Origin of the sequence: Kitasatospora sp. NPDC052868, assembly GCF_044547105.1 — a bacterium.
Taxonomy (GTDB): Bacteria; Actinomycetota; Actinomycetes; order Streptomycetales; family Streptomycetaceae; genus Kitasatospora.
Window position 1 is genome coordinate 449,821 of sequence record NZ_JBITZW010000002.1, and the last position, 56,383, is coordinate 506,203.

The 56,383-nt window shown below is 74.8% G+C and carries 45 protein-coding genes (1 of these 45 cut by a window edge); 20 read left to right on the forward strand and 25 right to left on the reverse strand.

From position 1 onward, the window contains the following. Positions 1-937: the 5' portion of an ABC transporter substrate-binding protein gene (locus ACIGZJ_RS05650; protein WP_396456079.1), read on the reverse strand. The gene continues 149 nt to the left of window position 1, outside the view; the window shows 937 of its 1,086 coding nt (coding positions 1-937); the start codon lies at positions 935-937; its stop codon lies beyond the left edge, outside the window. A gap of 164 nt (positions 938-1,101) precedes the next feature. Between ACIGZJ_RS05650 and ACIGZJ_RS05655 the strand changes: the two genes are divergently transcribed. Together ACIGZJ_RS05655 and ACIGZJ_RS05660 are read left to right on the forward strand one after the other, a co-directional pair. Continuing rightward, positions 1,102-1,941, forward strand: a complete 840-nt coding sequence (locus ACIGZJ_RS05655) for a helical backbone metal receptor (RefSeq protein WP_396456080.1) — start codon at positions 1,102-1,104, stop codon at positions 1,939-1,941. A gap of 100 nt (positions 1,942-2,041) precedes the next feature. After that, on the forward strand, positions 2,042-3,058 hold the full coding sequence (locus ACIGZJ_RS05660; protein WP_396456081.1) for a transglycosylase SLT domain-containing protein: 1,017 nt from the start codon (positions 2,042-2,044) through the stop codon (positions 3,056-3,058). A gap of 112 nt (positions 3,059-3,170) precedes the next feature. Here the strand turns inward: ACIGZJ_RS05660 and ACIGZJ_RS05665 are convergent, their stop codons facing one another. The 3 genes from ACIGZJ_RS05665 to ACIGZJ_RS05675 all read right to left on the reverse strand — a co-directional run bounded on the left by ACIGZJ_RS05665 (position 3,171) and on the right by ACIGZJ_RS05675 (position 8,462). Next, entirely contained in the window at positions 3,171-5,414 is a 2,244-nt protein-coding gene (locus ACIGZJ_RS05665; RefSeq protein ID WP_396456082.1) for a hypothetical protein, read from the reverse strand. Positions 5,415-5,618: 204 nt separating this feature from the next. Next, positions 5,619-7,136, reverse strand: a complete 1,518-nt coding sequence (locus tag ACIGZJ_RS05670) for a lipase maturation factor family protein (RefSeq protein WP_396456239.1) — start codon at positions 7,134-7,136, stop codon at positions 5,619-5,621. Positions 7,137-7,400: 264 nt separating this feature from the next. Continuing rightward, positions 7,401-8,462, reverse strand: coding sequence for a GAF domain-containing protein (locus ACIGZJ_RS05675; protein ID WP_396456083.1), 1,062 nt, complete (start codon positions 8,460-8,462; stop codon positions 7,401-7,403). Positions 8,463-8,872: 410 nt separating this feature from the next. Here ACIGZJ_RS05675 and ACIGZJ_RS05680 point away from each other — a divergent pair, with 410 nt between their 5' ends. The 5 genes from ACIGZJ_RS05680 to ACIGZJ_RS05700 all read left to right on the forward strand — a co-directional run bounded on the left by ACIGZJ_RS05680 (position 8,873) and on the right by ACIGZJ_RS05700 (position 13,991). Further along, the gene (locus ACIGZJ_RS05680) at positions 8,873-10,153 is read left to right on the forward strand and encodes an acyl-CoA dehydrogenase family protein (RefSeq protein WP_396456084.1); all 1,281 of its coding nucleotides are present in this window, start codon (positions 8,873-8,875) and stop codon (positions 10,151-10,153) included. A 394-nt stretch (positions 10,154-10,547) separates the two neighbouring features. Beyond that, complete coding sequence (locus ACIGZJ_RS05685; RefSeq protein WP_396456085.1) at positions 10,548-12,521, forward strand: sensor histidine kinase; 1,974 nt, start codon at positions 10,548-10,550, stop codon at positions 12,519-12,521. Further along, positions 12,521-12,952, forward strand: a complete 432-nt coding sequence (locus ACIGZJ_RS05690; RefSeq protein ID WP_396456086.1) for a roadblock/LC7 domain-containing protein — start codon at positions 12,521-12,523, stop codon at positions 12,950-12,952. The genes ACIGZJ_RS05685 and ACIGZJ_RS05690 overlap by 1 nt, the downstream gene beginning before the upstream one ends. Next, entirely contained in the window at positions 12,949-13,329 is a 381-nt protein-coding gene (locus ACIGZJ_RS05695; RefSeq protein WP_396456087.1) for a DUF742 domain-containing protein, read from the forward strand. The genes ACIGZJ_RS05690 and ACIGZJ_RS05695 overlap by 4 nt, the downstream gene beginning before the upstream one ends. Positions 13,330-13,424: 95 nt before the next feature. Next, a complete protein-coding gene (locus ACIGZJ_RS05700) occupies positions 13,425-13,991 on the forward strand; it encodes a GTP-binding protein (RefSeq protein ID WP_396456240.1) in 567 nt (188 codons plus the stop codon). A 176-nt stretch (positions 13,992-14,167) separates the two neighbouring features. Here the strand turns inward: ACIGZJ_RS05700 and ACIGZJ_RS05705 are convergent, their stop codons facing one another. The 13 genes from ACIGZJ_RS05705 to dhbC form a co-directional block, all read right to left on the reverse strand. Further along, complete coding sequence (locus tag ACIGZJ_RS05705) at positions 14,168-14,827, reverse strand: DUF1062 domain-containing protein (RefSeq protein WP_396456088.1); 660 nt, start codon at positions 14,825-14,827, stop codon at positions 14,168-14,170. 513 nt (positions 14,828-15,340) lie between these two features. Continuing rightward, complete coding sequence (locus ACIGZJ_RS05710) at positions 15,341-15,838, reverse strand: MarR family winged helix-turn-helix transcriptional regulator (protein ID WP_396456089.1); 498 nt, start codon at positions 15,836-15,838, stop codon at positions 15,341-15,343. A 120-nt stretch (positions 15,839-15,958) separates the two neighbouring features. Beyond that, positions 15,959-17,992, reverse strand: a complete 2,034-nt coding sequence (locus tag ACIGZJ_RS05715) for a hypothetical protein (protein WP_396456090.1) — start codon at positions 17,990-17,992, stop codon at positions 15,959-15,961. After that, entirely contained in the window at positions 17,989-21,717 is a 3,729-nt protein-coding gene (locus ACIGZJ_RS05720) for a DUF5682 family protein (RefSeq protein ID WP_396456091.1), read from the reverse strand. Before ACIGZJ_RS05720 ends, ACIGZJ_RS05715 begins: the two co-directional genes overlap by 4 nt. A gap of 4 nt (positions 21,718-21,721) precedes the next feature. Next, the gene (locus ACIGZJ_RS05725; RefSeq protein WP_396456092.1) at positions 21,722-22,903 is read right to left on the reverse strand and encodes an AAA family ATPase; all 1,182 of its coding nucleotides are present in this window, start codon (positions 22,901-22,903) and stop codon (positions 21,722-21,724) included. Continuing rightward, positions 22,900-27,963, reverse strand: a complete 5,064-nt coding sequence (locus ACIGZJ_RS05730) for a hypothetical protein (protein WP_396456093.1) — start codon at positions 27,961-27,963, stop codon at positions 22,900-22,902. The genes ACIGZJ_RS05725 and ACIGZJ_RS05730 overlap by 4 nt, the downstream gene beginning before the upstream one ends. Continuing rightward, the gene (locus ACIGZJ_RS05735; protein ID WP_396456094.1) at positions 27,960-28,820 is read right to left on the reverse strand and encodes a DUF4132 domain-containing protein; all 861 of its coding nucleotides are present in this window, start codon (positions 28,818-28,820) and stop codon (positions 27,960-27,962) included. The genes ACIGZJ_RS05730 and ACIGZJ_RS05735 overlap by 4 nt, the downstream gene beginning before the upstream one ends. A 197-nt stretch (positions 28,821-29,017) precedes the next feature. Continuing rightward, the gene (locus tag ACIGZJ_RS05740) at positions 29,018-29,587 is read right to left on the reverse strand and encodes a TetR/AcrR family transcriptional regulator (RefSeq protein ID WP_396456095.1); all 570 of its coding nucleotides are present in this window, start codon (positions 29,585-29,587) and stop codon (positions 29,018-29,020) included. Beyond that, complete coding sequence (locus ACIGZJ_RS05745) at positions 29,584-29,946, reverse strand: DUF1304 domain-containing protein (RefSeq protein ID WP_396456096.1); 363 nt, start codon at positions 29,944-29,946, stop codon at positions 29,584-29,586. Before ACIGZJ_RS05745 ends, ACIGZJ_RS05740 begins: the two co-directional genes overlap by 4 nt. A 184-nt stretch (positions 29,947-30,130) precedes the next feature. Further along, positions 30,131-31,261: a PQQ-dependent sugar dehydrogenase gene (locus ACIGZJ_RS05750; protein ID WP_396456097.1), complete on the reverse strand. Its 1,131-nt coding sequence runs from the start codon at positions 31,259-31,261 to the stop codon at positions 30,131-30,133. A gap of 140 nt (positions 31,262-31,401) precedes the next feature. Continuing rightward, positions 31,402-32,166 (reverse strand): alpha/beta fold hydrolase, encoded by a 765-nt coding sequence (locus ACIGZJ_RS05755; protein WP_396456098.1) that lies wholly within the window; start codon positions 32,164-32,166, stop codon positions 31,402-31,404. Between the two features lie 189 nt (positions 32,167-32,355). After that, entirely contained in the window at positions 32,356-32,715 is a 360-nt protein-coding gene (locus tag ACIGZJ_RS05760; RefSeq protein WP_396456099.1) for a chaplin family protein, read from the reverse strand. Positions 32,716-32,907: 192 nt separating this feature from the next. Then, a complete protein-coding gene (dhbC, locus tag ACIGZJ_RS05765) occupies positions 32,908-34,125 on the reverse strand; it encodes an isochorismate synthase DhbC (protein WP_396456100.1) in 1,218 nt (405 codons plus the stop codon). Positions 34,126-34,457: 332 nt separating this feature from the next. Between dhbC and ACIGZJ_RS05770 the strand changes: the two genes are divergently transcribed. The 4 genes from ACIGZJ_RS05770 to ACIGZJ_RS05785 all read left to right on the forward strand — a co-directional run bounded on the left by ACIGZJ_RS05770 (position 34,458) and on the right by ACIGZJ_RS05785 (position 38,614). Further along, entirely contained in the window at positions 34,458-35,711 is a 1,254-nt protein-coding gene (locus ACIGZJ_RS05770) for an MFS transporter (RefSeq protein WP_396456101.1), read from the forward strand. A gap of 4 nt (positions 35,712-35,715) precedes the next feature. After that, positions 35,716-36,360: a TetR/AcrR family transcriptional regulator gene (locus tag ACIGZJ_RS05775; RefSeq protein WP_396456102.1), complete on the forward strand. Its 645-nt coding sequence runs from the start codon at positions 35,716-35,718 to the stop codon at positions 36,358-36,360. A gap of 71 nt (positions 36,361-36,431) precedes the next feature. Continuing rightward, positions 36,432-37,130, forward strand: coding sequence for a siderophore-interacting protein (locus ACIGZJ_RS05780; protein WP_396456103.1), 699 nt, complete (start codon positions 36,432-36,434; stop codon positions 37,128-37,130). Positions 37,131-37,300: 170 nt separating this feature from the next. After that, complete coding sequence (locus ACIGZJ_RS05785; protein ID WP_396456104.1) at positions 37,301-38,614, forward strand: MFS transporter; 1,314 nt, start codon at positions 37,301-37,303, stop codon at positions 38,612-38,614. A gap of 19 nt (positions 38,615-38,633) precedes the next feature. Here the strand turns inward: ACIGZJ_RS05785 and ACIGZJ_RS05790 are convergent, their stop codons facing one another. Continuing rightward, positions 38,634-39,602: a helix-turn-helix transcriptional regulator gene (locus ACIGZJ_RS05790; RefSeq protein ID WP_396456105.1), complete on the reverse strand. Its 969-nt coding sequence runs from the start codon at positions 39,600-39,602 to the stop codon at positions 38,634-38,636. A 137-nt stretch (positions 39,603-39,739) separates the two neighbouring features. Then, complete coding sequence (locus ACIGZJ_RS05795; protein ID WP_396456106.1) at positions 39,740-40,876, reverse strand: CapA family protein; 1,137 nt, start codon at positions 40,874-40,876, stop codon at positions 39,740-39,742. 263 nt (positions 40,877-41,139) lie between these two features. On the opposite strand from ACIGZJ_RS05795, the gene ACIGZJ_RS05800 reads away from it, so the two are divergent. The 4 genes from ACIGZJ_RS05800 to ACIGZJ_RS05815 all read left to right on the forward strand — a co-directional run bounded on the left by ACIGZJ_RS05800 (position 41,140) and on the right by ACIGZJ_RS05815 (position 44,581). After that, positions 41,140-41,454: a dsRBD fold-containing protein gene (locus ACIGZJ_RS05800; RefSeq protein WP_396456241.1), complete on the forward strand. Its 315-nt coding sequence runs from the start codon at positions 41,140-41,142 to the stop codon at positions 41,452-41,454. A 167-nt stretch (positions 41,455-41,621) separates the two neighbouring features. Then, the gene (locus tag ACIGZJ_RS05805; protein ID WP_396456107.1) at positions 41,622-42,791 is read left to right on the forward strand and encodes a M48 family metalloprotease; all 1,170 of its coding nucleotides are present in this window, start codon (positions 41,622-41,624) and stop codon (positions 42,789-42,791) included. Between the two features lie 74 nt (positions 42,792-42,865). Beyond that, positions 42,866-43,288: a MarR family winged helix-turn-helix transcriptional regulator gene (locus tag ACIGZJ_RS05810; RefSeq protein ID WP_392931996.1), complete on the forward strand. Its 423-nt coding sequence runs from the start codon at positions 42,866-42,868 to the stop codon at positions 43,286-43,288. A gap of 129 nt (positions 43,289-43,417) precedes the next feature. Continuing rightward, the gene (locus ACIGZJ_RS05815) at positions 43,418-44,581 is read left to right on the forward strand and encodes a PP2C family protein-serine/threonine phosphatase (RefSeq protein WP_396456108.1); all 1,164 of its coding nucleotides are present in this window, start codon (positions 43,418-43,420) and stop codon (positions 44,579-44,581) included. A gap of 68 nt (positions 44,582-44,649) precedes the next feature. On the opposite strand, the gene ACIGZJ_RS05820 is transcribed toward ACIGZJ_RS05815, so the two are convergent. Beyond that, complete coding sequence (locus tag ACIGZJ_RS05820; protein WP_396456109.1) at positions 44,650-46,086, reverse strand: ABC transporter substrate-binding protein; 1,437 nt, start codon at positions 46,084-46,086, stop codon at positions 44,650-44,652. After that, positions 46,077-46,697 carry a hypothetical protein gene (locus ACIGZJ_RS05825; protein ID WP_396456110.1) on the reverse strand — a complete coding sequence of 207 codons (621 nt, stop codon included), beginning with the start codon at positions 46,695-46,697 and terminating at the stop codon, positions 46,077-46,079. Before ACIGZJ_RS05825 ends, ACIGZJ_RS05820 begins: the two co-directional genes overlap by 10 nt. A 190-nt stretch (positions 46,698-46,887) precedes the next feature. Between ACIGZJ_RS05825 and ACIGZJ_RS05830 the strand changes: the two genes are divergently transcribed. The 4 genes from ACIGZJ_RS05830 (at position 46,888) to ACIGZJ_RS05845 (ending at position 51,315) form a co-directional block, all read left to right on the forward strand. Then, a complete protein-coding gene (locus tag ACIGZJ_RS05830; protein WP_396456111.1) occupies positions 46,888-47,523 on the forward strand; it encodes a hypothetical protein in 636 nt (211 codons plus the stop codon). A 141-nt stretch (positions 47,524-47,664) separates the two neighbouring features. Continuing rightward, the gene (locus ACIGZJ_RS05835; RefSeq protein WP_396456112.1) at positions 47,665-49,680 is read left to right on the forward strand and encodes an ABC transporter permease; all 2,016 of its coding nucleotides are present in this window, start codon (positions 47,665-47,667) and stop codon (positions 49,678-49,680) included. Beyond that, a complete protein-coding gene (locus tag ACIGZJ_RS05840; RefSeq protein ID WP_396456113.1) occupies positions 49,677-50,477 on the forward strand; it encodes an ABC transporter ATP-binding protein in 801 nt (266 codons plus the stop codon). Before ACIGZJ_RS05835 ends, ACIGZJ_RS05840 begins: the two co-directional genes overlap by 4 nt. 130 nt (positions 50,478-50,607) lie before the next feature. Continuing rightward, on the forward strand, positions 50,608-51,315 hold the full coding sequence (locus ACIGZJ_RS05845) for an ABC transporter ATP-binding protein (protein ID WP_396456114.1): 708 nt from the start codon (positions 50,608-50,610) through the stop codon (positions 51,313-51,315). 42 nt (positions 51,316-51,357) lie between these two features. On the opposite strand, the gene ACIGZJ_RS05850 is transcribed toward ACIGZJ_RS05845, so the two are convergent. The 3 genes from ACIGZJ_RS05850 to ACIGZJ_RS05860 all read right to left on the reverse strand — a co-directional run bounded on the left by ACIGZJ_RS05850 (position 51,358) and on the right by ACIGZJ_RS05860 (position 54,112). Then, positions 51,358-52,155 (reverse strand): SDR family NAD(P)-dependent oxidoreductase, encoded by a 798-nt coding sequence (locus tag ACIGZJ_RS05850; protein ID WP_396456115.1) that lies wholly within the window; start codon positions 52,153-52,155, stop codon positions 51,358-51,360. A gap of 96 nt (positions 52,156-52,251) precedes the next feature. Then, a complete protein-coding gene (locus ACIGZJ_RS05855; protein WP_396456116.1) occupies positions 52,252-52,989 on the reverse strand; it encodes an MIP family channel protein in 738 nt (245 codons plus the stop codon). 193 nt (positions 52,990-53,182) lie between these two features. Then, complete coding sequence (locus ACIGZJ_RS05860) at positions 53,183-54,112, reverse strand: NADP-dependent oxidoreductase (RefSeq protein ID WP_396456117.1); 930 nt, start codon at positions 54,110-54,112, stop codon at positions 53,183-53,185. A 152-nt stretch (positions 54,113-54,264) separates the two neighbouring features. Between ACIGZJ_RS05860 and ACIGZJ_RS05865 the strand changes: the two genes are divergently transcribed. Further along, the gene (locus ACIGZJ_RS05865; protein WP_396456118.1) at positions 54,265-55,722 is read left to right on the forward strand and encodes a LuxR C-terminal-related transcriptional regulator; all 1,458 of its coding nucleotides are present in this window, start codon (positions 54,265-54,267) and stop codon (positions 55,720-55,722) included. A gap of 82 nt (positions 55,723-55,804) precedes the next feature. Here ACIGZJ_RS05865 and ACIGZJ_RS05870 read toward each other — a convergent pair whose 3' ends face one another. Then, complete coding sequence (locus tag ACIGZJ_RS05870; RefSeq protein WP_396456119.1) at positions 55,805-56,296, reverse strand: MarR family winged helix-turn-helix transcriptional regulator; 492 nt, start codon at positions 56,294-56,296, stop codon at positions 55,805-55,807. Positions 56,297-56,383: the final 87 nt, after the last annotated feature.

Genomic DNA, 56,383 nt, shown 5'->3' on the forward strand with positions numbered 1-56,383 from the left:
GGAAGCCCTTCAGGAAGTTCTCGGCCTCCTCGAAGGCCTTGCGGTTCTCCTCCTCGCTGCCCCGGTTGCGCACCCCGAGCTGGATCCAGTCCGGGTTCCTGGCGACCACGTCCTCCCAGGAGACCGGCTTGAAGTCGGCGTCGCAGTCGGCGAACACGTTGCGCGCACCGGCCAGGGTGATCACCGCGTTGGCGACCTGTCGGCCGCAGACGGCGATCGGCTGCTTGGTGCCGGCGTCGTAGTCGAAGAACAGGTAGCCGGGCCGCTGGTCGGCGGGGACGGCGGCGGTCGCGGAGCGCACCTCGCCGATCTGCTTCTCCATCCCGGCGACCAGCTCGTCGGCCTTCGCGGCCGTACCGGTCACCGCGCCGAGCCGGCGGATGTCGTTCTCCACCTCGGCGAGGTCGGTGCGCGGCCCCTTGACGGCCTTCGGCGTGCCGGCGCAGGCGGTGGAGAGCAGGAACACGTGCTTGATGCCGGCCGCCGTGAACTCCTGCTCGCTCGGTGCGTCCCCCATGCCGCCCATCGTCATCGCCCCGAAGGCGTCGACGTAGAGGTCGGCGCCGGAGCCGAGCAGCTTCTCCTTCGCGATGCCCATCTGGCCCAGGACCGGTACCTTGGCGCCCTGTTCGGCCACCGCCGCCGACAGCGAGCCCTTGCCGGGCGGGAACCCGGTACCGATCACGCGCTCCCCCGCGCCGAGTTGGAGCAGCATCTCCAGGCCGGCCGCGTTGCTGGTGACGATCCTGCGGGGGGCCGCGGTGATACTGGTCTCCTTGCCCGCGCAGTCCGCCACCTTCACCGGGTACGCCCCGGCCGCGGCGGCCGGTCCGGCGTCGGCGCTCCCCCCGGCGCCACTCCCCCCACCGTCGCTCCCACAAGCCGTGGCGAACAGGGCGACGGCGGCCGCGATACCGTGGAACACGCGAGGGCGCATGAAAGATCTCCTGGTCAATGGTTGTGCTGGGGCCCACCACTACGGACCCGGATCAGATAGTCGGCCGTCATCACCGAAGGGTTCCCGGGAGTTTCGGCATCGGGCGCATCCGGCGACTCACGCGCCCCTCGGGGACGTTGCGGACACGCCGTAGGCTTGCGGGCATGGCCCTCCCCCCCGCGCGTGCCGTGCCTCCCCAGGACGACCTGGGGCGTTCCGTCCCGCTCGGTCCGGCCCCCGTCCGGCGGGTGGTCTCGCTGGTGCCGTCGCTGACCGAGGCGGTCGCCGCCACCGCGCCGGGCCTGCTGGTCGGTGCGACCGACTGGTGCAGCCACCCGGCCGACCTCGCCGTCACCCGCGTCGGCGGCACCAAGAACCCCGATGTCCCCCGGATCGCGGCCCTCGCCCCCGACCTGGTGATCGCCAACGCCGAGGAGAACCGCCTCCCCGACCTGGACGCGCTGCGCGCCGCCGGTCTCGCCGTCTGGGTCACCGACATCCGGACCCTCGACCAGGCGTTCCACTCCCTGCACCGCCTCCTCACCGCGGCCTGCGGCCTGCCCCGCCCGGCCTGGCTCGACGCGGCCGAGGCCGCCTGGCGCGACGCCCGCCCGCTGCCCCTGCCGCTGCGCGCCGTCGTCCCGATCTGGCGCCGCCCCTGGATGGTCCTGGGCGGCGACACCTTCGCCGGGGACCTCCTCCACCGCCTGGGGGTCCCGCTCCTGCACGCCGGCCACCCGGAACGCTACCCCGCCATCGCACTCTCCGAACTGATCGCGCAGGGACCGGAGTTGGTGGTCCTCCCGGACGAGCCGTACCGGTTCACGGCAAAGGACGGGCCGGAGGCCTTCCCCGGGATCCCGGCCGCTCTGGTCAGCGGGCGCCACCTCACCTGGTACGGCCCGTCGCTGGCCGAGGCGCCGGAGGTACTGGCGGCGCAGCTGCGCCGGGGCGCCGCGGCCCGACCGCCGGCGGGGCCTGCCACCCGCCCGCCGGTGCGGTGATCGACCCGTCGTACGATGCCCCTTTCGCCGGGCCGTCCGGCGACGAACGGGGGGTTGGACCACGATGCACGGACGTGCCTCACGACGAACACTGGTGGCGGTGACCGCGCTGGCCGTCTCGACGGCGCTGCTCACCGGGTGCGGCAGCAAGCCGGCCGACGCCACAGCGGGCGGAGGCCCGACCACACCGGCCGCCACCGGCCCGGAGGCCTCGCCGTCCGCGACGCCCTCCCCGACGCCGTCCGCCTCCCCGTCGCCGACGGCGAGCACGAGTCCGAGTGCGAGCGGATCGCCGAGTGCCACGGCCGGCAAGTCCGCAAAGCCGAGCCCCACCGCGACCCCGAGCGCTGCCAGGTCGACCAGCGCGAAGCCCGCCGAGCCGGCCCAGAAGGCGTCCTCCCCCGCGGCGGCGCCCGCCCCCGCGCCCGCGCCCGTACCCGCTGCGGCGGCGCCGCCCGCGCCGACCCAGAAGCCCGGACCGGTCGCGCCGCCGCCACCACCCGCGCCGCCGACCCCGCACGTCCCGCCGCTGCAGAGCAGCTGCAAGCCCAGCTACCCGCAGCCCAACGAGCCGAAGGAGGCCGTGGGCACCGCGCTCACGACCGCCGCCGGCCAGCCCCGCACGCTGAACCTCAGCAACGGCGGCACCGACAAGCTCCCGGCGCTGCCCGTCAGCCTGGTCAAAGCGATCGCCTGGCAGGAGAGCGGCTGGCAGTCCGGCATCCTCGCCTGCGACGGCGGCATCGGCACGATGCAGATCATGCCCGCGACGGTGAGCTGGATGAACGGCAAGTTCGCCACCACCTCCGACCCCAACACCCTGGCCGGCAACGTCCAGCTCGGCGCGCAGCTGCTCGACTGGCTGGTCGCCTACTACGGCGACTCCTCCTTCGGCGGGAAGTACGACCTCTCGCCCGACCCGGTCACCGGCAAGACGCCGCTGCTCGACCTGGTCATCGCCGCGTACAACGCGGGCGCGGGCAAGGTGCACTACAACACCGTCACGGACCCGGTCACCGGCGCCGTCAGCGGAAGCCCGGAGATCCCCAACCCGTCCTACGTGGCCAACGTCAAGTCGCTGATGTCGAGCGCCCCCTGGACCAAGGCCACCGGCTGACCGGTCGGCCGGACACGGCAGCGGGCCCGGTGGATGCGAGTGCATCCACCGGGCCCGCGGTGTTCCGTTCGGCCCTGCGGCCGGTCAGCTCGGGGCGGTCAGCTCCAGCCGGTCAGCTCCGGGCGTCGGCGACGGCCGTGCCCAGCGCCTCCTTGATGCGCGGGCCGAGGCGGGCGAAGCCCAGCTCCTTCATCGCCGCGCGCAGCAGCTCCTCCTCGCTGCGGTCGACACCGTCACCGTCCACCCAGCGGACGACGGCGAGCAGTTCCTCGGCCGAGTAGGCGGTCACCGGACGGCCGGGCGTGAAGTCCGGCTTCTCCGGGCGCCCGGCGGCAGCGGGCTCGGGCTCGGGCTCGGGCTCGGGCTCGACGGCAGCGGCCGTCTGGGGCTCCGGCTCGACCACCGGCTCGGGCGCGAGCTCGGGCTCCGGCTCGGACACCTCGGCCACCGGCGCCTCGGCCGTGGCAACGGGCTCTGCCTCGGCGACGGGCTCGACCTCGGCCACCTCGGCCGGGACCTCCTCGACGACCGGCTCGGCCTCGACAGCCTCGACCGGAGCGTCCTCGACCTCGACCTCGACGGCGGCGTCCGCGACCGTCTCCTCCGGAGCGATCGGCTCCTCGGCCACCGGAAGCTCGGCAACGGGCTCGACCTCGGCGACCTCGGCAGCCTCGGTCTCCAGCGCCTCGACCGGAGCCTCCTCGGCGACGAGCGCCTCGACCGCGGCAACGGGCTCGGCCTCGGCGACGGGCTCGGCCTCGACAACCTCAGCCGGGGCCTCCTCGGCCACAGCCTCGGCCGGATCCGCTTCGACCACGGTCGGCTCGCCCTCGACGACGATCCCGATCTCGACCTTGGCCTCGACCTCAACCTCGGTCACCTCGGCCTCAACCTCGGTCACCTCGGCCTCGACTGCCGTCGCCTCGGGCTCGGCCTCCTCGACCGGGGCATCCGCCTCAGCGGCCGGCTCGACAGCGTCCTCGGCGATCTCAGCCTCGACCTCGACCTCGACAGCAACCTCTTCCGGCACCGAGACGGCGACGACCGCAGCGGCCACCAGGTCGTCGGCGGCCGGGGACGGAGCCGGCAGCGTGACGACGATCGGCGCCTCGGCGACGGGCTCCTCGACCACCGGCTCGTCGACGACCGCATCGACCTCGACGGCAACCTCGACCGCGGCCTCTACGGCGGTGACCGCGTCGGCATCGGCGTCGGCAGCCTCAGCAACCTCGACGGCCTCGACGGCCTCGGCGACCTCCGCCTCGGTGGCCGCCTCCTCCGCGACGTCCGCACCGACGGTCTCGGTGTTCTCGACGGTCTCGGTGCTCTCGGTGCTCTCGGTGCTCTCGGTGACAGCGACGGTCTCGGCGGTAGCGGTCTCCGCCCCCGCGAGCCCGTCCCGCTGCCCGCCCGCGAGCGCCTGGCGGGCCCCGTACGCGGCCTCGGCGGCGCGGCGGTCGGCGCGGGACGCCGTCAGCTCGCCGAGCAGCTCGGTCAGGCCGGCCTCCTCCAGCGAGGTGCGCAGGGTGCGGATGGTCGGCAGGCGGTAGAGGGTGCCCTCGTCCGCGGCCAGCCGCTCCACCAGATCGATCAGCTCGCCGAACGGCAGCCCGTCCAGGTCGTGCTCGGGCAGCAGCCGGGCGAGGTCCCGCAGGCCGGTGTTGATCGCCTCGAACGCGGTCGCCGTGCGCTCCACCAGGGCGCCGTCGGCGGGCGCGACGGGCAGGGTGCCCTCGGGGGCGAGGACGGCCCAGGCGCGGCGCTCGATCTCGGCGGAGGCGAGCGCCTCGTGCAGGTCCTCGGGCCGGACCTTGCGGCCGCCGACCACCAGCGCGGCGGCCTGCTTGCGCAGGGCCCGCACCCGCAGGAACGACAGCTTGACGCCGCGCTCCCGACGCCAGCCGCGGTCCGCCGTGGCGGCGGCGAGGGCGTCGAGGTCGGCGTCGTACGCGGCGCCGATCAGCGTCGAGGAGGTCCGGTGGACCCGCTGGAGCAGCTCGACCAGCAGCGCCGCCTTGGCGACGGTGCCGGGCTCCTCAAGCTTGGCGTCCGCGGCGAGGCTGGTGACGGCCTCCCAGGTCTGCTGGAGGTCGCGGCCGCGCAGTTCGGCCAGGACGGTGGAGGCGGCGCGGGCGTCCTCCGGGGTGGCGACGGTCTCGACGGCCGCGTACCAGGCGTGGGTCTCGGCGGTGAGGGTGAAGGCGCCGAGTTCGGCGTACCGGCCGAGGTCCTCGCGGAGGTCGGGTTCGGCCGTGGCCTCCTGGCCGCGGGCCTGCTCCGGGTTCGTGGCGTCCGCGGCGTCCGTGGCAGAGGCTGCGTCGGCGGCGTCGGCGTTGCGCGAGTGAAGCACTGTCATGTGAGGTCCGGTTCTGGGCGACGGCGGCGGGGCTGGCGGCGAGGGGGACGGCGGACCGGTTGTGCGCGGACCCCGGCGGGAGGGCTGGGCGCGCGCGGTCGGCCTACCGGTTGTGGAGGCCAAGAATACGGGTGCCCGTTCGAGCCTTGCACGCACCCACCGCCTGACGGACCGGTGTGGCGTGCCATACCGCCCGCCTGGCCGCTACTCGGGAGGGCCGGGCGGGTGGCGCCGTTCACCCTTCGGACGGCTGATCGGCACCGTCCGGATCCGCCGCCCGAGTGGTGGTCGGTACCCGGATCGGGTGAGGGTGTCCAGGTTGACGGGCGCGAGGTACTCGTACAGCTCGGTCCGGTGCCACCACGCGCCGGTTTCCCGCAGTTCGCGCCAATCGGTGAACCGGTAGAGGTGGAGGGTCGCCCGGACGTGGGTCGGCGGGGAGCCGGGGAAGGGGTTGTGGCGCAGCAGTCGGAGGGTGGCGGGGTCGTTGACCAGCAGGCGGGCGACGAACGGCAGGAACCAGGGCCGGGCGTACGCGGGCGAGATGCCGGCGAACCACATCAGCCAGTCCAGCCGCAGGTGGTAGGGGGCGTACTGGCGCGGCAGACGGCGTACGTCGCCGGGTTTGCCCTTGAAGCCGTACTCCTTCCAGGCCGTGTGCGGGGTGAGGACCGCCTCCTCGGTGCCCTCGACCACGACCTCCTGGCGGATCCGGTTGACGCTGCCGAAGGCGCCGTAGGTGTTGACCAGGTGCAGGCGGTTGAAGGAGCGGTTCATGACCTGCCCGCGGGAGACCATGTTGCGCACCGGCCAGTAGCTGAGGACGGCGACGGCGGCGGTGAGGGCGATGACCAGGACCAGGTACCAGACCGGGGTGCCCGGGTAGGCGGGCGGCGCCGGGGCGCCCAGCCGCGCGGTGTCGACGGCGGACAGGGCGAGGGTGATGGTCAGCCAGTTGAGCCAGGCGAAGTTGCCGGAGGCGACCAGCCACAGCTGGGTGGCGATGACGATCCAGGCCGCGTAGCCGGCGACGGGTTGCGGAAGGAGGAGGCCGACCGGGACGACGAGCTGGGTGAAGTGGTTGGCGGCGGCCTCCACCCGGTGCAGCGGGGCGGGCAGGTGGTGGAAGAACCAGCTCAGCGGGCCGGGCATCGGCTGGGTCTCGTGATGAAAGCGCAGGCAGGTCAGGTCGCGCCAGCAGCTGTCGCCGCGCAGTTTGATCAGGCCGGCGCCGAACTCGACGCGGAAGACCAGCCAGCGCAGCAGCCACAGCACCAGGACGGGCGGGGCGGTGTCCTCGTTGCCCAGGAAGACGGCCAGGAAGCCCGCTTCGAGCAGCAGCGACTCCCAGCCGAAGGAGTACCAGGTCTGGCCGACGTTGACGATCGACAGGTAGAGCGCCCAGAGCACGGCCCAGAGCGCCATCGCCGCCCAGAGTGGGACGGCGTCCCCCGCGCCGCCCGCCAGCGCGGCCGACACCGCGGCGCCGGTCCAGCAGACGGCGGCGAAGAAGCGGTCGGAGTAGTGGAGGTGGAACAGGCCGGGCGCCTGGCGCCAGGGGACCCTGGCGGTGAAGCGGGGTACCGGCAGCATGCCCTGGGCGCCGATCAGGGCCCGGAACTGGGCGACGGCGGCGAGGAACCCGATCAGGTAGAGGGCGGCGAGCAGCCGTTGGACGAGCAGCCTGCTCAGCCAGTACTCGGGCGCCGCGAACCACTCCATGCGGCCCATGCCTACCACCGTGTGCGCCGCCCGGCGGCCGGGTCCGGCGCGCACCCGGGGCGGTTCACCCGTCCGGCACCGCTCGGGCACCGGTCTGTTGACGGTCCACTCCGGTGCCGGCCCGGTCCGCTCCCGACTCCGGCGCGGCACCCCGGCCCCTGCGGACAGCCGCGGCGCCCCGCCCCCTGTGGAAAGCACAGTGGCGGGGATCCTCTCCTCGGGGGTGAGAGGCTCCCCGCCACGGCGGAGGGTGCGGGCCGGGGCTCAACCCGGCAGGACGGGGTTGGTCTCGCCGGCGCCGAGGCGCTGGCGGCCGGGGGCGGCGCCGCTCTGCTGGAGGCGGTCGACCAGCAGAGCGGCGAGGGTGCCCAGCTCCTCCTCGGTGCGGGACTGGGCGGTGACGTCCATGCCGACGGTGACGACGCCGCTGACCTGGCCGGTGCGGGGGGCCCGCATCGGGCTGCAGGTGAAGCTGAAGACCTGCCGGCTCCGCTGGGCGTCGGGCCGCACGGACTCGATGCGCACCTCGTTGAGGACGGTGGTCCGCCCGGTGTGGAAGGCCTCGGCGACGGCCTGCTGGAGACCGGCCGCCGCGAGCTGCGGGTAGGCCTGGCCGACCGAGCCGTATGCCGCCGGGACTCCGAAGACGTCCGCGTGCTGGGCGTTGGCGTAGCGGATCTCGTGGCCGGGGCCGTCGGTGAGGATGATCGGGAAGGGCGAGCCGTCGAAGGCCGCGAACATCTCCTGCTGCTGCGCGAGCAGGTTGTCGCGCAGCCGGATCTCGGAGAGCAGGGCCTCGGCGAGGTGCTGGATGTCGCGCAGCCGCTCGCGGCCCCACTGCCGGGGTTCGCGGTCGAGGACGCAGACGGTGCCGATGACGGTGCTGGTGTCGTCGACCAGCGGGGCCCCGAGGTAGGAGCGCACGCCCAGTTCGTCGACGACCGGGTTCCCGGCGAACCGGGGGTAGGCGAGGATGTCGTCGAGGGCGAGCGGGGAGCGCTGGGCGACGACGTGCGGGCAGAAGCCGTGGCTCAACGGCATTTCCCGGGTGGGGAGATCGAAGGCGATGCCGCGGTCGGCCCAGGAGGAACTTCCGTCGGCCGCGGAATCGGACGAGGTTGGCGGAATGTAGAGCCCCCGGAACATCTGGCGCTCGTCGTTGATGAAGTTGACCATCGCGATGGGGGCGCGGGTGATGCTGGCGGCGAGGTGAGCGAAGCGGTCGAAGGCCTCGTCCGCGGTCGGTTCGTTGAGACCCAGGCTGCGCAACCTGCGGGTCCGCTCGGACTCACCGGCGGCACCCGGGAACTGGCCTTGAGTGCTCATCACATCAGTCATGGCGCACATGTAATCAGACATCCGAGGCGGTTGGCGCTTCCGACCATGCTGAGATCTCTTGCTGATGAACAGCCAAAGTCGCACGTGAACGACCACCCGAACGGCCGGTGAAGCAAGGGAAGATCGTTTCCCATCGGCCGGGGGTTTCAATCCTCCCCCGTTCCGGATCGGCCTGTTCGCGCCATTCCAAGATCCACTCTGGAGGGATACAAGCCCTCATACGACAATGAGCCCTGCCGAACCGACGGGTGGTTACCGGGGAAAACCGCCTGCCCTGCCGCGGGTGAAGCCTGCCGCCGGGCAACTGACCGCTAATCAGGCCCCACCCTCTCGGGCGGTCGGCTCGGGATCGGCTGCACGGACGGAGGCACGACCACACCCACCGAGAGGATCCAGGCATGGCGATGGACTACTTCACCGACGAGCGACACGAAAGCCTCCGCGCGGAGGTCCGTGAGTTCGCGGAGAAGGAGGTGCGTCCACACGTGGCCAGAATGGAGACCGACCGTCAGGTCGAGTTCGAACTCTCCCGGGCGATTGCCCGTCGCGGCTGGATCGGCGTCACCATTCCACGGGAGTACGGCGGGCTGGGCCTCGGCCACCTCGCGAAAACCGTCATCGTCGAGGAACTGTCCCGGGTCAGCGCCGCGATGGGCGCGGTGGCGCAGGCCTCGCAGCTCGGCGTCGCCAAGGTCCTCCACTTCGGCTCGGCCGCCCAGCGCCACAAGTGGCTCCCCCGGTTCGCCTCCGGCGAGTCGCTGCCGACCATCGCCGTCACCGAGCCCGAGTCCGGCGGCCATGTGCTCGGCATGGCCGGCACCGCGCGGCGGGAGGGCGACGAGTACGTGCTCGACGGCCGCAAGTGGTTCGTCGGCAACTCCCACATCGGCGACGTGCACGGGGTGGTGTTCCGCACCGGCCCCGGCAGCAGGGGCCTCTCGGCGTTCCTGGTGGAGAGCGACCGCCCGGGTTTCCGCACCGGCACCCTCGGCTCGCAGAGCGGTCTGCACGGATTCAGCTTCGGCGAGATCGTCTTCGAGAACTGCCGGATCCCCGCCGCCAACCGGCTGGGCCGGGAGAGCCAGGGCCTGGACGTCGCCTACTCCTCCTCCACCCTGTACGGACGGCTGAACCTGGCCGCGGTCGCCCTCGGCATCCACGTCGCGATCGTCGAGGACACCGTGCGCTTCGCCGAGTCGCGCGTGCTCTACGGGAAGCCGCTGTCCCACCTGTCCAACATCGCGCTGAAGCTCGGCGAGATGCAGTCCCGGCTGATGACCGCGAAGCTCGCCGCATACCACGCCTCGCACCTGCTGGACCACGGCAAGGCCTGCGACGCCGAGTTGATGAACGCCAAGCTCATCAACACCGAGTACACCCTGGACTCCGCCCGCAACGCGATGGAGATCCATGCCGCCCGGGGCCTGCAGGCCGAGTTCCACATCGAGCGCTACCTGCGCGACGCCACCCACCTCTACCCGCCGGCCGGCACCTCGGACGTCCAGCGGCTGCGGCTGGGCCAGGTGGCGGCGGGCACCTACGGCAAGCAGTGGTCGGTGGAGCTGTCCGGCCTGGCCGGCTGGGCCTGGTCCGAACTCGCCCAGCGCGAGGCCCAGGCGGAGGCCGACGCCGAGCGCTCGATGCGGGCGACGCTGCTGAGCATCCCCCTGGCGGGCTGAACACCCGCCGACCAACTGCTCGGCGACCGACCCCTTCAGCACATGGATCTTGACCTGTCCCTGACGGCTTTCCGGAGACCGGCCGGCGTCCCCGGAAAGCCGTCAGTGCCCCCCGGAAGGCCGCGCCGACCTGGGACGATCCCGCAAACAGGGGTGCGCCACAGGGGCGATCTCCGAGTCACCAACCGCTTACTTATCGTCAGTTGATGTTGCGATAAGGCCACCTTGGGCTGGTAGCGTGCACGCAGTCGGCGGCCGCGCTGCACCCCCGCCCGATCACTGACACAGCGTCAACTCGCCGGGTATCCACCGGCACCACCGGCCTTGGCGGCCCTGAGCCTCGGCCGGACGCGCACGGGCGACCCCGCCGTTCGGCTCTGCAACAAGGAATCAGATGCCAGGCATATCGGCCCCCCGCACGGGCCACCGCGCCGGCCGGTCCGGCTCCCTCCGCAGCTCGCTCCTCGCCCTCGCGCTGGTCCCCTGCCTGGGCCTGGCCGCCGCCTGGGGCTACGCCGCCTACCTGCTGCGCGGCTCCGGGCACCGCGACACCGTGCTGGCCGTCAGCGCCGCCGTCGCGGTGGTGCTGCTCTGGAGCCTGGCGCACGGAGTGCGGACCGCCCGGACACTGCCGGCCCGGCTGGCCGCCCTGCGCTCCGACACCCTCGCGCTCGCCCGGCACGAGATCCCCGAGGTGGTCGGCCGGCTGCGGTCCGGCGAGACCCTCGCCGCGCCGCCCGCCTGGGCTCCCGCGCGGCGGGCCGGCGACGAGCTGCAGCAGACCGCCGACGGGCTGGCCGCCGTCCGCCAGGCCGCCGTCGCCGCCATCGTGCACCAGGCGCAGGGCCGCGAGGGAACGAAGAAGGTCTTCCTCAACATCGCCCGCCGCACCCAGATCCTGATCCACCGCCAGATCAGCATGCTGGACGCCCTGGAGCGCGAACACGAGGACCCCGAGCTGCTGCGCGAGCTGTTCGCCGTCGACCACCTGGCCACCCGGATGCGGCGCAACGCCGAGAACCTGGTCATCCTCGGCGGCGCGCTGCCCGCCCGGCGCTGGCGCAACGCCGTGCCCGTGGTCAACGTGCTGCGCAGCGCCGTGTCCGAGACGGAGAACTACTCCCGGGTGGTCGTCCAGGGCGTGCCGCGCGTCTCGCTCAGCGGGCAGGCCGTCGCCGACGTGATCCACCTGGTCGCCGAGCTGATCGAGAACGGCACCACCTTCTCCCCGCCCTACACCCAGGTGCAGGTCTCCGCGCAGGAGGTCCCCAAGGGCCTGGCCGTCGAGGTGGAGGACCGCGGCCTCGGCATGACCGAGGAGGAGTACGAGCGCCTCAACGACTACCTGGCCAACCCGCCGGAGCTGGACGTCTCCGCGCTCGGCGACGACCTGCGGCTCGGCCTGTTCGTGGTGGCGCGGCTCGCCGCCCGGCACGCCATCCGGGTCTCCCTGCGGCCCTCCCCGTACGGCGGCGCCCGGGCCGTGGTGCTCGTGCCGGCCGTGCTGCTGGAGCAGGCGGAGCAGGCCTCCTCGGTGCACGGGCTGCCGTCCGGCGCCCGGGTCACCCGCACACCGGTGCCGCAGCCGGTGCCGCAGCCGGAGGCGGTCGTGGACGGCGGGGGCGGTGGGGCTGGTGGGTTCGGTGGCACCGATGGGCTCGGTGGGATTGACGGGCTCGGCGAGACCGGCAGGATCGGCGAGGAGCTGTCGGGCGCCCTGGCCGGGATGCTCGGCGGTCCGATCGACGGCGGTCCGATCGACAGCGGTCCGATCGACAGCGGTCCGGCGGGCGGCGGTCCGGCGGGCGGCGGGGCTCCCGCCCACAACGGGCTGCCCGTGGGTTCACCGATCCCCGGCATACCCGGCGCCGTGGTCGTCCCCAGGCCCGCACCACGCATGCCGTACGACACCCCGGGCGGCGGCCTGAACCCCGGTCCGGACTCCGGTCCGAACTCCGGTCTGTACGACGGCTCGGGTGGCGCCCCCGGGGTCGGTCCGGCGGAGCGCCGAACGGCCGCCCCCGGGACGCCCACGCACGAACGCGCCCAGGCGGACCAGGCGGAGCACGGCCCGGACGGTGAGCTGCGCACCCCGCGCGTCCTGCCCCGGCGGGTCCGCAACGCCAGCCTCGCCGAGCAGCTGCGCGAGGCCGCACCCGGCTCCGCGCCGCCTCCCCCGGCCGCCTACGCGCCGGCACCGGCCAGTGCCCGGCCCGCCGACGAGGACCCCTCACCCCAGCGCTCCCGCGCCACCATGGCCGCCATCCAGCACGGCACCCGTACCGCCCGCGCGGCGTACCAGGACTCGGACGCACCGGCATACCCCCCTGCACCGGCCGCACCCTCCGCAGCTAAGGAACAGCAGTGATGACGCAGCACACCGACACCCGGCGCGACCTCAACTGGCTGCTGGACCAGCTGGTGGCGCGAGTCCCGGAGACCCGCCACGCCGTCGTCCTCTCCGAGGACGGCCTGCTGGTCGGCCTCTCCCAGGGCCTGGACCGCGCCGACGCGGAACACCTCTCGGCCGTCGCCTCCGGACTGCAGAGCCTCGCCCGCGGCGCCGGCCACCGCTTCGACGGCGGCCGGGTACGGCAGACGGTGATCGAGATGGACCGGCTGTTCCTGTTCGTCACCACCGCCGGACAGGGCGCCCGGCTCGCCGTGCTGACCAGCGAGCTGGTCGACGCCGGGCTGATGGCCTACGAGATCAACATGCTGGTCAAGCAGGTCGGCCAGTACCTCACCGCGGCGCCGCGCAGCGATGCCGACCAGGCCGGCACGGGTGACGGTGCGTGACCACCGACCTCGAGGAGGCCTGGTTCTTCGACAAGGAGGCGGGCCATCTGGTCCGCCCCTACACCATCACCAACGGGCGCACCGGCCCGGTCCGTGACGGCTTCGCGCTGATCACCCTGGTGGCCACCGCCGACCCGTGTACGGACACCACCCGGCTGCCCCCCGAGCCGGCCGCGATCCTCCACCTCTGCCGCGAGCACCCGCTGGCCGTGGCCGAGATCGCGGCGATCCTCGACCTACCGGTGAGCGTGGTCAAGGTACTGCTGGACGACCTGGCGCAGGCACGGCTGATCCTCACCCGGGCGCCCGTCCAGCTCGCCGAGGCACCCGACATCTCGCTGATCCAGGCCGTGATCGAGGGCGTCCGCCGACTGTGACCGGCCCCGCGCCCGGACCTCCACCCCACCCTCGCGACACCTCTTCCAGTTCCCCTCAAGTCTTCCAGTTCCCCTCCAGGAGACCCGAATTGACGATGCAGAGCCTGGTGCCGGGCGCAGTCAAGATCCTCGTGGCCGGCGGCTTCGGCGTCGGCAAGACCACCATGGTCGGCTCGGTCAGCGAGATCGAACCGCTGCAGACCGAGGAACGGCTGACCCGCGCCGGTATCGGGGTCGACAGCCTCGACGGCGTCCAGGGGAAGGACACCACCACGGTCGCGATGGACTTCGGCCGGATCACCATCCGCGAGGACCTGGTGCTCTACCTGTTCGGCACGCCGGGCCAGTTCCGCTTCTGGTTCATGTGGGACGACCTCGCCCTCGGCGCGCTCGGCGCGATCGTGCTGGCCGACACCCGCCGGCTGGAGTCCAGCTTCGCCGCCGTGGACTTCTTCGAACAGCGCGGCATCCCGTTCGCGATCGGGGTCAACTGCTTCCACGGCCGCCGCGAGTCCACTCCCGAGGATGTCCGACGCGCCCTCGACCTGGACGCCGCAGTCCCGGTCCTGCTCTGCGACGTCCGCGAGCGCGGTTCCAGCAAGGAGCTCCTGCTCGCCCTGCTCGACCGCGTCCACTCGAACGCCCTCGCCGCACGCCGCTAGGCCCTGTCCGACCGATTCCAGGAGGTTCAGCGGCCATGGGCGGTCGGCGCGGATATGCCACCGCCGACGCGTCTGAGCCACCGGCTACCGGGTGCGTCCGGACCGTTCCGGACGCACCCGGATCCACGAGGCGCGGTCGGCTGATCGCAGCTGCGATCAACTGCGATCAGCCGTGATCAGCGCTCGGCCGCCAGCGCCAGCATGTCCTGGCGTACCTGCCGGGCGACCAGGTGCGGGGCTTCCACCAGGAGGCCGGGGCCGACCGGAGCAGCCCCGGCAACGGTGAACTCGAAGTCCTGGTGCACCTTTCCGTCCACGGGCACCGGCAGCTGCACGCGCCCGGCCTCGACCAGGCGGTGTATCCCGCGGCGGCTGAGCCCGAGGCCGAGCATCAGCAGCCGCTCCAGCCGGACCAGTGCGGGCAGTTCGAAGGCCACCCGGACCGTGAGCGGGCCCGGCCCGTCGAGCGCCGGGCCGGGCGTGTCGGTCTCCAGCGCCCAGGTACCGGCCCAGTCCAGACGGTAGCCGTTCTTCGTGGCGAGCGACGCGCTCATCGCCAACTCACGGACCATCGCCGGCGAGTTGGCCTCATACGCCTCCCGCCGGGCAGGCTTGAGCGCCGAGACGTGCACGCGCTCGTGGACCGGCGCCTTCGAGGTCCGGGCACAGCCGTCGCAGCTCAGCAGCAGCCAGACGTCGAGCAGCTTGCCGTTCGCGTTGACCCGGATCTTGCCGGAGGGGTGGTGCCGCGTGCTGGAACAGTCGGGGCAGCGGCGGACGATCGTGGGCAGGCCGGACTGGCGCACGACCCACTGGGCCTTGCGGTCGATATTCATGAGTATGGGTTGCTTTCATGGCTGAGCGGGAGCTCTCGCAGCCCAGGGCCGCGGCTCCCAGCATCTGGAAATGCACACGCGGGCGCGACCGACCGCTACGGCAGCCGGGTACTCAGGCTCCGAGGGTCGTACGCGCGACAGGTTCAGTTGTCAGTACGTGGCATCTCACAGGTCCATGCGGGCCATAGTGATCCAGCCCGCTGCCTGCGGCAACCTGTTTTCCTACCGGGCTAGATGATCCGGTGATTGTTCGGCTTGGCCTGAAACCTGACCAGGACTTCGAGCGCGACCCGGAGCCCGTCCGCAGCCGCCCTGGAATGCCTGAGTCGTCTCCAGGCCCAGGGTCGGAGAGGTTCGCGTACCCGTCACGGCACTTGGCCCCCTCGTTGTCCCCGGCTCGGCCGGGCCGACCGGCGCAGCGCGACGGTAACACCATCAGAAAGTCGCTTCACGACTCGGCGAGGCAAGTCCGGACGAACCGGGGAAGCCGTGCTCTCCGACCCCTGGGACCCGTCAGGCGGTGGTCGTTGTGGTCACCGTTGCGGGCTCGGTGGGGGCGGCGGTGGTGGTCGGCTTGAGCTCGTCGAGGGCGTGGACCAGTGGTGCCAGCTCCGGGAGCTCGGTGGCCTTCGCGAGGGTGGCCTCCAGGGTCGCGTCGTGCACCGGGCGGGCGGCCGTGAGCAGCTCGCGCCCCTGCGGGGTCAGCTCGGTGTAGATGCCGCGCCGGTCGTCCGCACACAGGTAGCGGCTGAGCAGTCCCCGGTCCTCCAGCCTGGTCACCAGGCGGGTGGTGGCACTGCTGCTCAGCGCGGCCGCGCGGGCGAGCTGCTGCATCCGCATGTGCCAGCCGTCCTGCCGGGACAGTGCGTCCAGCACGGTGTACTCGACCACCGAGAGCCGGAGCTCGGCCTGGAGCGCCTTCTCCAGCGCGGCGTCGATGAGGCCGTGCAGGGCGGCGAGCGTCCGCCAGCCGCTGGCGCGGACCTCGGCGGCCTCGTCGTGGATGCCCATGGCCGGCCCCTCCGTTCCCGTGTTCCCCGTTGTTGCCTGCTGTTCCCCGGGGCTTCGACTCCCCCGTTCACTCAAGTATGCCAGTCGGCGCGGATTAGCTGCCTGTGCAAATAGTTCTCCTTATAGTTCGGCCTCCTGCGGGTCGGGCTCGCCCCAGCCCCCCGCGCAGAGTGCCGAGGCCAGCTCCTCCCCGTAGCAGGCGGCGGCCAGCCAGGCCGCAGTGAAGGCGCCGTGGTCCTCGGCCACCACCCGGCCGAACACGTCCCGGGGCTGGTCCGCCGCGGCCGCGCGCAGACCGTCCAGCAGTGCCGCCCCCGTGGCCAGGCCCGCCGACCGCAGCTGCGCCGCATCGGCCAAGGCCGTCCCCGCCCCGAGTGCCAGGGCCCGCCGACCGCTGGTGACCGCCTGTTCCACCCGGCGGGTCAGCAGGTGCACCGGGGCGTCGGGACCGCTCCCCACGGACAGCGAGGCCGACTGCTCGCCCACGGATCCCGGGGTCAGGTCGGCGGTCTGCATGCGCTCCAGACCGAGGTTGACCCGGCCCGCCCGGTCGGCCGGCAGCGCCAGGGCCGGAGCGGTCGGCGCCGACTCGGGTATCCCCGGCACCTCGGACGGCTGGGACGGCTCGGACGGCTGGGACGGCTCGGACGGCTGGGACGGCTCGGGCGGCTGGGACGGCTCGGGCGGCTCGCCGATCGCGAGCAGCCGCAGCTCGGGGCGGGCCGCGCGCTGCAGCCGCCCGATCACCCGCAGCCGCAGGCCCGGCCCGGTCGCCAGCAGTGCCTGGTTTCCGCGGAAGGCCAGCCCGGGGTGCTCGTGCCCCGCGAGCAGGGCGACCACCCGTCCGCCGCAGGCGGCGAGCAGCCGCTGACCGCCACCGGGCCCGGACGGCGCCGCCCCGAGCAGCGTGACGTCCAGGAACAGCAGGTCGCTCCCGGCCGGGCGGCTCTCGTACGGCAGGGCCGCCGCCGCCAGGGCCCGGTCGACCTGCGCGGCCACCGGTTCGGCCCACAGTGCGGCGAGGGGCTCCGCCGTCCAGCCGGCCCCCGCCGCGCGTACCGCCCGGACCGAGGCGCCCGCGCCCAGCCGCCCGTTGACGGACCTGGTCGCCCCCTGGACGGCCAGCCCGGCGCGGCTGAACTCGCGGTGACCGAGCGAGGCGTCGCCCAGCCGGACCGCGCGGTTGCCCGCCCCGACGGCCTGCGGCGCCGCCGCTGTCGCGTCCCCGTGCGGCATGACCTCCGCGACGGTGCTCAGCCGTCCGGTGGAGTCCACCGCCCAGCTGAGCACGCCCGCGTGTGTGGCCGTCAGCACCGGCTCCGCGAACAGCCCGTACAGCCGCAGACCGCCCGCCTCCTGGTACGCCTGGCGGGCGACCCCGCGCAGTTCGGCGAGGTCGGCGTGCCCCGTCGGGGCGGTGGCCGGGGCCGGCACCGAGGTCAGGGCCGACGTGAGGTCGAGCAGCTCGCGCAGCCCGGCGGCCAGGTCGGCGAGCCGGTGGTCCGGCTCCCCGGAACGGGCCGCGCGCATTCTGGTCACCACCGCCAGGGCTGCGGCGGCCGGGCGGTGGAGCCCTGCGAGCCGGGCGCGGTGGGCGGCCCGCAGCAGCTCCGCCTGGAGAACGGCACCCGCTCCGCTGACCCCTGCGGCCAGCACGGCGGCCGCCGCCCGGTGCAGGTGGTGGGCGGACTCCCGCTCGGCGGGGGCGAGTTCGGCGCTCGGTGCCGTCGGCTCGGCGCCGGCCGATGGCACGGCTGCTGCCTCGGCTGCGCCGGAGGGTGCCCCCGCCGACGCGTCCCCCACCGCGCTCTCTTCGGCGCCCTCCCCCGGGTCGGCCAGCCGGCAGACCGTCACCGCCGCGGCCCGGTGCACACAGGCGGGCGCGAGCAGGCAGCCGCAGCGGACGTCCTCCGCCGCCGCGACCACGCCGCCCGGCGCGTGCAGGACGAGCGCCGTCTCCTCGTCCACCTCGATCCGCCACTCGTCACCGGAGCGACTCACCGGCCGGACGGCCAGCTTGGCGGCCGCGCCGTCCAGCCGCTTCTGCAGCCGGGCCGACAGCCCGGCCACCACCTCGGCGACCACCTCCGGCCGCACGGCCGGCCAGTCGCCACCGGGCCGGTCTGCCCTCTGTTCCTCCGTCGCCGCCGTCATCGGACCTTCTCCCCCACCCATCGGGCCAGTTCCAGCGGACTGAGCGCCGCCACGGGCATCCCCGCCGCGACCAGGCGGCTCGCGACCGCCGTCGAATACCGCGCCACCCCGGTGTCGTCCAGGGCGGCGCAGCCGATCAGATGGCAGCCCGAGTCGACCAGCGCCCGGGTCTGCGTGAGCAGCCCGCCGATCGGGCCGCCCTCCTCGAAGTCGCTGATCACCGCGACCAGCGTGCGGGACGGCACCGTCACCAGCTCCCGGGCGTACTTCAGCCCGGCCGCGATGTGCGTGCCGCCGCCGATCCTGACCTCCAGCAGCAGGCCGAGCGGGTCCTCCACCCGTTCGGTCAGGTCGACGATCTCGGTGGAGAAGGCGACGAAGTGGGTGCTCAGCGAGGGCACCCCGGCCAGGATCGAGGCCGTCAGCGCCGCCCAGACCGTGGACGACTCCATCGACCCTGAGACGTCGACCACCAGGATCAGCCGCCAGTCGGAGGCCTTGCGGGCCCTCGTCCGGAACACCGGCCGCTCGGGGACGATCAGCGTGCCCGCCTCCGGCTCGCCCGGCCGGGCGGGGCGGGCGGTGGCGAGGTTGGCCCGGATCGTCCGGTGCAGGTCCAGGCCGCCGCCCGGACGGCGGCTCGGCCGCGGCACGCTGATCCCGGTCAGGGCCGGGCGCAGCCTCGTCGCCAGCTCCCTGGTCAGCTCGTCCACCAGGCGGCGGACCAGCGGGCGCAGCCCGGCGATGCGGGCCTCGGGCAGTCCGCCCGCGTGCTCCAGGACGGTCCGCAGCAGGTCGACGGACGGGCGGACCGCGCTCGGGTCGATCGCGTCCAGCGCGTCCGTCCGGCCCTGGGCGACGGCGGCGGCCAGCACCTCCTCGCGGATGCCCGGCCCGAACAGCACGGCCAGCTCCTCCGCCCACTCCCGCACACCCGGGTAGGGGGCCTCGCGGCCGCCCCGGTTGCCGCCGGGGCCGCCGCGGCCGTCCAGGCCGGGGCCGGAGCCCTCGCCGCGGCCGGTGCCGTAGAGCTCGTCCAGTGCGATGGCGAGCCGGGAGGACCGGCCACCGGTGCCGGCGCCCGGTCGGCCGAGCAGCAGCCGCCACCGCTCGGCGGGAGCGAGGACGCGGTCGGACCCATCCCCGGAGTCGAGCGCCGGCCCGGGGTCGGCGGCCTGCGTCGGCCCATGGCCCTGCGCCAGGCCGGGGGTGCCGACGGGAGCGGCGGGGCCGGCCGGCGCCGGCAGCAGCCCGCGTCGGCCGAGCGCGGCACGGGCGGCGAGGTCCGCGCGGGCCCAGCCGGTCAGCAGGGCGGGGTCGACCGTGTCCGGCAGGGCGCCCAGCCGGGTGCCGAGGCGCTCCTCGACCAGGGTCAGCAGGCGCTCCCGCGCGGCCGGGCTGAGGGTGTCGAAGCCGCCGCGCAGGGCGGGCAGCCGGTCCAGGAACGCCTCGTCGGACAGCGTGGTGACCCGTTCCAGTACCGGTTCGAGCACCTCGGGCGCGGTGGCGAACAGCCCCTCCGCCGCCGTGAGCAGGCCGACCAGCGAGCGCTCGAGCGCCTGCCGCGTCTGCGGGCCGGTGGCGCCGTCGACCCAGGAGGCCGCGCGCTCCCCGAACACCGTCGGCGGCTGGTGCCCGAGCAGTACCCGCACCGCCCCCGCCGCTCCGCGGACCAGCGGGCTTCCCCCGTCGGCGAGTTCGGCCAGGGTGTGGCCGAGCCGCAGCCCTCCGGACTCGTCCGCACGCCGGGCCAGATCGACCAGCGCCCGGGCGTCCTGCGGATCGTCGGAGCCGCCCAGGCCCTCCAACTGCCGTACGGCCGCCACCGTCAGCAGCTCGCCGGCGGCCGTCAGCGCCGCGGCCCGCGGGTCAGCGCCGGCCTTGTCGGCCCCGCCGGACTCGGTACCGCCGGCCTCGCCACCGGCCGGATCCGGGGCGAGGCCCGGCACGTGGCCGGCCCTCAGCCGGTCCAACAGGGCGAGTCCGTCCAGGAGTTCGGGCAGCGTGCCGCTCTCGGGGAGGGTGGCGGCGAGCTGGTCCAGCCGGGTGTCGGCGAGGGCGGGGAGACCGCAGGCGGCGGCGTCGGCGAGCCCCTGGAGGACCTGCCGGGCCGTCGGACCGTCCGCCTGCTGCTCGCGGCGCAACTGCTCGCGCAGGGCGCCCTCGGCGGCCTGGGCCGGGGTGACACCACGGGTACCGGCCACCGTCAGCATCGCGGCGACGGCCGGGGTCCACTCCGCGCGCCAGCGGGCGCCGACCGTCTCGGTGCCGCCCGCTCCGGTACCGCTGATCGGCTCCGCGTAGGGGACGCCGCAGGCGGCGAGCCGGTGCAGGAGCAGATCGCGGCGGCGGTCGAGGCGGGAGCGCAGCGGGTCGAGGCGCAGTTCGCGTGCCGCCGGGTCGCCCGGGTCGGGCAGGCCCAGCTCGGCGAGCAGGGCCTCGGTGGCCGGGGCGAGGCCGCTGCGCGGCGCGGCCGGGGTGGGCCGGCCGGTGCGGGTGCCGACCAGGACGCGTTCCAGCGCGCGGGCCACCGCCCGGCCCCGGCCGAGTGGTTCGCCCTGGGCCAGCACGGTCTGGACCGCCTCGATCAGTTCGCCCCGGCCCGGGGCGGCGAGGCCGCGCAGTCGGGCGAGGTCTCCGGCGAGCCGGACGATCTCGCGGGCGTCGGCCGGTCCGGCGGGGTGGTCCTGGGTGCGCAGGGCCTCGCAGATCCGGACGGCGGTGAGTGCCAGCGCCTCGGCGAGCCGCTCCGGGTCGCCGACCGCGTCGAGCACGGTGTGCTGCCATTCGGGGTCGCGGATACCGGCCGGGTAGCCGGAGCGGGCGTCCAGCAGCGGGTAGGTGTAGGGGATCAGCGAGACGACGTGGCCGCCGCCGGCCGGCCGGGCTTCCGCCTGATCCGGCCGGTCCGGCTGGTCCGGCTGGTCCGACTCGGTGAGGGCGTCGAGCAGCGCCGGTGCGTGGAACGCCCCGATCACGGCGGCGACCCGGCGACCGCCCTGCGCCGCGGCCCGGATCCGGGTGCGCATCCAGGCCTCCCGCCGCAGGTCGTACGGGTCGACGCCGGCGCCCTGCGCCGCGTCGCGCCGCATCGCCCAGCCGACCAGCAGGGCGGCCCGCCGGACGGCCTCCGGCGGGGAGCCGGGGGCGGCGGTCTCGACCAACCGGTCCCACAGGTCGTCGTCGTCCGCGCGCCCGGTGAGCCGGTGGCGCAGCGCGTCGGCCACGCCCGGCTGCTCGTCCGGTGCCGGCCCGGGCCCGCCGGGCGTGCGGCGGGCCTGTGCCCGGTGGGCGAGCGGCAGGTCGCAGGCGATGGCCTCGACGCCGTTTCGGCGGGCCCAGCGCAGCGCGGCGAGCTCGGGCGAGAAGTCGGCGAACGGGTAGAAGGCGAGCCCGGCGGCGCCCTCGCCCACCGCGTCCGGCGACGGAGCGTCCTGCGACGGCCCGTCCGCACCGGGTGCGGCGGCGAGGGCGACGGGCGCCCGGGTGTCCTCGGCCGCCAGCAGTTCCAGCCAGGGCTGGAACTCGGCGGGCAGCTCGACCAGCAGGACCTCGGGCCGGGCCGCGTCGAGCAGCGCGGGCACCACGGCGCTGAGCGACGGCGCGTGGTGCCGTACCCCGATCAGGTAGGGCCCGGGACGCGCCACCCCGGTGGCGGCCAGTTCGGCCGCCTGCGCCTCGACCGCCTCCCGGGAGGAGCCGTCGGTGATCACCGCGCTGCTCATCGCCTCACGCCTCCAGAGCCGAGCGCTGGTCCCACAGGGTGCGCCAGGTGGCGGCGCCCTGCTCGGCGCGACGGCGCACCGGGCCGTCCCAGTAGCCGAGCAGGCGGGCGGCGTCGGCCGGGTCGTCCTTGCGGACGACGCCGATCAGCTGGCCGGGCAGCCGCCCGAGGAGGTCGCCGCCGTCGGACAGGTAGGCGGCGCCGACCCCGAGGGCGGTGGCCACCGAGACGGCCTCGGCGGTGCTCATCACGGTGGACGGGCGCTCGACGTCCCAGCCCTCGGTGGAGCGGCCGGTGCGCAAGTCCCGGAAGGCGGTGACCAGGGCCTCCAGTACCGCGTCGTCCACGGCGTAGGGGGCGCCGGCCCGGGCGACGGCGGCGGTGGACTGCCGGCGGACCAGCTCGACCTCGGCCGCGAGGCTGCCGATCGGCCCGACCGTCTCGAAGTTGAACCGCCGCTTGAGGGCCGCGGACATCTCGCTGACGCCCTTGTCCCGCAGGTTGGCGGTGGCGATCAGGGTGAACCCGGCCGCCGCGTGCAGCTGGGCGTCCGGGGTGCCGGCCAGCTCGGGTACCGCGATGCGGCGCTCGGAGAGCAGCGAGACGAGGGCGTCCTGCACCTCCGGCAGGCAGCGGGTCACCTCCTCGACCCGGGCGACGGCCCCGGTGGTCATCGCGGTGAGCACCGGCGAGGGCACCAGGGCGTCCCGGCTGGGGCCCTTGGCCAGCAGCAGGGCGTAGTTCCAGCCGTACTTGAGCTGGTCCTCGGTCGTCCCCGCGGTGCCCTGGACGGTGAGCGCGCTGCTGCCGCAGACGGCGGCGGCGAGCAGTTCGGAGAGCATCGACTTGGCCGTGCCGGGCTCGCCGACCAGCAGCAGACCGCGCTCCCCGGCGAGGGTGACGACGCAGCGCTCGACCAGCGCCCGCTCGCCGACGAACTTCTGCTCGATGGCCAGGCTCTTCCGTCCGGCCTTGAGCTTCTCCCCGTCGCTGCCCATCACGAAGGTGACGACGGCGCGCGGGGTGAGCCGCCAGCCGGGCGGGCGCGGGCCGGAGTCGTGGGCGGCCAGGAACTCCAGTTCGGCGGCGTACCGCTCCTCCGGCAGGACGGACTGCCGTGCGGCGGGCGCGGTCGCGGCGGTGCCGGCGGTGGCGGCCCCGGTGGTGGTGGTCTCGGCGGTGCTCATCGGCGGGCCTTCCTGCGCTTGCTGGTCTGGAGCTCTTCGTAGCCGGGGGTGTCACCCTCGCCGATCCGCTGCCAGGCCCGGGCGAACAGCTCCGGGACGGGCAGGTGCGGCAGCACGGCCTGGTGGGTCGCCAGCTGGTACAGGCCGGCCTTCCAGGTCTCGGTGGGCAGGCCGGGGGCCTTGGCCTCCTGCCAGCCGCCGGGCAGGAAGAGGCTGCGGCCGGCCCGGGCCCGCTTGGCCTCCAGGACCAGGTCGGTGGCGGCGAGTTCGGCGCGGGCCCGCTTCAGACGGGCGGGCTTCCAGCCCGTCCAGCGGGCGGTGTTGCGGTCGGTCGGGTCCGGCAGGGCGAGCAGCTGGAGGTAGAGCGCGGCGGCGTCCTCGCCGAGGCCGTACGTCTTGGCCACCTCGGCGACCAGGTCGGGCACGCTGAGCTGCGGGTTGTGCGCCCAGCCGGTCTCGGTACCGGGCTCGGGCGCGGCCACCAGCCGGGCCAGGTCGCCGCCGAGGATGGCCTCGATGCCGCGCCGCTGGCTGCCGAACCAGTAGCCGGCGGAGAGGCCTTCGAGCAGTTCGAGCAGCGGGTCGTCGGCTCCGGTGAGCCCGGCGGGCCGCAGCCAGGCCGTCTCGACGCCGTCGTGCCAGGGCACGAGGACCAGCGCCTCCCCGCAGTGGACCAGCCCCTCGGCGTCGGCGCCGCCCTCGGCGGGCAGGCCGAAGCGGGTGCGCAGCACCGGGCCGAGCGGTCGGCCCTTGACGTCGTGGTGGAGGTCGTAGTCCAGCAGCAGGCCCGGGTCGGCGAGGCGCCGGCGCAGCGAGGCGGCGGCCTGCGGCAGCAGCGGGCGCAGCGGGCTCTCGTTCGGCAGGTGGTAGGCGAGCCAGCGCAGGGCGTCGACCACGCCGCCCAGGACGCCGTTGGCGGGCACGGCGTCGGGGTCGTCGGGCAGCAGCCGTTCGATGCCGCGGTCCTCGTCGGTGCGCATCCGGTACCCGGTGGTGCGGCTGAGCCAGGCGGTGCGGCCGGGGTTGAGCACCGTCTCGATGTGGCGGATGTCTGCGCCGCTGACGGTGGCCTGATCCTCCGCGGTCAGGGTGACGAACTGTCCGAACCGCTCCGTCCAGGCCTGGACGCCGGCCGCGAGGTCGGGGCCTTCCGTCCGGATCTGCGCGGGGTCGGCGGGCACCAGGGCGGCCCAGACGGCGGCGAGGTCCGCCCGGTTGCGTTCGCGCAGCCAGTCGCGGGCGACCTTGGCCTCGGTGGACTTGAGGCCGTACTCCTTGAGCCCCTCGGCGGGCAGGACGGCTCCGTACCACTGGAACAGGGTGTTGGTGGGGCTGAGCAGCAGGGTGGCGCGGGTGCGGCCGATGCCGGTCTGCTCGCCGAAGGCGGCGGCGTGGGCGGCGTCCCAGGCGAAGCCGCCGGGCAGGCGCACGGCCTCGGCGAGCCGGGCGGCCCGTTCGGCGGTGAAGGGCTCGGCGGCGATCCGCTCCTCGGCGGTGGTGAAGTGGGCGACCGGGCCGAAGGCGCCGCTCGGGTCGTGGTCGACGGCGAGCCAGTGCACCCGGTCGTCCTGGTGGTGGCGGCAGCCGAGGATGACCACGGTGCGGTTGCCCAGCCGCAGGACCTGTCCGTCGCGCTCCTGGTGCTTGTGCTCGTGGCCGGCGGCGTTGAGCGGCTCGGTGAGGGTGAGCTCGCGGAGGGTGCCGTACGGGTCGGCGAGCGGGGCGCGGGCCAGTTCGGTGAGCAGCAGGGCGAGCGAGGCCCGCTGTTCGGGCCGGGTGAGCGGGGCGGTGGCGGCGTAGGCGAGGGTGCCGAGCCGGCCGAGCAGGTGCAGCCAGCCGTGGTGGCCGTCGTCCCCCTGGAGGTCGAGGGTGAGCGGGGTGGACCAGCCCTCGGCGCCCTCGGCGGCGGCGGGCGGGCTGGCGAGTACGGCGGTGACGGTGCGCAGGTTGTTGACCACCCGCCAGGTGTCGCCGTGCTCCCAGGAGCGGCCGAAGCCGCCGAGGTCGGGCAGCAGCACGCCGACGGCGGCGCGCAGTTCGTGGTCGCGGCCGTGCTCGGGCCGGTGGGCGGCCTTCCGGGCGGCGCCGGCCTTGGGGCGGGCCTCGGCCTCGGGCTGGGGGACGAACCGGGCCGCGTCGTCGAGCAGGTCGGCGGCGGCCCGGGCGAGCCCGGCGACGCCGGCGAGCAGCAGCGGGTGGCCGAGGCCGTCGAGGGCGGCGCCGACCGCCTGGACCTGCACCCCGTACTTGGCCTCCTTGGTCTGCGGGATCGGGCGGCGGACGCCCTGGACGGTGAGCCAGCGCTGCTCGTCCGCGGGGACCGGTTCGGTGTCCACCGGCCAGGCGGCGTCGATGAGCCGGGCGGCCTGCTCGTCGGTGACGGAGCGCAGGATCCGCGAGCCCTCCTCGTCCCGCGGGCGCAGCGCGTGCCACTGGTCCAGCGGGGGGACGAGGGCGGTGCCGGCGGCGTGTAGGCCGCCCGGGCGGCAGGAGCGGATCCGGCAGGTGCGGTCGCTGCCGCCGTCGCCCCCGGCCTCGGGCAGGACGAGGGAAAGGCCGTTGCCGCGCTCCTCGGCGACCGTCGGGTGGGCGTCGCCGGGCAGGCCGAGCCGGCCGACCGGGTAGCGCCGGGCGTGCTCGCCGGTGCCGGTCAGGGTGAGGGTGTGGCCGTCGGCGGTGCCGGTGGTGACGCGGGCTCCGTCGACGCGGACCCAGCTGCCGAGCGCGGCGCCGTCGGTGCCGAGCGGGGTGCCCTCCAGGCCGGGCTGGAGCGGCAGCAGCCGGGTGCGGTGGAGGTCGAGCCGGCCGGCGCCGGCGGTGGCGGCGATCCGGGGCGGCTCGGCCGCGCGGCCGAGGGCGCCGGTGGCGGGGTCGAGCTCGACGAGGACGCCGCCCCGGTCGTGGCGCAGCGCCCAGAAGCCGGTGCCGTCGCCGAGCACCCGGTGTTCGCCGGGCAGCCGGGTGTCACCGGCGTGCAGCGGGCGCTCTCCGGTGGTGCGGCCGCCGCCGGGCAGCGGGACGGACGGGTCGTCGGGCTCGTCGCGGCCGCCGTAGTAGTGGGCGACGGACTCGCCGCCGAGTTCGAAGGTCTCGGCGGGCCGGCTGGACCAGTAGGCGTGCTGCTTGCCGTCCTGGTACCAGACGACCAGGAGTTCACCGTCGGTGTAGCGCAGTCGGGGGCGCTGCCACTCCTCCAGCCTGGGGTGGCGCAGGGTGTGCTCCAGCAGGATCCCCTCCGGGCCCACCACCAGGACCTCGCCCTGGCGGGCCAGGATGAGGTGGGGCCAGGCGTCCTCGATCAGCAGGCCCTCGGGGAGGTTCTGGGCGGGCGGGTTGCCGGGCGTCCGGTCCGTCGTGGCGCCGAGTCGGCCGAGCGCCTCCTCCAGGGCGGGCCAGCCGAGTTCGTCGAGGATGCCGGTGCGCAGGGCGCGGGCGAGCAGGGCGGCGACGTCGAGGCCGGCGATCCGCTCGGCGGCGGCCGGGTTCTCGGCGCCGATGGCACTGCGGTGGGAGCGCAGCTCCTGCAGCAGGTCGGCGGCGCCGGACAGGCCGCGGGCGGCGAGGAGTTCGTCGGTACGCTGGTCGGCCCATTCGACGAAGAGCTCGCGCAGCACCGGGAGGGCGGGCAGGGTCTTGGCGGCGGCGGCGCTCTTCCAGGCGGGCGGCACGGCGGCGCGCAGGCTGGGCCGCAGGCGCGGGTCGGCGGCGATGGCGGCCAGTGTGGGGCTGTCGGGGCGGCCCTCCTTGACCCAGTCGGTGAGGTCGAAGGAGTGGGTGTCGGCCGGGTCGGCGACCGGGACGCCCTCGGCGAGCAGCAGGTCGAGCACCTCGAGCTGGGTCTTGCCGCGCCGACGGCCGGCGAAGAGGTCGACCGGGGCGTCGTCGGCCCGCAGCCGCTCGGTCATCCGCCCGGCGAGGGCGTAGGTGGCGGCGCAGGCGGGGCGGGAGCGCCAGCCGCGGCCGACGTGGGCGCACCAGCGCTGCAGCCAGGTGGCGGCGGGCTCGGCGCCCTCGGGGCGGGGGCCGGTGAGCAGCAGCTCGGCGCCGCTCTCGGCGAGGACGGCGAGCCAGCCGGCGTCCTGGGCCTCGTCGTCCGAGGTGCCGGCGGGGTTGGGGAAGATCTCCAGGAGGCGGGCGCGGACGGCCTCGTCGCGCTTGGCGAGCTCGATGACGGCGCCGTGCCAGGACTTCCAGAAGGCGCCGGGTGCCCGGTCGACGGCGGGTGAGGCGAGCAGTTCGGCGAGCAGGGACTGCTCGTGTTCGGCGCGGTCGAGCCCGGCGGCCCTGATCAGCGCGCGGGCGTCCTCGGCGACCCCGGCGTAGGGGGCCATGCCGGCCGCGGAGCGCTCGGTGCACAGCTGGCGGAAGCGCTGCCAGGCGGTGAGCGGGTCGAGCCGGGTGCTGAGCTCCTTGACGTACTGGCGCAGCGCCTTGACGGTGAGTGCGCCGGCCAGGGCGAACTCCAGGAAGACGGCGCGCAGCCGCTCCTCGTCCACCGCGAGGCTGTAGGTGCGCTCGGCCTCGCGGGCGCGGCCGAAGAAGGTGCCGGCGTAGGTCTGGTTGCCGTGCTCGATGAAGATCCGGCCGACCTGCTCGCAGTAGGTGGGCAGGAAGTGCGGCACGGCGCGCCCGAGGCGCACGGCGAGCTCCTCGAAGCCGTCCTTGGCGTTGCCGGGCTTGGACTTGGCCTGCCGGGCGAGCCGCTCCATCTCCTTGACCAGGGCGAGGGCGTGGTGCCCGTTGGCCGGGTCGTTGACGAGCGCCCAGGCGGGGAAGCCGAGCGCCTCCTGGCGGACCTGGCCGACCTCGGCGGGCTCGCCCGCGGGTACCAGTCCGAGGAAGTCGACCGCGAGGTCCTCGGCGGGGCCGAGCGCACCGGGGACCAGTCGGACGATGCGGCGCCCGTCGAGCGCCGGGTGGGTGTAGCCGCGCGCGGTGAGCACGTCCGCCGCGCTGTCGGGCCGCCCGGCGCCGGGCAGGGTGCCGGTGGGCAGCACCGCGCCGGCGTCCAGCAGCCTCTCGTGCGCTGCGGCGGTGCTCGTACGGTCGGTGGTGCTCATGCGGCTTCCTCCCCTTCGATCGTGCGGCCGGCGTGCAGCGCCGCGGCCATGCGCATCCCCTCGGACCAGGCGACCGGCCCGACCTCGGCGAGCCGCAGCACCGTGCCGTCCGGGCCCGTCCAGCTGAGCGCGCCCGTCTCGCACTCGTCGTACTCGTAGTAGTCGCCGACCCAGACCCGGGCCTCCAGGGCGACCCCGCCCTCGACGACGGGCAGCACGGCGTGGCCGCCGCGCACGCGGTAGCCGAGCCGGGTGCAGCGGCCGAGCAGTTCGCGCAGCTCCTTGTAGCGGCCGCCGGCGTAGGCGGTGACCTGGGCGGCCTGCCCGTCGGTGTCGGCCGGCCTGTGCCAGACCTCCCGGTAGAGCTGCTGGACCCGCTGGGAGACGCCGAGTTCGACGGCGAACTCGCGCAGGTCGTCCAGGTCCTCCAGGAGGACGGGGTGGGGTATCCGGATCTCGCCGTCGGTGAGCCGGACGGTGTCGCCGTCCAGGTCGACCAGGCCGAGGCCGCGCCCGCCGTCGGCGCCGCGCAGGAACCCGGCGACGGCGCCGTCCTGACCGGTCACCACGAGGTCCCGCAGGACCTGCTGCCAGGCCTCGTCCGCCCAGACGGCGGTGATCACGGCGGCGGGGACGGGCAGCGAGCGGACCATCCACCGCTCGACGTCCTCCAGACAGCCGCGCTCGTGCGCGGCGAGCCACTCGGTGAGCTGCTTGAGCCCGGTGACCACCGGGTCGTCTCCCAGCTTCGACGGCACGGACTTCAACTGGCGGCCGGCCGCGTTGCGGCAGACCACCCTTCCCTCCGCGTCGAGTGCGACTTGGTAGCCGCCCGATCCCGCTTCCACCCATGCCACGGCCGCTCTCCTCCCAGCTGCTGGTCAGTGATGGGAGGAACGTAACGGGACACACTGACAACGCTGTGGCCAGGGGGCCTCACCCGGCTCGGCCGCCCCTCAAACCCATCGAACGAGTGAACGATCATCCGGGTGGATCCCCTCCGGTGCGGCGGCGGCAGCGCAACACCCCAGTTCGCACGCCCGGTTGGGCGGGGTCAGTCCAGCGCGGTCCGGTGCAGGGCGATCAGCAGCCGCCACACCCGGTGGGCCAGCTCGGGTGCGGTCGCCTCGACGAGGCCGTGCAGCCAGTCCGCGAGCACCCCGGCGAAGGTCGCGGCCACGGCCGAGGCGACCAGATCGGGCTCCGGTGCGCCGACCAGGGCGCGTTCGGCGCGGCTGCGGGCGCGCAGGTCCCGGTGCAGGACGAGCCCGAGCGGGCCGCCGCCACCCGGGCTCAGCAGCTCGCGGTAGAGACCGGCGTGCGGGGCGAGGTCGGTGAAGAAGGCCACCAGGGCCGGCGGCGGGACGGCCGGATCGGGCGTGCCGCGCCAGGCGTGCAGCGCGTCCACCGCCTCCCGGACCACGTCGGCGCAGGCGTCGACGGCCAGCGCCTCCAGATCGGCGTAGTGCACGTAGAACGTGGCACGGCCCACCTCGGCCCGGCGTACCAGCGCCGCGACACTGACCTCCGCCAACGGGCGCAGCGCGCACTCCTCCAACAGCGCCCCGCGCAGCCTGGCCCTGGTCCGGGCCGCCCGGGGGTCGCCGTCCCGCCCGGTCGTCATCGGGCCAGCAGGACGGCGGCCAGGGCCAGCGCCCCCGGCAGCGCCTGGGCAAGGAGGATGCGCCGGTTGGCGGTGATCCCGCCGTACACGCCGGCGACCAGCACGCAGGCGAGGAAGAACACCTGGACCCGGAACCCGGTCGGGTCGGCGGCGATCAGGCCCCAGACCAGCCCGGCGGACAGGAAGCCGTTGTAGAGGCCCTGGTTCGCGGCCAGCGGGGCGGTGGCCCGGGCCATCTCCGCGTCGAAGCCCGAGAGTTCACGGCCCGGCCGCTTCTCCCAGAGGAACATCTCCAGCACGAGGATGTACGCGTGCAGGGCGGCCACCAGGCCGACCAGGACATTCGCCGTCGTCTCCACGGTGACCCACTTCCCTCAAGTTTCCTGGACAGGTGTCCAGCATACATGGACACCTGTCCAGGAAACCCCGGGTCGCGGTCCAGGTGAGGGCGAGGGCCGCATCGCGGCCAGCGGGAACAGTCGGGCGGCGTTGTGCACGCCGCAGACCAGGCCCTTGTCGACCAGTCCGGCCTGCACGAACGGTCTACACCGGGGAGAGGCGCAGGATGCGGTCGTCGCCGGGCTGCGGGTCGCCGCGGCCGTCGGTGTTGTTGGTGACCAGCAGCAGGGTGCCGTCCCGGTCCGCGACGACGGCGCGCAGGCGGCCGTACGCACCGTCGAGGAACTCCTGTGGTGCGGAGGCCAGATGGTCGCCGTCGAGGGGGATGCGCCAGAGCCTGGTGCCGCGCAGGGCGGCCATCCAGATCGCGCCGTCGGCGTAGGCGATGCCGCTCGGGGAGGCGTCGGCGGTGCGCCACTGCGCCACCGGGTTGATGTAGTCCGGGTTGGTGCCGATGCCTTCGACCACCGGCCAGCCGTAGTCGCCGCCGGGCTTGATCAGGTTCAGCTCGTCCCAGCTGTCCTGGCCGAACTCGGAGGCCCAGAGCCGACCTTGAGGATCCCAGGCGAGCCCCTGGACGTTGCGGTGACCGTAGGAGTAGACCGGTGAGTCGGGGAACGGGTTGCCGGGGGCGGGGGAGCCGTCCGGTGCCAGCCGCAGGATCTTGCCGCCGAGCGAGCCCTTGTCCTGGGCGAGCGCGCCGTTGCTGCTGTCACCCGTGCCCGCGTAGAGCAGGCCGTCGGGACCGAAGGCGATCCGGCCCCCGTTGTGCCGGGGGCCGTGCGGAATTCCGGTCAACAGTACCTCGGGCGTGCCGAGTTGCCGGCCGGGAGGCTGCGCCGGGTCGTAGGTGAGGCGGACGATCCGGTTGTCGGTGGCGGTGCTGAGGTACGCGTACACCAGGTGGTCGGTGGCGAACCCGGGTGACAGGGCGATCCCGAGCAGCCCGCCCTCGTCACCTGCGGTCACCCCCGGCACGGTGCCCGCCACCGTCTTGGCGCCGCCCTTCGCCGCGACCCGGACGATCTGTGCGCTGTCCCGCTCGGAGACCAACAGGTCCCCGTCGGGCAGCACCGCCAGGCCCCAGGGTGCGGCCAGCCCGTCGGTGACGGTCGCCCGTACGGCGACCTCCGGCCCGGAGGCGGCCGACGCGCCTGCCGAGGGCGCGGTCGCAGCGGTCCCGGTGGCGACTGACGGCGCGGCGGACGAGCAGCCCACGGCGGCGGCCGGTCCGAGGATCAGGGCGAGTACGACGGCGGCGGAGCGGCGGAGCACCGGTGGACCCTCCAAGGGGCGACGGACGCGGACGCGGCGCCCCCAGCAGACCACACCGGCCCGTCGGCCGGGCTGCAACCCGCCGGGCCGCAACCCGCCGCGCCGACCGGCGATCCGGAGCTGCCGCGGTCAGGGACCGCTCAGCCGACGGGGACCGTCTCGCGCAGGAAGCCGGTCAGCAGGTCCGCCACGGCCGCAGGCCGCTCCAGGCCGGGGAGATGGCCGGCCCAGGGCAGTTCGAGGTGCCGGGCGTCGGCGAGGAGATCCGGCAGTCGGGCCGCGATCTGCCGGAAGTCCGCCAGGTCGTGACCGCCCGAGACGGCGAGACAGGGCGCCTTGATCGCCGACAGGTCGGTCTCCACCGCGATCCGCCCGGCGCCCTCGGGAGCGGCCAGTTGCACGTCGAAGGCGTGCCGCTGCATCCCGCGCAGCTCGTCGCGGACCGCCTCCTGCGCGTCCGGCCCCAGCCAGGTGTCCACGTTCAGCTCCACGGCCCCGGCGACATCGCCCGCCTCCAGCAAGGAGTCCTCCCGGTCGCCGAACGCGCGCAGCACATCGGTGGGCTCGTGCCCCGGAAGCCCGGCGCACAACAGGACCATGGCGGACACCCGGTCCGGATGGCGGGCGGCGATCTCCAGGGCGACACGCCCGCCGAACGAGGAGCCGATCAGCGCCGCCCTGTCGATGCCGAGCGCGTCCAACAGGTCCAGGACGTCCTCGGCATCGTTGTGCCGTCGGTCCGGCAGGGGGGTTTCACCGAAGCCCCGGAAGTCACAGCGCACCACCCGGTATCCGGCATCGGCCAGGGCCGACCACTGCGGATCCCACATCCTTCGGTCGCACACCCCGGAGTGGAGGAGTACCAGCGCGGGACCGTCTCCGGTCGCATCGTAGGCGAGAGTCATACCGCAGACCCTAGGCCGCAAACGATCAAGGCACCACGATTTTCCCTGGTCCGCGTGCTGGAGCACGCCGGACGGCACCCCACCCACGGACCCCCCGCTCCGCTCCCGGACGAGCGGAAGGGCTGCAACCCGGCGGGTTGCAGCCCTTCCGTCGAAGCCGGTGTCAGGGTTCGGGAAGGCGGCTACGGATCAGTTGTTTCCTCCACCGCCGTTGTTGCCGCCACCGTTGTTGCCGCCACCGCCGGTGCCGTTGCCGATTCCGACGAGGTTGACGCTGTTTCCGCAAATGTTGATCGGGATGCTGATCGGGATCTGGATCTGGTTGCCGGACAGGACACCGGGCGAGCCGGTGACCACGCCATTCGCGTAGGCGCCGCCCTCGTTGATACAGGTGGTACCGCCGCCGCCTCCGCTGAAGGCGTTGGGCATCCCCGAGGTGACGGGCGTGTGGTCGGGACCCTCGCAGCCCGCCAGGGCGGTGCCGGCGGAGGAGAGGGCCAGCACGACGCCGAGGCCTGCGGCTGCCACGAACTTTCTGGTGTTGGTCATGGGCTCACGGGTTCCCATTTGTCATATAAACCGACTTCAAGACTCACCAGAAGTCACCCGATCGCAGCCGGGAACCAACCCGACCGCAGCATGCCCCTGGGCCATCCGGGCGGCGGGCATCCGCGACCGGGACCGCCCGGAGGCATGGCGGCCCGCCGGCCCTACCCGCACAGGCGGTTCACGGCCGCCAACTCAGCGCGGCACCCCGGCGGCGTCCAGGAAGGTGCGGAACTTCGCGCTGGTCTCGGCGAGTTCGGACTCCGGCCGGGACTCGGCCACCACCCCCGCACCCGCATAGAGCCGCAGGGTGCGCTCGTCGGCCTCGGCGCAGCGGATGGTGACCACCCACTCGCCGTCGCCGTCCGCGTCGCCCCAGCCGACCATGCCGGCGTACAGGCCGCGGTCGAAGGGCTCGATCTCGCCGATCACCGTGCGGGCGAGCGGCGTCGGCGCACCGCACACGGCGGGCGTCGGGTGCATCGCGGTGGCCAGCTCCAGCGCGGACACGGACGGGTCGACCAGCACACCGGTGATGGTGGTGGCCAGGTGCCACATCGCGGCGGTGCGGACCAGGGTCGGCCGCTCGGGCACCTCCAGGTCCCGGCAGTACGGGGCCAGCGCCGTGCGGATGGCGTCCACCACGAAGGCGTGCTCGTTCAGGTCCTTGGGCGACTCCAGCAGGGCGGCGGCGCGGCGGACGTCCTCGCCGAGGTCCGCGCTGCGCGGGACCGAGCCGGCCAGCGGGTTGGCCAGCACGGCCGTGCCGTGGCGGGAGAGCAGCAGTTCGGGGCTGGCGCCGATCAGCGTCCGGCCGCCGCCGGCGGGTACCGCGAAGGTGTGGCCGCCGGGGTCGCGGCGGGCCAGCCGCTGGAGGATCGCGGGCAGGTCGAGCGGGCCGGCGGCGGACAGCTCCAGCGTCCGGGACAGCACCACCTTGCTCAACTCGCCGCCCTGCAGGCGCCGGACGGCCTCGGCGACACCGGCGCCGTACTCGGCCGGCTCGGGTATCGGGCGGACCTGCCAGTCCACCCGCTCGGCGGCCGGGGCGGGCAGCGCGATCAACGGGTCGTCGCGCAGCGCGCCGCACCGGCGGACCTGTGCGGGCACGGCCAGTTCGGCGCGACTGTCGTGGTCGAACGCCACCGCGCCGATCACCAGCGGGTGTTCGACCCCGTCGCGGCGGGCCCGGGCGAGCGTCTCGGCGACCCGGACCGGCAGCGGGCGGGCGTCCTGCGGGACCCTGGCGCGCACGCCCTCGGCGAGCAGCGTGCGGCTCGGGGAGGCGAAGAACGCCTCGTCGGACCCGGCCCGGTACTGGCCCAGCAGCCCGCTGGCCGCGCCGATGACGGTGTGGTCCGTCCCGGCCGGGGCGTGGTACGCCGTGGCGGGGGCGTGGTGCGCCGTGGTCACCTGGATTCTCCCAGTCTGCGAGTGGCCGCCGGGCCGTGGTGGGACCGGGCGGGGTGCGGGGCGTTGCGGGTGGAGCGGCGGGTGCCGGACGGCGGACGGCCCGGTCGCGCAGAAGTATTAGGCAAGCCTAACCTAACACAATTGTTCGGTTCAGCCGAGGGTCTGGGCGGCCGTCAACTCATCGATCCGGGGCGCCACTCCGAGCCCGGGGCCGGAAGCGCGCCGGATTCAACCCTCGAACGTAGACGCAACGTTGCGTCCAGTGCTACGGTGCGGGAGCTTCAGCCGCAACGCAACGTTGCGTCTACTTTCACCACCAGAGGAGCACCCCTATGCCCTCCGCCACCCGCCCCGCACCGGTCGCCCGCGCAGCGGTCGCGCTCGCGCTCTGGGTCACCATGGCCGGCACCACCGTCCCGACCCCGCTCTACCCCCTCTACCAACACGCCTTCGGCTTCACCCCGTTCGCCGTCACGGTGGTCTTCGCCGTCTACGCGGTCGGCGTCGTCGCCGGACTGCTCACCCTCGGCCGCCTCTCCGACCGGATCGGGCGCCGACCCGTCCTGGCCGGTGCGCTACTGCTCGCCGCGGCCGCCGACGGACTCTTCGAGGCCGCCGACTCGCTGCCCTGGCTGCTCACCGCCCGAGTGGTCTCCGGCCTCTCCGCCGCCCTGATCACCGGCAGCGCCACCGCCGCCCTGCTCGACCTGGCCGCGCCCGACCGCCGCCAACACGCCCAGACCCTCGCGCTCGCCGCGAACATGGGCGGCCTGGCCTGCGGCACCCTGATCGCCGGGGCGCTCGCCCAGTGGGCGGGCTCGCCCCTGCGGCTGCCCTGGACGGTGATGCTCGCCCTGACCGCCACCGCGCTGCTCGGGCTGCTCGCCGTCCCCGAGACGGTGCCCGGCGGCGGATCCGGCCCGGAGCAGACGGGCGCAGGGCAGACGGGCGCAGGGCGGGCGGGCGCCCGGTTCCGGCTGCGCCTCCAGCCGCTGCGCGTCCCCGCCGCCATCCGGCCGGCCTTCCTGCGCGCCGCGCTGGCCGGCGGCTCCGGGTTCGCCGTCCTGGGTGTGCTCACCGCCGTCAGCGGACTCTTCCTGGCCACCGTCCTCGACATCCACAACCGTGCGCTGACCGGCCTGGTCGTCTGCCTCGCCTTCGCCGCCACCGCCGTCGGCCAACTGCTGGCCCGCGTCCTGCCCGCGCCCCGGGCCCTGCCGACCGCCTGCGCCGGACTGGTCGCGGCCGCGGCCCTCATCGCGACCGCCCTGCTCACCGAGTCCCTGACCCCGCTCCTGCTCGGCGCCTGCGTCAACGGCCTGGCCACCGGCACCGCCGTCGGCACCGGCCTGGGGGCCATCAACACCGGTGTGGCGCCGCAACAGCGCGGCGAGGCGGTGTCCACCTTCTTCGCCATCCTGTACACGATGCTCTCGGTGCCGGTGGTCGGCGTCGGCGTGCTGATCCAGCTCGCCGGACTGCGCACGGCCGGACTGGTCTTCAGCGCGCTGGTCGCCGCCCTGGCCCTCGGTGCCGCGGCCGGCCTGGCCCGGCGCCCGGCCACCGTCCACCCCCGGGAGGCGTGAGAGGATGGCCCCGACCAGCAGCTCCGGCCGGGCACACCCCCGGCTCGCCCGTAAGGACCTCAGCACCATCGCCGCCCAGCAGCGCCCCGCCCCGACCGGTGGCAGTAGCCGCCGCAGCGAGGCCGCGCGCCTGGCCGTGCTGAACGCGGCCGACGACCTGCTGGTGGAACACGGCTTCGAGGGCCTCACCATCGAGGGCATCGCCGCCGCGGCCGGGGTCGCCAAGCAGACCATCTACCGCTGGTGGAAGTCCAAGGTCGACATCCTCTTCGACAACCTGGCCCTGGACGCCGGACCGGCCCTCGCCTGGCCCGAGGACACCCCGCCCGGCGTGGACCGACTCCGCGCCTACGTCCACCTCTTCGCCCGCTTCCTCGGCGAGGAACCGGCCGGCCGCGTTCTGCTGGCCCTCCTCGGACACGCTCAACTCGACAGCCGAACGGCCGAGTTGCTGCACTCCGGATTCCTGGACGAGCTGCACGCCCGGGACGTCGAACAGACCGGCCGCTGCCTCTCGGTCTCCGCCGCCGAGGCCGAGGCCGCCCTGGACGCCCTGCTCGCCCCGCTCTACCACCGCGCCCTCGTGCTGCGCCGCCCGCTCGACCGGGTCTTCGTCGACGCGCTGCTCGACCGGCAGCTCAACCACTGACGCTTCGTCAACTTCCGGTAGTTCTTCCCTCCGCGCCCGTGAGTCCCCCGGGCCGTCTCCCTGGAGCCGCCATGTTCCGCCGACCCCGCCCGACCCACGACGTCCGGGTCACCGCGGTCACGCCGCTGACCTCGAACCTGGTCCGACTCACCCTCTTCGGCCCCACCCTGACCGACCTCGGTATAGAACACCCCACCCAGTGGGTGAAGTTGGCGGTTCCGGACGGCCACTCCCGGGCCTACACCATCCGCCACCACCGGCCCGTGCACGCCGAGGCGGACATCGATGTCGTCCTGCACGGCAACGGCCCCGTCTCCCGCTGGGCCGCTGTCGCCCGCCCGGGCGACAGCGCCCGTCTCGGCGGCCCCCGCGGGCGGTTCCAAGCCCTCGACGGAGCCGCCCACGTCGTCCTCGCCGCCGACGAGAGCGCCCTCCCGGCGGCCCTCACCATCCTCGACCGACTCCCCTCCTCCGTCCGGGTGTCCGCCTTCTTCGAGGTCGCCGATGCCACCGACACCCTCCGGCTCGACACTCGCGCCGATCTGACCATCAACTGGCTCCCCCGGCCCGTCGGGCACCCCAAGGGCCGGCTGCTGACCGCCGCCCTCCTCGGCGCCGATCTCCCCTCCTCGGCCTCGGCGTGGCTCGCCGGCGAGGCCTCCTCCGTCACCGCGATCCGCCGCCATCTGCTCACCGACCGCGGCTACTCCGGCGAGGACGTCCAGGCCAAGGGCTACTGGAAGCTGGGCGAGTCCGACCACAAGGGCTGAACGCGGACGGGGCGACGGGCGGGCGGCCACCGCACCCGTCGGGGCCGCCCGCCCATCGCCCCGCAGACACTGACAGAAGGTGTCAGGGATTCTCGCGAGACTGGCAGTCGCGGTCCACACCAGGCCCGTTGACCGCCGACTCCCGACTCCCGACTCTCGACGAGGCTCCCTTGCGCATCCAGCCCGACCGCCCCGCCTCTGGCACCGAACGCCTGCTGATCCCCGCCGCGCTCATCACCGCGCTGGGCAACAACATCCAACTGATCGCGGCGGCACTGCTGATGGTCAGGGCGGAGGGGACGATGCTCTCGGTCGGCTGGCTGTTCATCGCCGTGGCCGTCCCGCAGGCGGCGCTGTCACCGCTCCTCGGGCGGGTGGCGGACCGGTTCGACCGTCGGCGGCTCTGGCTGGGGTGCGATCTGGCCAGCGCCGCCGCGGCGTTGGCGGTCCCGGTCTGGTCGGCCGCGGTCGGACCGGGCAGTGCCGTCGTCTACGCGGGCAACTTCGCGCTCGCCGTCGTCAGCGCGCTCTTCGGCCCCGCCAGCGCGGGCCTGGTCAAGGAGCGGGTGCGGCCCGCCGAACTGCGCCGGTTCACCGCCGACTACGAGGTCGCCACCCAGGCCGGGATGCTGCTCTCGGCCTCGGTCGGCGGCTTCGCGCTCCAACTCTTCGGAGCCACCCCGCTCTTTGTGTTCAACGCGGCGACCTTCCTGGTGTCCGCGGCGTGCGTGGCCGCCCTGGGGAACCTCCCGACCGCCGCGCCCTCCTCGGCTCCCTCGGCTCCCTCGCCTGCCGCGGCCTCGCCTGCCGCGCCCGTCTCGGGGAGTTCGCGCGGCCCGGTGGCGCGTCTGATCGTGCTGTACGCGCAGGGCAGCGTCGTCGTCACCGTCTTCAACGCGCTGCTCCCGGTCCTGGTGATCGGGGAACTGCACCGCGGGGCGGCCGTGTTCGGGGCAGCCGACGCCGCCGGGGGCGCGGGATTCCTGCTCGCCGCCGTGGCCTACCGGGCGCTCGGTCGGCGTACCGGCGATCTGCGGATCGCGGTGGTCGGCTTCGTCGCCGCCAGCCTGATGATGGTGCTGCAACCACTCTTCGGGGTCGCCGGGTTGGTGGTGTTCGTGGCCCTCGGGGCCTTCCTCTTCGGCCAGGCGCGGATCGCCTCACGCACCCTGCTGATGACCTCGGTCGAGGAGCACCGGATCGGGCGGGTCTTCGGCGTTGCCCAGGCGAGCGGGCTGGCCGCCACGGTGGTGGTGATGCTGGCCGTCTCCGCGATCACCGACCACTCCGACAGCCGGTACGGGTTCGCCGTGCTCGCCTCGCTCAGCGCCGTGGCGGCCGTCGCGGCGGCGGGCCGACGGGCCCTGCGCCGCGAGCCGCTGCCCGCCGAGCCGCCCGCCGAGCCCACCGAGCCCACCGAGCCCGCCGAGCCCCTCCAGCCGGCCGGGTGCGGCGCGTCGGCGGTCGGCACCGGGTCGGGCTGACCTCAGGGCGGTGGGCTGGTCACCGGTACAGCCCGGCGAGCTCCCTGGCGGAGGCGGCCATCCGGTCGCGCAGCTCCACGGGCTCCAGGACCTCCAACTCCGCGCCGAGCTTCAGGAACTCGGTGTGCGCGTGGTCGACCGACTCGATCGGGACGACCGCACGGCTCCAGCCGTCCCGGTCGGGCCGCACGCCCGCGGCCACCGCCTCGGCACCTGCCCGGCCCAGCAGCCCGGGCAGGCGCTCGACGCCACGTGGGGAGAGCCGGACGAGTGCCTGGTCCTGGTGCAGCCGCGCATGGAAGTCGGCTACGTACTCCCGCCAGTAGCCGGCCAGGTCGAATCGCTCCGGGCGCTCGAAATCCCCCTCCAGCAGCTCGACTTCGAGGATCTGGTCGACCCGGTAGGTGCGTACGGCCGGGCCACCGCAGGCCACCAGGTACCAGCGGCCGGCCTTGAGCACGAGGCCGTACGGCGCGAGGTGCCGCTCGACCTCGGTCGGCGCCCGCCAGCGGCGGTAGCGGATCCTGATCGGCCGCCGGCTCCACACCGCGTCCGCGACGGCCGGCAGGTGCGGCACCTCCTCGCCCTCGCTGTACCAGCCGGGGGTGTCGAGGTGGAACCGCTCCTGGCTGCGCGCCATGTGGTCGCGGAGCTCCGCGGGCAGCGCGGCCCGGACCTTCAGCTGGGCCGCCGCGGCCACCGCCCCGAGGCCGAGTTCGGCGGCCGGTCCGGGCAGCGCACCGAGGAAGAGCGCCCGGGCCTCGTCGGCGCTGAGGCCGGTCAGCCGGGTGCGGTAGCCGTCGAGGAGCCGGTAGCCGCCGGCCGGACCGGCGTCGCCGTACAGCGGGACGCCCGCCGTGTGCAGGGACTCGACGTCCCGGTAGATGGTGCGGACCGACACCTCCAACTCCTCCGCCAGTTGCTGCGCGGTCATCCTGCCGCGGGTCTGGAGGAGCAGGAGAAGGGACACCAGTCGGCTCGCACGCATGGCTGCAGTATCCGCGCCCCCACTGACAGGTCCGCTGTCCACCGACCGGCCCGCACGGTGCTGCCGTGTCCTCGGGTGGCGGCCGCGCACACCGTGGGCGGTACGGGAGCTGCGGGCGGTACGGGAGCTGCGGGCGGTCAGTGCGCGGCGGGGGCGGGGGCCAGGCCGGTGCAGCCCCGGAGGCCGTCGCGGCGCTTGAGGGCGGCCTCGGCGGCGGCGCCGCTCTGCGGGACGGGGACGCCCTGGTCGTCGACCGTCGCCGGGGTGAAGGTCTCGCCGGTCACCTTGCCCGCGGCGTTCAGGGTGAGGGTGGTGACGCCGGTCTCGTTGGAGAAGGCGTAGTTGGAGGTGCCGTACCAGAGGAAGTTGCCGAAGCCGTAGCCGATGTAGGTGTTGCCGAGCATCCCCGAGCCGAGCATGGTGTGCGCGTGGGTGCCGACGACGGCCGTCGCCCCGACGCCCGCGAGCTTCTTCGCGATGGCGGTCTGGGCGCTGGTCGGACAGGCCTTGCCCTCGTCGCCCCAGTGCAGGTAGACGAGCACCACCGGTGCCTGCTGCTTGGCCGCCTCGACCGCCTTCACCAGAGCCGCCGCGTCCAGGGCCGAGGCGATTCCCGGCTTGGTGGCACTCGCGCGCCACTTCTGGTTGGTGAGGTCCTCGACCTGGCTCGCCGCCACCACCGCGACCTTCACCCCGCGCACCGTCGTGACGTACGGGGCGTACGCCTCCTTGGCGTTGCGGCCGAAGCCGACGATCGGGATCGGCGAGGAGTCCTTGGCGGCGAGGGAGTCGGCGAGGCCGTCGGCGCCGAAGTCCACGGCGTGGTTGTTGGCCATCGAGACGACGTCGACGCCGGAGTCGCGCAGCGCGGTGAGCGCCTTGGGCGAGGTCCGGAAGGTGTAGGTCTTCGGCTCGGGGGCGCCGCGGTCGGTGATCGCGGTCTCCAGGTTGAGCACGGCGAGGTCGGCGTCCGAGAGGGTCTTGGAGATCGGTCCGAGCGGCTGCTCCGGCGCCTTCACCCCGAGCCGCGGCTCCGTCCGGCCCTCGAAGTGCACGTCGCCCGCGAAGGCCACCGTGATGCTGCCGTCCGGCCGGGGCGCGGCGGGGCTGCCGGACGCCGCCGCGGAGGGGGCGGCGGAGGCCGTGGCGCCCGCCGAGGGCTTGGCACCGTCCGCGGCGGGCGCGGCCGGGGCCGGCGCGGGGTCGTCCGGTCCGCAGGCGGCCACGGGTATCAGCCCGAGCAACAGTGCGACGGCGGCCGCGACACGGCGCATTGAGATTCCCCCCGGGGGTCGGTCCAAGAGCGGTCAGCCTACGTCACGCCCCGACGCGGCCTTCGCCCCGCCTCCACCGAACCCCGGGGCCCGAACCCCGAACCTCGGGGCCCGGTCCCCGGGCGGCGGCGGGTGCCGGACAGGCCCGACCGGCCCAACCCCGCCGCCCGATCCGGCCATCGCGTCCCTGGCGCGGCGGCGGCGCCCGCGCGCAGCGTGGAGGGGGGTGGCAACCGCGCTGGAGGTGGTGGGTCGTGAACCGCATGGACGGCATGGACAACGCTGGTGGATTGGGCGGTACCGATGACGGGGGCGGACCAGGCCCGGGCACCGTCCGCAGCAAGGACTGGCAGCTGAACCTGCACGTGGTCGAGGAACGCGACACCACTCGGGTGCACGCCGTACTGGACGCCGACGGTGCCGTCCTGGAGAGCGATGCCGTGGCCCGCCGCAACCCGCGCGACGATCCGGCTCCGGCGGTCGGGGACGAGTTCGCCGTCGGCCGCGCGCTGGTCGACCTGGGCCACCAGCTCCTGCGCGCGGGCACCCAGAGCGCCACCCGGTCCGCCGAGGGCTGAGATGCTGGTCCCTGACGGTCGGCGAACGGCGGCGCGCAACGGACAGCGGACAGCGGACAGCGGACAGCCAACGACCTTCAGAGAACAGACAACAGATGACAGATTTCCTATTCTGTCAGTCGACATCGCCCTCCCCCGCCAGTCGACCACCGGGACGCCAGGAACCCATGGAAACCAGCACCGGCACCGCCGCCGACTTCACCGCCCCCGACTTCACCCCCGCCGAGCGCGCCCGCGGCCGGGCCCTGCGCCGCGAGCAGCTGCCGTGGGCCCTCGGCGGGCGGGCGCTCGGCCTGGCCCTCACCCTGCTGCTCGGGCTGACCCCGCTCGGCGCCGACCTGGTCACCGCGGTCGGCGGCTGGTTCGGCGGCTCCCGGAGCGCCGAGGTGCTCGCCGGCGCGGCCGCCCTCGTCGTCCTCGGCCAGGCCGCGCAGCTGCCGTTCGGGGCCGGCGCACGCACCGTCCGCACCCGGTACGGACTGGTGACCCAGGGCTGGGGCGGCTGGGCGGTGGACGCACTGCGCGGACTGGCGCTCACGCTGGCGCTGGCACTGCCGGTCGTGTTCGGCCTGTACGCGCTGACCGCCTGGTCGCCGGACCGCTGGTGGATTCCGGCGGCGGGCGCGGCGGCGCTGCTCACCGCGGCCCTCTCCTTCCTCTTCCCGCTCGTCGTCGAGCCGGTGTTCAACCGCTTCACACCGATGCCGCCCGGCCCGCTGCGCGAGGCGCTGCTGGCGCTGGCCGAGCGCGACCGGGTCCGCGTCCGGGACGTCCTGGTGGCCGACGCCTCGCGGCGCACGACGGCGCTGAACGCGTACGTGTCCGGACTCGGCGCGACCCGCCGGATCGTCGCGTACGACACCCTGCTCTCCACGGCCGAGCCGCGCGAGGTGGAGCTGGTGGTGGCGCACGAGCTGGGCCACGTCAAGCACCGGGACGTGCTGACCGGCACCGTGCTGGGCGCGGTGGGCGCGGCCGCGGTGGTGTGCGTGCTCGGCCTGCTCACCGGCTGGGGGCCGCTACTGTCCGCCGCCGGCGCGACGGATGCGGCCGATCCGCGCTCGCTCCCCCTGATGGCCGCGTGCACGGCGCTCCTGGGGGCGCTGTCCGGACCGGTACAGTGCGCGGTGAGCCGGCGGATCGAGGCCCGGGCGGACCGTCACGCACTCGAACTCACCTCGGACGCCGAGCAGTTCATCGCAATGCAGCGCAGACTGGCACTGGCCAATGTGTCCGATGTCGACCCGCCCCGGGTGCTTGAGCTACTGTTCGCCACTCACCCCAGTGCGACCCGTCGGATCGCCGCTGCCCGCGCCTGGCAGACCTCGGCCCGCTGAGCGGACGAGTGGCGGCCGGACGCCAGGGCAAATTGTTGTACGATGCAACGAATATTCGAGGAGGTAGGTGCGCCGTGCCCGGTCGTGAGACGTCGATCGACACCATCCAGCGCGAGCTGACCGCCTTCGCCCGACGGGCGCGGCACAAGGCGTCGCAGCTGCACCCGGACCTCTCCCTGGTCACCTACAGCATCCTCGACCTGATCAACGAGCGCGGGGGCTGCCGGGCCGCCGACGTCGCCTCGTACTTCATGCTCGACAAGTCCACCGTCAGCCGCCAGGTCGGCGCCCTCGAGAAGCTCGGGCTGCTGCGCCGCGAGACCGACCCGGAGGACCAGCGCGGCCAGATCCTGCGCGCCACCGAGGCCGGGCTGACCCTGCTGCGCGAGGCCAACGAGCAGCGCCGGATCTCCTTCACCGCACGGTTCACCGACTGGTCGGACGAGGACGTCGCCCGCTTCGCCGACTACCTCGCCCGCTACGGCGCCCAGGACTGAACCCGCCCGAGCCCGAACCGCGCGGACCGAACCACGCGGACCGAACCGCGCGGACCCGACGGCCGCGGCACCCCCGGGACCCCTCCCGCCGGAATGCGCTCCACCACCCGGACGGTGTACAGAGGAGAGGTGCCACTTCGGCAGCACCCCCGTGACCCGCGCCGGACGTGGCGGCCCGACCGCCGCGCACTGACGGCGCTGCCGCTCGCACTGATCGTCGTGATCACCGTGGTCGACATCCTGTCGCCGCCGGAGATCCACCTCGGTCCGCTGCTCATCGTCGCCCCCGCGATCACCGCCTCCTTCGCCGGCACCCGGGCCACCGTCGCCGTCGCCCTCCTCTCGATCGCCGCCCTCGTCGTCATCGGCGGCGTGCGCGACGGGCTGACCACCGCCAACCACGAGGCGCAGATCGCCGCCCAGGTCGTGGTCTCGGCACTGATCGTCGGCCTGCGCGTGCTGCGCGACCGGCACGAACAGGAGCTGGCCCAGGTCCGCTCGGTCTCCGAGGCGGCCCAACGCGTCCTGCTGCGCCCGCTGCCGGACCGGATCGGGCCGCTGCACCTGGCCTCCGTCTACCTCGCGGCCGAGGCCGAGGCCCAGGTCGGCGGCGACCTGTACGCGGCGGCCAGGACCGCCACCGGGACCCGGCTGCTGGTCGGCGACGTCCGCGGCAAGGGCCTCTCCTCGCTCGGCGACGCCGCCCTTCTGCTCGGCGCCTTCCGTGCGGCCGCCCATCTGCACGCCTCGCTGCCCGAGCTCGCCGTCTACCTGGACGGCAGCGTCTGCTGGGACCTCGCCCAGCTGGCGGTGCAGGGGCACGACGCCGACCCGGGCGGGGACGGGCCGAGCGGCGACGGCGGAGAGTCGTTCATCACCGCGGTCATCCTCGACATCCCGGACGACGGCTCGGTGGTCCGCCTGATCGACTGCGGCCATCCGCCCCCGCTCCTGCTGAACGCCGGGGGCATCACCGCGCTGGCGGCCCGCAACCCCGCCCCGCCGCTCGGGCTCGGTGACCTGGCGCCGACCGAGTACGAGGTGGAGGAGTACCCGTTCCTCCCCGGCGACCGCCTGTTGGTCTACACCGACGGCGTCATCGAGGCCCGCGACACCCGGCGGCGCTTCTACCCGCTCACCGAGCGGGCCGCCGCCTGGCACGACGAGCGCCCGGCCGCCCTCCTGCAGAACCTCCGCCGCGACCTGCTCGCCCACGTCGGCGGCCGGCTGGACGACGACGCGGCGATGGTCGCGGTGGAACGGCTGCCGGACGGCGGACGGCGGGGCGCGTGATCGACCGCCCGACCCCGCCCCCCGTACCCGCGCCCGCCTCGGTGCCACGCCCCCAGGACAGGCCCCGGCTACGGCCGGTACGGCAGCTGCGGCACGTCGAAGCAGGTGGTCGTCATCGACGCCACCTGGGTCACCCAGCCGCCCCGGCCCGACTCGGCGGCGTCCTCCCAGCGGGCGGCGTTCAGACAGGCCCGGGTGAGGCCGGTCGGCGGAGGCTGCGGCACGAAGGCGGCCGGCAGGATCAGCCCGTGCGCGTCGTACGGCTCGGTCCGGTTCATGAAGCGCTCCACACAGGCCCGGGTGAGCTCGGGGCCGCACGGGTCCATCGCGTCGGCGAGCCACTGGGCGCCCGCCCAGCCCTCCAGCTCCCAGGCCGACAGCAGTGGCTCCCGGTCCGGCTGGTAGCGGGCCATCGCCGTCCGGAACTCCCGCACCGCCGGGTAGGTCACGTCCTCGTAGTTGAGGCTCGACGCGGTCGCCCACAGCGCGTTGCGGCAGACGGGTGAGGCCTGGTAGTCGGTCCCGACGGTCTGGGACCAGTTCTGGACGTTGGTCACCTTCGCCGACACCTGTGCCCCGGCCTCGTCCAGCGCCCGGCAGAGGGCGGCGTTGCCCCGGGTGTCCATGGCGTCGAACAGCAGCTGCGAACCGTCGGCACGCACGGCCGCCGCCACCGCCTGGAAGTTCGGCAGCGCGAAGTCCACCGTCTGCACCAGCACCCGGTAGCCCTCCGCCTCCAGTCCGGCCTTCAGCCGGGCGGCGTAGCGGGCGGAGTCGGCCTGGTTGTACGCGACCACGGCGGCACTGCCCGCGCCCAGCCGCTCCTTGAAGAAACGGAACACCTCGGTGGTCTGGTAGAGCGTGCCGTTCCAGCCGACCGCGTGGCCGTCGCGCGGCGCGCTGCTGCCGTAGATGCCGTAGAGGTGCGGCCAGCGGTCGTACGCCGTGCCGATCGGCTGGCCGCCGACGTCCGGCACGCCCTGGCCGCTCACGTAGGACGCGCCCGCGTAGTCCAGCACGCTGCCGGAGACGAACGCGAAGACGTGCTCCTGGTCGATCAGCCGGTGCACGCAGTCCTGGTTGCCGATGCCGCTGCCGCCGTCGTCGCAGGTGACCAGGCGGACGGTGCGACCGTGCAGGCCGCCCCGGTCGTTGAGGGCCTGGAAGAACGCCTGCGCACCGTAGCGCGGCCCGCTGAACACCTCGCTGCCGACGGGGCTGGTCAGCGAGGTGACGATGCCGATCCGGATCTCGGTCGCGGTGACCCCGGTGTCGGAGGCGGGGTTGCCGCCGGAGCCGGGCCCCGGACCGGTCCCGCCGCCGGGGGTCGGTCGACCGCTGAACGCGGAGTCGGGCAGCCGGGTACCGCAGCCCGTCACGAGCACCAGCAGGAGCGCGACCACCGGCGCGAGGGCTGCGGCGAGCAGCCGACCGGTCAGCCTGCCGGGCCGCCGACGGCTGAGCGCGTCGGCGGTCCGGCTGGACGGCGCGACCGTCAGCTGCATCCGGGAATCGGCGTCCCACCGGCACCGCCGGCCTGGGTGAGCAGGCCGCAGAGCGTGGAGCGGGCGACCTTCCACGTCCCGTTCTCCAGCACGGCCTGGCCGCTGGCGGCGGGCTCGACCACGGCGCCCTGGAGGGAGAGCGAGTAGGTGACGGTGGCCTGGGTCGCCGAGGTGAACGCCACGTCCGTCACCTTGGCCTGCACCTGGCCGATCCTCGGGTCCTGCGAGAAGCCCTGGAGCACCGGGAGCAGCACGTCCCCGTTCTGGAGCAGCTTGGCCTTGTCGGCGATCGGGGTGGCCGGGTCGAAGAACCTCTCCCAGTTGGTGGTGACCTCCGCCTTTGCGGCCGCCGGATCGGCGGGCGCGGTACCGGTGGCACCCGCCGAGGCCGTGCCGGACGCCGCAGCGGAGGCCGCCGCGGAGGCCAGGCTGGAGACGGCGGCGGAGACCGACGCCGCCGCGGACGCCAGGGCCGAGGACGTGGCCGTGGAGCCGGAGCCGCTGCTGCCGCATCCGGCCGCCGCGCCCGCCAGCAGCACCACGAGCAGCACGCTCGCGGACCGCCGGACCAGGCGGCCGCCCTGACGGGTGCCGCGCTGCGTCACATGCATGGTGTTCCTCTCGCCGGGCGCCGTCACGAGCGCCTTCCCGGGCGCTTTCCGAGCGGCTTCCGGGCGGCTTCCGGAGTGCTGCCCCGGGTGGTTTCCAGGGTGCTTTCCCGAGTGCCTTCCCGGATCCGTCCCGGATGCCGTTCCAGGCCGTTCCTGGAAACGTCGCAGGTGACACCATGAAGGCGGATCCATGGACGAATCGCAATCGGAGGACGAGAGCCCTCGTCACCCGGTGAAGCGGACGCCGGGGCCGGGGCTCCGAGCGGCTCGGGAGGCGCGCGAGTGGCTCGGCTGGGCCCTCGCGGCGGCCGGGGCCGTCCTGTGCGTACTGGGCTGGTACGGGGTCTCCGGCGAGCAGTTCGTCGAGCAGCAGATCCCCTATCTCGCGTCCTCCACCATCCCGGGCGCCGCGCTGGTGGTGGCGGGTACGGTCATGGTCGCCCTGCGTGCCTCCGCCCGCTCCGAGTCCCCGCCGCCGCAAGGCGATCCGACGAGTCTGCGGATCGAGCAGCTGTACGCCCTGCTGGTCGAACCGGCCGACGCGAGTCCAGCCGCGGAACCGGCCGGGCGGACCGTGCCGAACGCGGGCGGGGCCGTCGGGCCGGGCCGACCCGCCGCGCCCCCGTTCGCCGCCGACCGGCTGGCCCTGCCCGAGGGCACGCTCTTCCACCGCCCGGACTGTCCGCTGATCACCGGCAAGCCCCGCGCCGAGCCGGTCGACGCCGACGCCGTCCGGTCCAGGGGGCTGACCGCCTGCCGGGTCTGCGAGCCGCCGCTCCCCGACGGGCCCACTCCTGCGGGCGAATCCGCCCCGCCGAACGGCTGAGGCGGCCGACCGGATGAACCACGCGAACCCGAACGGCGCGTTCCCGAGCAACACGAGCCCGGACGGCACGGCTCCGAACGGACCGGCCCCGAACGGACCGGCCCCGAACGGACCGGCGACGGCGACGGACGGCGCACCGCCATGACCGACATGTCGTCCCTCGACCTCACCCTGGACCTCGCCCTCGCCGGGCTCACCGTGGGCAGCGCGGCCGCGCTCAGCGGTATCGGCCTGGTGGTCTGCCACCGCGCGACCGGCGTGCTCAACATCGCCCAGGGCGCCCAGGCCATGGCCGTCGCCTACCTGCTGCGCGACCTGGTCGTGGTGCGCCACTGGCCGGTCTGGCCGGCCGTGGCGGTCTGCCTGCTGCTGGTCGCGCCCGCGCTCGGGGTGCTGCTGGACGTCCTGGTGTACCGCCCGCTGCAGCGCCGCGGCGCCGGTCCGGCCGAGACGATGGTGGCCGGCCTCGGGGTGTTCGTGCTGCTCATCGGCGTGGTGGTGCTGCTCTGGGGCGCGGCGCCGGTGAGCGGCGCCCCCTCGCCGTTCGGCGGCGCGCCGATCGCGCTGCCCGGCGGCCACACCCTGCGGCCCGACACCGTGGCGCAGCTCGGCGCGATCCTCGTCCTCTCCTTCGCGGTGGCCGCGATCGGCCGCTTCACCCGCTTCGGCCTGCGGCTGCGCGCGGTGGTGGAGGACCGCGGGCTCGCCGAACTCGCCGGAGTGGACGCCGACCGGGTGTCGGCGGCCGGCTGGGCGTTCGGCTCGTTCACCGCCGGACTGGTCGGCATCGCGCTGGCCCCGTACCTGCTGCTCGACCCGTACGGGCTGCCGCTGCTGGTGATGGAGACCATGGCGGTCGCGGTGGCGGCCCGGCTGCGGAGCATTCCGGTGGCGGTGGCGACGGGCCTCGGTCTCGGCATCGCGCAGGCCGAACTGACCCGGCTGCGCCCCGCGGGCCAGCTGCTGCCGCTGGTCCAGGCCGTCCAGGCCAACCTGTTCGTGATCGCGCTGCTCGTCGCCGCCCTGCTGGCGGGGCCCCGGATCCCGGGCGGCGAGCGGAGCGGGGTCGGCGGGCGGGGGGTCGGCGGGCGGGGAGTCGACGGGTGGGGGGCGGGCGGCCGGACGGCGGGCCGGCGCGGGCCGACCGGCGGCGGGCGGGCGGTCCTGGCGGTCGGTCTGGTGCTGCTCCTGCTGCCGCTCGGGTTCCGTGCCAACGACCTGCGCGGCGCGCTGCCGGTACCGGCCCTCGCCCTGGTCCTGCTCTCGATCGTGGTGGTGACCGGCTACGGAGGCCAGATCTCGCTCGGCCAGGCCGGATACGCGGGGATGGGCGCGCTCGGCACGGGGCTGCTGATGTCGGGGCGGATCCCGGGCGTCCCGGCGCTGCCCGCCGGGCCGGCCCTGCTGCTCGCGGTCCTGGCCACCGCCCCGCTCGGGCTGCTGACCGGCTGGCCGGCGATCCGCCGCCGCGGGCCTGCCCTGGCCCTGGTGACCTTCGCGGTCGGCACGGCGATGAGCCGGTTCGTCTTCCAGCAGCCGTACGCGACCTCCGGGCTCAGCCTCGACCGGCCGGCCTTCCTGGCGGGCGACCGCGCCTTCTACCTCGCCGAACTGGTGCTGCTGGGGGCGGGACTGGTCGCGGTGCGCGGGCTGCACCGGGGTCGGCTCGGACGGGCGCTGACGGCGATGCGCGACCACGAGCCGGGTGCGGTCGCGGCGGGTGTGGACGTACCGGGGCTGAAGCTGTTCGCCTTCGTGGTGGGTGCCGCGCTGGCGGCGCTCGGGGGCGGGCTGATGGGGTTGGCCGGGCGGGCCTTCGACCCGGCCGCCTTCGACCCGGTGCGCGGGCTGCTCTGGTTCGCGGCGGTGGTGGTGGCCGGCGCGGACAGCGCGCTCGGCGCGGTGCTGGCCGCCGCCCTGCTGATCGGCCTGGACGCGGGCACCCTCGCGGGGGTCTCGGCGGTGGCGGTCGGCGTCCTCGCGGCGGCGATCGGCCGGCTCCCCGGCGGGCTCGCGGGCCTGGCCGTCCGTCTCCCCCGCCGCTCCCCGCCGCAGCCGCGATCGCTTCCGCCGGTCCGCCTCACCCTCGCGGGCCGCCGCGCCCGGGGCCTGGTCGACGCCCGTCGGCCCGGGCCGTCCGACGGGGGCGGACCGTGAACCGCGTCGGCCCCCGAGCCGGCCCCCACGTCGGCTCCCGCGCCGCCCGGCTGACCGCCCGGGGCGTCGTCCGGCGCTACGGCGGGATCGCCGCGGTGGCCGGGGTGGACCTGAGCGCGCCGCCGGGGCGGATCACCGCCCTGATCGGGCCGAACGGGGCCGGCAAGAGCACCCTGTTCGACTGCCTGGCCGGGACGGTCCGCCCGGACGCCGGCCGGGTACTGCTCGGCGGCCGGGACGTCACCCCGCTGGCCGCGCACACCCGGGTGCGGCTGGGCCTGGCCCGGACGTTCCAGCAGATCGCCGTCTTCCCGACCCTCTCGGTGGCGGACAACGTCCGGATCGGCGCCGAGCAGCGGCACCGGGGGCGGCAGCATGGCCGGGGCCGCGACGTTCGGGCGGAGGACGCGGACACCGCCCGCGCCCTGGCGCTGCTCGGTCTGCAGCGGCTCGCGGCGCAGCCCGCCGGCGACCAGCCAACCGGGGTGCTGCGTCTGGTGGAACTGGCCCGGGCTCTCGCGGGCCGCCCGCGCGTCCTGCTGCTGGACGAGCCGGCGGCCGGTCTGGACACCGTGCAGACCGGCCGCCTGGCCTCCGTCCTGCGCGGCCTCGCCGACCGGGGTATGGCGCTGCTGCTGGTGGAGCACGACGTCGACCTGGTCGCCGAGCTGGCCGACACGGTCTACGCGATGGCCGACGGCCAGGTGGTGGCGAGCGGCCCGACGGCCGCGGTGCTGGCCGACGCACGGGTCGCCCGGGCCTGGGCCGGGGCGGCTCCGGAGGCGGGTTACACCTGACACCTGACGGCCGACAACTGACAGCTGACGAATGACGGCTGACAACTGACAGATTTCAGACTCCCGATGCCGGCGAACCGATGACAGTACCCCGACAACAGCCGCCACCCCACCCCGAACCGGAACCCCCGTGCCCATCGAAGCCGCCCTGTTCGACGCCCGAGTCCGCTACGGCCCCCTCGAGGCGCTGCACGGCGTGGACCTGGCCTTCCCGGCCGGCCGCGTCACCCTGCTCCTCGGCCGCAACGGCGCCGGCCGGACCAGCGTGCTGCACGCTCTGGCCGGCGTCGCACGGCTGTCGGCCGGGCGGGTGATGTGGCGGGGGCGGGACGTCACGGCGCTCGGAGCGCGTCAGCGGGTACGGCTCGGACTGGCCCTCGTCCCGGCGGAACGCGCGGTCTTCGCCTCCCTGACCGTGGCCGAGCACCTCGACCTCGCGGCGGGCGCGGCGGAGGCCCCCGGGAGGGCCGGGAGCCGGGGCGGCCCCTCCGAGGCCCTCGCCCTCTTTCCGGAGCTGGCCCCCCTGCTCACCCGCCCGGCCGGCACGCTCTCCGGAGGTCAGCGGCAACTCGTCGCGGTATCCATGGCGTTGAGTGCCCGACCGCGCCTCCTCCTGCTCGACGAACCGGACCGCGGCCTGGCCCCCGCCCTCGCCGCCCGACTCCACGCCCACCTGCTGGCGGACGCGGACGCCGAGGGCCGGACGGTCGTGGTGACCGCGCAGTCGCTCCCCCGGAGCCTGGCCGGCGCGGCCGTGGTCCACGTACTGCACCGCGGCGAGGTCGGCTTCTCCGGGGAGCCCGCAGAGCTGGGAGGCCACCCCACCACGACGCCGTAACCGTCCGACCCGCCCGGCCCCGCACACCACAAGTCCCGCCCCCTACTGCGCCAGGTACCCGCCGTCCACCGGCAGCACCACCCCGGTGATGAACGAGGCCTCGTCCGACGCCAGGAACAGCACGGCGGCCGCCACCTCGGCCGGCGTGCCCAGCCGCCCCATCGGGTGCAGCTTCTCGATCGCCTCCAGGTACTCGGGCCCGCCCGGCTCGTCCCGCAGGCGGATCACCCGCTCGGTGGTGATCGTCCCGGGGGCGACGGCGTTGACCCGGATCCCCCGGTCCGCCCACTCCACCGCCAGGTGCTTGGCCAACCCGGACGCGACGAACTTCGCGGGCCCGTACACCGCCTGACCACGTTGCCCGGCCTCACCGGAGATGGAGGAGAGGCAGACGATCGCACCGCCGGGCCCCCCGGAACGGCCGGACCCAGCAGGCCCGCCACTCATCGCCTCGACCGCGTACTTGCAGGTCAGGAACATCCCGCGGCCGTCGACGGCCATCACCCGGTCCCAGTCCTCGGCCTCGGCCTCGGTGATCTCCATCAGCGGGATCACGCCCGCGTTGGCCACCAGCACGTCGAGGCGACCGTGGCGTTCGACGGCGGCGCGGATCATCCGGCGGGCGTCGTCCGGTTGCGCGACGTCGCCGACCACCGTGCTGACGGACTGCGGCAGTTGCTCCGCCAGCCGCCGCAGTCCGTCGGCGTCGATGTCCGTCGCGACGACCAGGGCGCCCTCCCGCGCGAAGCGTTCGGCTACCGCCCGGCCGATGCCGCTCGCCGCACCCGTGACCACACACGACTTGCCGGCCAGTCGCCCGGCTCCTGTATCGGTTTTCACGGCGCCGACGATACCGAGTACCCGTCAGAATGCCCGGCACGACGCCCAGTTGGACGCCGTGCCGTGCTGGGCCTTCGGGTCTCGCCCCCGGGTCGGTCAGTGCTCGGCGGCGGCGGCCCGGACGTCCGTCGCGATCGCCTCGGCCGACGGCAGGTTCGGCTGCGGATGGGTGAGCAGGTGCACCCCGGCCGCGAGGGCGCCGCCGACCAGCGGGGCCAGCAGGAACAGCCAGAGCTGCGACAGCGCCCCGCCGCCCGCGAACAGCGCCGGGCCCAGGCTGCGGGCCGGGTTCACGGACGTACCGGTCAGCGGGATGCCGACCAGGTGCACGACCACCAGCGCCATCCCGATCGGCAGTCCGTCGAAGCCGGTGACGGCCAGCCGGTGGGTGACCGCGAGGACCACGTACACCAGCAGGAAGGTCAGGATCACCTCGGTCAGGAACGCACCGGACGCGTTGATGTGCACCTGGGAGCGGTCGCCCCACCCGTTGGTGCCGAGCTTCCCGTGGGTCTGCAGGCCGGGTATCTGCCTGGCCAGCACGAGGACCAGCGCCGCGCCCGCGATCCCGCCGAGGAACTGCGCGATCCAGTACGACACCGCCGTCCGCCCGTCGATCCGGCGGGCCAGCAGGAACCCGAGCGTCACCGCCGGGTTGACGTGGCAGCCGGAGATCGGCCCGAGTGCGTACGCCAGCGCGAGCAGCACGAAGCCGAAGGCCAGCGCGATGCCCACCGAGCCGATCGACTCCCCCGCCACCACCGCGGCACCCACCGCCAGCAGTACCAGCAGCAGAGTTCCAAGAAACTCGCCGACCACCGCGCGCCTGTCCATCCAGTCCTCCTGACCGGGTCAGGTGGGCGGCACCGCGCCGCCCACACCCGGTCAACCCTCCGCAATCGAACGAGGGAGCGCATATCGGCCGAACGGCCCAACCCCGCCAGCACTGGGGATCCGCCTCCGGAATTACGCCATTCGGGTGAAACAGGCACGCTGCACCCCTCGGCGGCCCAGCCCAACCGGCGGCTCAGCCCACGACCAGCACGACCTTCCCGCGGACGTGCCCCTGCTCGCTCACCCGGTGTGCCTCCGCCGCCTCCGCCAGCGGGAGCACCCGGTGCAGGGGCAGCCGCAGTGTGCCCGCCGCGTGCAGTTCGAGCGCGGCGTCGAGCGCCGGGCGGCTGTAGTGGACGACCTCCCGGCCCCCGCTGAACCGCACCCCGTACTCGGCGGAGCCCACCCAGTCGGAGATGGTGAGCACGTTCTCCGCGCCGCCGGTCAGCTCGATGGACAGCGGGAGGACCCCGCCCTGGCCCGCCGCGTCCAGGGCCCGGTCGACCCCCTCGGGAGCGGCGGCCCGCACCCGCTTGGCGAGCCCGTCACCGTACGTCACCGGGATCGCGCCCAGCTCACGCAGCCGGGCGTGGTTGGACTCGCTCGCCGTGCCGATCACCCGGATCCCCCGCGCGCGGGCGAACTGCAGCAGCACCGTGCCGACCCCGCCCGCCGCGCCGTGCACCAGCAGCGTCTGCCCGCTCTGCACGCCCAGCAGGTCCAGCGCCCGCCAGGCCGTCTCGGCGGCCACCGGGATCGCGGCGGCCTCCTCCCAGCCCAGCGAGGCCGGCCGGCGGGCCAGCTCGGTGGTGCCCAGCAACGCGTGTTCGGCGTACGCACCGGCGACGGTCCGGCCGAACACCTCATCGCCCGGCCGCACGTCCGTGACGCCCTCGCCGACCGCCTCGACCACGCCCGCCGCCTCGTACCCCGGTACGTAGGGGAACTCCACCGGGATCAGCGCGGTCATCGCACCGCTGCGCACCTTGTGGTCCACCGGGTTGACGCCCACCGTGCGGACGGCGATCCGCACCTGGCCGGGGCCGGGCACGGGCAGGTCGATCTCGATCGGGTGCAGCACGTCCGCGCTGCCGAACCCGGTGAAGCCGATGGCCTTCGTCATGAGTCCCACAGTCCTTTGCTCGTCGGGGAGTTCGCTTTCCTGACGGCTCCAGCCTGGCGTCCGCACGGCCGGCCACCGGCCGCCCGTTCGGCCGGTTCGACCTGGCCGAACGGCCAGGGCCGCGTGCGAACCACCCGACTAGGCTGAACGGCATGGCGGATGACCGGGGGGATCGCATGGCGGACGGCACAACGGCAGGAACAGCAGGCACGGCACCCGGCACCGGGCTCCCCCTCCCCGGCTGGGCCGGCCCCGAGGAAGCGCTGGCGCGCGCGGTGGAGGTGCTGCGGGCGCCGCGGCCCGCCATCATGCGGCGACTCTCCGAGGTGCTCGCCGACCTCGTCCCGCACACCGCGATCGCCCAGCTCAGCGGCGTCTGCACGCACTCCCCCACGGGCTCGTACGGCCGCGCCGACGCGACCGGGCGGATCACCAGCCTGGAGCTGGGCCGGTTGGCCGAGTCGGTCCGGCCGGGGCGGCCCTGGCAGGGCGAGGCGGTGCTGGCCGGCTCCACCCGCCCGGCCGTCGCCGTCTCGGCGGCGCCCGCGGGTACCAACGGCGCCCTGCTCGTCCTGGTCCGGGCGGCCGGCGGGCCGCTGCCCGAGTCGGCGCTCGCCGTCCTCCAGCAGCTGTGGGAGCTGGTCACCGCCCACACCCACCACCGCGCCACCGACGCCGCGCCGCAGCACGCGGCCGCCTCCCGCGCCTCGGCGATGGCCCGGGCCCGGGCGATCGCCGAACTGACCGGCACGCACGCCTCGGCGCTGTCCGCGATCCTCTCCGCCCTGCGCTCCGCCGCGCTGGACGACGCCGCCGCCCGCCGCAGCGCCACCGAGCTCGCCGTCTCCTCCCTGCTGGAGCTGCGGGCCGGCGCCGACCTCGACCGGGAGTTGAGCGAGGAGCCCGTGGACACCGCGTTCGCCCGCCTCGCCGACGAGCTGCGCCCGCTGCTGCGGCACGGTCCCGTCCGGCTCGACCTGCTGCCGCCCGCGGCGGCCGGGACCACCGCCACCGTCGCCGCAACTGCCCCCGCCCCCGCCACCGCCACCGCGGTCACCAGGGCGGGAGCCGGCACCCCGCGGATCCCCGCCGACATCGCGCACACCGCCCGGGCGGCCGTCCGCTCCACCGTCCTGGCCATGCTGGAGCAGGACAACCTGAGCCGCTTGCACGTGAGTTGGCATCTGGTGGCGGACACCCTGCGCGCGGTGGTGCGCGACGACGGACCAGGGCTGCTCGCCGTCGAGGCGCTCGCCGTGCACCGGACGGCGGACCGGATCACCGCACTGGAGGGCCGGCTGACCGTGGACGCCGTCCCCGGTTGGGGCACCACCGTCACCGTCGACCTGCCGCTCAACGCGCCGGGCGTACCGGTCTCCGCCGACCCCCTGGACGGGCTTCAGCCAAGGGAGTTGGAGGTCCTCGACCAGCTCGCCCAGGGCCGCCGCAACCGGGAGATCGCCCTCGCCCTGCACATCAGCGAGTCCACGGTGAAATTCCATGTCGCCAACATCCTGGCCAAGTTGGGCGTCGCCTCACGCGGCGAGGCGGCCGCGCTCGCCCATCGCGCGGGGCTGCCGACCGCCGCCACGCTCTACGCGGCGTCCTGACGCCCGGAGCAGGCGACACCCGGGGAGCCGGGAACCGCACCCCGCCCGTCGGATCCACCCGTCCCCCGTCCCCGTCGAACGGTCAGCCGGTCGGCCGTGACGAGCCGACCGTCCCAGGAGACTCGGCCAGCCGGGCCATCTGGCGGCGGCCCAACTCGACGGTGCGGCGCATGTGCCGCAGCAGGACGGCCAGGTCGGCCTCGTCGTCCTCCCGGAACATCTCCTCCCAGTCGGCGCCCAGATCCCGCCAGACGGCACCGAACCGCTCCAGCGCCTCGGGCACCACCTCGACCAGCACGCGCCGGCGGTCGCGGTCGTCCCGCCGCCGGGCGACCAGGCCTGCCCTCTCCAGCCGGTCGACCAGCCTGGTCGCCGAGCCGCTGGTCAGGCCGGTCATGTCGGCGATCCGCCCGGTGGTGACCGGCCCGCCTTCGAGGCTGAGGAGGTTGAGGCACTGCAGGTCGGTGGGGTGCATGCCGAGGTGGTCGGCGACGGCCTGGTTGAAGAGGACGTACGAGGCGAGGTAGCGGCGGGATTCGGGCCACAGCTGCGCCAGCAGGTCGTCACGTGCCATGGGCGGGGCCTCGCTCCCTCGGTGTCTCCGTTGTGCTCACACCCTATACGGTCTCGAATTAAACAGTTGCGCCACGCAGACAATCCC

Excerpts from the sequence above, each read along its gene's own strand:
- ACIGZJ_RS05680 (WP_396456084.1), top strand. The coding sequence starts at position 8,873 with ATGGCGATGGACTACTTCACCGACGAGCGACACGAAAGCCTCCGCGCG.
- ACIGZJ_RS05790 (WP_396456105.1), bottom strand. The coding sequence starts at position 39,602 with ATGCGTGCGAGCCGACTGGTGTCCCTTCTCCTGCTCCTCCAGACCCGC.
- ACIGZJ_RS05655 (WP_396456080.1), top strand. The coding sequence starts at position 1,102 with ATGGCCCTCCCCCCCGCGCGTGCCGTGCCTCCCCAGGACGACCTGGGG.
- ACIGZJ_RS05725 (WP_396456092.1), bottom strand. The coding sequence starts at position 22,903 with ATGAGCACCGCCGAGACCACCACCACCGGGGCCGCCACCGCCGGCACC.
- ACIGZJ_RS05860 (WP_396456117.1), bottom strand. The coding sequence starts at position 54,112 with ATGACGAAGGCCATCGGCTTCACCGGGTTCGGCAGCGCGGACGTGCTG.
- ACIGZJ_RS05805 (WP_396456107.1), top strand. The coding sequence starts at position 41,622 with ATGGAAACCAGCACCGGCACCGCCGCCGACTTCACCGCCCCCGACTTC.
- ACIGZJ_RS05825 (WP_396456110.1), bottom strand. The coding sequence starts at position 46,697 with ATGCATGTGACGCAGCGCGGCACCCGTCAGGGCGGCCGCCTGGTCCGG.
- ACIGZJ_RS05710 (WP_396456089.1), bottom strand. The coding sequence starts at position 15,838 with ATGGGCATCCACGACGAGGCCGCCGAGGTCCGCGCCAGCGGCTGGCGG.
- ACIGZJ_RS05865 (WP_396456118.1), top strand. The coding sequence starts at position 54,265 with ATGGCGGATGACCGGGGGGATCGCATGGCGGACGGCACAACGGCAGGA.
- ACIGZJ_RS05705 (WP_396456088.1), bottom strand. The coding sequence starts at position 14,827 with ATGAATATCGACCGCAAGGCCCAGTGGGTCGTGCGCCAGTCCGGCCTG.
- ACIGZJ_RS05730 (WP_396456093.1), bottom strand. The coding sequence starts at position 27,963 with ATGAGCACCACCGACCGTACGAGCACCGCCGCAGCGCACGAGAGGCTG.
- ACIGZJ_RS05800 (WP_396456241.1), top strand. The coding sequence starts at position 41,140 with ATGGACGGCATGGACAACGCTGGTGGATTGGGCGGTACCGATGACGGG.
- ACIGZJ_RS05855 (WP_396456116.1), bottom strand. The coding sequence starts at position 52,989 with ATGGACAGGCGCGCGGTGGTCGGCGAGTTTCTTGGAACTCTGCTGCTG.
- ACIGZJ_RS05830 (WP_396456111.1), top strand. The coding sequence starts at position 46,888 with ATGGACGAATCGCAATCGGAGGACGAGAGCCCTCGTCACCCGGTGAAG.
- ACIGZJ_RS05770 (WP_396456101.1), top strand. The coding sequence starts at position 34,458 with ATGCCCTCCGCCACCCGCCCCGCACCGGTCGCCCGCGCAGCGGTCGCG.
- ACIGZJ_RS05665 (WP_396456082.1), bottom strand. The coding sequence starts at position 5,414 with ATGACAGTGCTTCACTCGCGCAACGCCGACGCCGCCGACGCAGCCTCT.
- ACIGZJ_RS05760 (WP_396456099.1), bottom strand. The coding sequence starts at position 32,715 with ATGACCAACACCAGAAAGTTCGTGGCAGCCGCAGGCCTCGGCGTCGTG.
- ACIGZJ_RS05795 (WP_396456106.1), bottom strand. The coding sequence starts at position 40,876 with ATGCGCCGTGTCGCGGCCGCCGTCGCACTGTTGCTCGGGCTGATACCC.
- ACIGZJ_RS05780 (WP_396456103.1), top strand. The coding sequence starts at position 36,432 with ATGTTCCGCCGACCCCGCCCGACCCACGACGTCCGGGTCACCGCGGTC.
- ACIGZJ_RS05675 (WP_396456083.1), bottom strand. The coding sequence starts at position 8,462 with ATGAGCACTCAAGGCCAGTTCCCGGGTGCCGCCGGTGAGTCCGAGCGG.
- ACIGZJ_RS05700 (WP_396456240.1), top strand. The coding sequence starts at position 13,425 with ATGCAGAGCCTGGTGCCGGGCGCAGTCAAGATCCTCGTGGCCGGCGGC.
- ACIGZJ_RS05685 (WP_396456085.1), top strand. The coding sequence starts at position 10,548 with ATGCCAGGCATATCGGCCCCCCGCACGGGCCACCGCGCCGGCCGGTCC.
- ACIGZJ_RS05690 (WP_396456086.1), top strand. The coding sequence starts at position 12,521 with ATGACGCAGCACACCGACACCCGGCGCGACCTCAACTGGCTGCTGGAC.
- ACIGZJ_RS05835 (WP_396456112.1), top strand. The coding sequence starts at position 47,665 with ATGACCGACATGTCGTCCCTCGACCTCACCCTGGACCTCGCCCTCGCC.
- ACIGZJ_RS05670 (WP_396456239.1), bottom strand. The coding sequence starts at position 7,136 with ATGGAGTGGTTCGCGGCGCCCGAGTACTGGCTGAGCAGGCTGCTCGTC.
- ACIGZJ_RS05715 (WP_396456090.1), bottom strand. The coding sequence starts at position 17,992 with ATGACGGCGGCGACGGAGGAACAGAGGGCAGACCGGCCCGGTGGCGAC.
- ACIGZJ_RS05755 (WP_396456098.1), bottom strand. The coding sequence starts at position 32,166 with ATGACTCTCGCCTACGATGCGACCGGAGACGGTCCCGCGCTGGTACTC.
- ACIGZJ_RS05740 (WP_396456095.1), bottom strand. The coding sequence starts at position 29,587 with ATGACGACCGGGCGGGACGGCGACCCCCGGGCGGCCCGGACCAGGGCC.
- ACIGZJ_RS05720 (WP_396456091.1), bottom strand. The coding sequence starts at position 21,717 with ATGAGCAGCGCGGTGATCACCGACGGCTCCTCCCGGGAGGCGGTCGAG.
- ACIGZJ_RS05820 (WP_396456109.1), bottom strand. The coding sequence starts at position 46,086 with ATGCAGCTGACGGTCGCGCCGTCCAGCCGGACCGCCGACGCGCTCAGC.
- ACIGZJ_RS05775 (WP_396456102.1), top strand. The coding sequence starts at position 35,716 with ATGGCCCCGACCAGCAGCTCCGGCCGGGCACACCCCCGGCTCGCCCGT.
- ACIGZJ_RS05870 (WP_396456119.1), bottom strand. The coding sequence starts at position 56,296 with ATGGCACGTGACGACCTGCTGGCGCAGCTGTGGCCCGAATCCCGCCGC.